The organism is Paenibacillus sp. BT-177 (genome assembly GCF_025846815.2).
In the GTDB taxonomy this organism is placed as follows: Bacteria; Bacillota; Bacilli; order Paenibacillales; family Paenibacillaceae; genus Paenibacillus; species Paenibacillus polymyxa_C.
The window spans coordinates 286341-342808 of sequence record NZ_JAOYTP010000001.1 but is presented as its reverse complement, the minus strand read 5'-3'; the positions used below and the strand labels follow the sequence as shown (position 1 = coordinate 342808).

66 protein-coding genes (1 of these 66 only partly in view) are annotated in these 56468 nt (G+C 46.4%); 63 read left to right on the top strand and 3 right to left on the bottom strand.

The window, feature by feature from the left end; translation table 11 throughout:
• Positions 1 to 91 precede the first annotated feature (91 nt).
• The 20 genes from OIU26_RS01720 (at position 92) to OIU26_RS01625 (ending at position 17840) form a co-directional block, all read left to right on the top strand.
• The gene (locus OIU26_RS01720) at positions 92 to 706 is read left to right on the top strand and encodes a genetic competence negative regulator (protein ID WP_013371706.1); all 615 of its coding nucleotides are present in this window, start codon (positions 92 to 94) and stop codon (positions 704 to 706) included.
• Between the two features lie 82 nt (positions 707 to 788).
• Positions 789 to 1484 carry a glutamic-type intramembrane protease PrsW gene (prsW, locus tag OIU26_RS01715; protein ID WP_058711101.1) on the top strand — a complete coding sequence of 232 codons (696 nt, stop codon included), beginning with the start codon at positions 789 to 791 and terminating at the stop codon, positions 1482 to 1484.
• Positions 1485 to 1488: 4 nt separating this feature from the next.
• A complete protein-coding gene (locus OIU26_RS01710) occupies positions 1489 to 1689 on the top strand; it encodes a hypothetical protein (RefSeq protein ID WP_013371704.1) in 201 nt (66 codons plus the stop codon).
• A 58-nt stretch (positions 1690 to 1747) separates the two neighbouring features.
• Positions 1748 to 3133, top strand: coding sequence for a germination protein YpeB (gene ypeB, locus OIU26_RS01705; protein ID WP_264215785.1), 1386 nt, complete (start codon positions 1748 to 1750; stop codon positions 3131 to 3133).
• 165 nt (positions 3134 to 3298) lie between these two features.
• Positions 3299 to 3958, top strand: coding sequence for a flagellar brake protein (locus tag OIU26_RS01700; RefSeq protein ID WP_216974818.1), 660 nt, complete (start codon positions 3299 to 3301; stop codon positions 3956 to 3958).
• A 129-nt stretch (positions 3959 to 4087) separates the two neighbouring features.
• Positions 4088 to 4795: a (d)CMP kinase gene (gene cmk, locus OIU26_RS01695; RefSeq protein WP_040103475.1), complete on the top strand. Its 708-nt coding sequence runs from the start codon at positions 4088 to 4090 to the stop codon at positions 4793 to 4795.
• On the top strand, positions 4792 to 5385 hold the full coding sequence (locus OIU26_RS01690) for a lysophospholipid acyltransferase family protein (RefSeq protein WP_064962972.1): 594 nt from the start codon (positions 4792 to 4794) through the stop codon (positions 5383 to 5385). Before cmk ends, OIU26_RS01690 begins: the two co-directional genes overlap by 4 nt.
• A gap of 118 nt (positions 5386 to 5503) precedes the next feature.
• Positions 5504 to 6730 carry a 30S ribosomal protein S1 gene (gene rpsA, locus OIU26_RS01685; protein ID WP_013371699.1) on the top strand — a complete coding sequence of 409 codons (1227 nt, stop codon included), beginning with the start codon at positions 5504 to 5506 and terminating at the stop codon, positions 6728 to 6730.
• 147 nt (positions 6731 to 6877) lie between these two features.
• Positions 6878 to 8200 (top strand): ribosome biogenesis GTPase Der, encoded by a 1323-nt coding sequence (gene der, locus OIU26_RS01680; protein ID WP_264215784.1) that lies wholly within the window; start codon positions 6878 to 6880, stop codon positions 8198 to 8200.
• Positions 8201 to 8211: 11 nt separating this feature from the next.
• Positions 8212 to 8820 carry a glycerol-3-phosphate 1-O-acyltransferase PlsY gene (gene plsY / locus OIU26_RS01675; protein ID WP_013371697.1) on the top strand — a complete coding sequence of 203 codons (609 nt, stop codon included), beginning with the start codon at positions 8212 to 8214 and terminating at the stop codon, positions 8818 to 8820.
• Entirely contained in the window at positions 8813 to 9853 is a 1041-nt protein-coding gene (locus OIU26_RS01670; RefSeq protein ID WP_013371696.1) for an NAD(P)H-dependent glycerol-3-phosphate dehydrogenase, read from the top strand. Before plsY ends, OIU26_RS01670 begins: the two co-directional genes overlap by 8 nt.
• Before the next feature lie 166 nt (positions 9854 to 10019).
• A complete protein-coding gene (locus OIU26_RS01665; RefSeq protein ID WP_013371695.1) occupies positions 10020 to 10295 on the top strand; it encodes a stage VI sporulation protein F in 276 nt (91 codons plus the stop codon).
• A gap of 178 nt (positions 10296 to 10473) precedes the next feature.
• A complete protein-coding gene (locus OIU26_RS01660; RefSeq protein WP_264215783.1) occupies positions 10474 to 11124 on the top strand; it encodes a hypothetical protein in 651 nt (216 codons plus the stop codon).
• A gap of 42 nt (positions 11125 to 11166) precedes the next feature.
• Complete coding sequence (locus OIU26_RS01655; RefSeq protein ID WP_264215782.1) at positions 11167 to 11517, top strand: 2Fe-2S iron-sulfur cluster-binding protein; 351 nt, start codon at positions 11167 to 11169, stop codon at positions 11515 to 11517.
• Between the two features lie 247 nt (positions 11518 to 11764).
• Entirely contained in the window at positions 11765 to 11902 is a 138-nt protein-coding gene (locus OIU26_RS01650; RefSeq protein WP_013371690.1) for a hypothetical protein, read from the top strand.
• A gap of 38 nt (positions 11903 to 11940) precedes the next feature.
• Positions 11941 to 13419 carry a stage IV sporulation protein A gene (gene spoIVA, locus OIU26_RS01645; RefSeq protein WP_013371689.1) on the top strand — a complete coding sequence of 493 codons (1479 nt, stop codon included), beginning with the start codon at positions 11941 to 11943 and terminating at the stop codon, positions 13417 to 13419.
• Between the two features lie 212 nt (positions 13420 to 13631).
• On the top strand, positions 13632 to 14747 hold the full coding sequence (locus OIU26_RS01640; RefSeq protein ID WP_264215781.1) for a sugar ABC transporter substrate-binding protein: 1116 nt from the start codon (positions 13632 to 13634) through the stop codon (positions 14745 to 14747).
• A gap of 71 nt (positions 14748 to 14818) precedes the next feature.
• Complete coding sequence (locus OIU26_RS01635) at positions 14819 to 16336, top strand: sugar ABC transporter ATP-binding protein (protein ID WP_264215780.1); 1518 nt, start codon at positions 14819 to 14821, stop codon at positions 16334 to 16336.
• Positions 16333 to 17319 carry an ABC transporter permease gene (locus OIU26_RS01630; protein ID WP_264215779.1) on the top strand — a complete coding sequence of 329 codons (987 nt, stop codon included), beginning with the start codon at positions 16333 to 16335 and terminating at the stop codon, positions 17317 to 17319. The genes OIU26_RS01635 and OIU26_RS01630 overlap by 4 nt, the downstream gene beginning before the upstream one ends.
• A 248-nt stretch (positions 17320 to 17567) precedes the next feature.
• Positions 17568 to 17840 (top strand): HU family DNA-binding protein, encoded by a 273-nt coding sequence (locus OIU26_RS01625; protein ID WP_014599981.1) that lies wholly within the window; start codon positions 17568 to 17570, stop codon positions 17838 to 17840.
• A gap of 71 nt (positions 17841 to 17911) precedes the next feature.
• On the opposite strand, the gene OIU26_RS01620 is transcribed toward OIU26_RS01625, so the two are convergent.
• Complete coding sequence (locus tag OIU26_RS01620; RefSeq protein ID WP_040103479.1) at positions 17912 to 18172, bottom strand: hypothetical protein; 261 nt, start codon at positions 18170 to 18172, stop codon at positions 17912 to 17914.
• A 69-nt stretch (positions 18173 to 18241) separates the two neighbouring features.
• Between OIU26_RS01620 and mtrB the strand changes: the two genes are divergently transcribed.
• The 21 genes from mtrB to OIU26_RS01515 all read left to right on the top strand — a co-directional run bounded on the left by mtrB (position 18242) and on the right by OIU26_RS01515 (position 37180).
• Positions 18242 to 18472 (top strand): trp RNA-binding attenuation protein MtrB, encoded by a 231-nt coding sequence (gene mtrB, locus OIU26_RS01615; RefSeq protein WP_013371682.1) that lies wholly within the window; start codon positions 18242 to 18244, stop codon positions 18470 to 18472.
• Between the two features lie 98 nt (positions 18473 to 18570).
• Entirely contained in the window at positions 18571 to 19122 is a 552-nt protein-coding gene (locus tag OIU26_RS01610) for a hypothetical protein (RefSeq protein WP_264215778.1), read from the top strand.
• 117 nt (positions 19123 to 19239) lie between these two features.
• The gene (locus OIU26_RS01605) at positions 19240 to 20109 is read left to right on the top strand and encodes a heptaprenyl diphosphate synthase component 1 (protein ID WP_264215777.1); all 870 of its coding nucleotides are present in this window, start codon (positions 19240 to 19242) and stop codon (positions 20107 to 20109) included.
• A gap of 9 nt (positions 20110 to 20118) precedes the next feature.
• The gene (locus OIU26_RS01600) at positions 20119 to 20847 is read left to right on the top strand and encodes a demethylmenaquinone methyltransferase (protein ID WP_013371679.1); all 729 of its coding nucleotides are present in this window, start codon (positions 20119 to 20121) and stop codon (positions 20845 to 20847) included.
• Positions 20840 to 21712: a UbiA-like polyprenyltransferase gene (locus tag OIU26_RS01595; protein WP_013371678.1), complete on the top strand. Its 873-nt coding sequence runs from the start codon at positions 20840 to 20842 to the stop codon at positions 21710 to 21712. The genes OIU26_RS01600 and OIU26_RS01595 overlap by 8 nt, the downstream gene beginning before the upstream one ends.
• Positions 21712 to 22371 carry a flavin prenyltransferase UbiX gene (locus OIU26_RS01590; RefSeq protein WP_264215776.1) on the top strand — a complete coding sequence of 220 codons (660 nt, stop codon included), beginning with the start codon at positions 21712 to 21714 and terminating at the stop codon, positions 22369 to 22371. Before OIU26_RS01595 ends, OIU26_RS01590 begins: the two co-directional genes overlap by 1 nt.
• On the top strand, positions 22328 to 23194 hold the full coding sequence (locus tag OIU26_RS01585) for a menaquinone biosynthesis protein (protein ID WP_264215775.1): 867 nt from the start codon (positions 22328 to 22330) through the stop codon (positions 23192 to 23194). The genes OIU26_RS01590 and OIU26_RS01585 overlap by 44 nt, the downstream gene beginning before the upstream one ends.
• Positions 23191 to 24165 (top strand): polyprenyl synthetase family protein, encoded by a 975-nt coding sequence (locus tag OIU26_RS01580; protein ID WP_025675655.1) that lies wholly within the window; start codon positions 23191 to 23193, stop codon positions 24163 to 24165. The genes OIU26_RS01585 and OIU26_RS01580 overlap by 4 nt, the downstream gene beginning before the upstream one ends.
• Positions 24166 to 24275: 110 nt before the next feature.
• A complete protein-coding gene (gene ndk / locus OIU26_RS01575) occupies positions 24276 to 24719 on the top strand; it encodes a nucleoside-diphosphate kinase (RefSeq protein WP_025675656.1) in 444 nt (147 codons plus the stop codon).
• Positions 24720 to 24749: 30 nt separating this feature from the next.
• Positions 24750 to 25550, top strand: a complete 801-nt coding sequence (locus OIU26_RS01570; protein WP_264216249.1) for a CheR family methyltransferase — start codon at positions 24750 to 24752, stop codon at positions 25548 to 25550.
• 232 nt (positions 25551 to 25782) lie between these two features.
• Complete coding sequence (gene aroC / locus OIU26_RS01565) at positions 25783 to 26952, top strand: chorismate synthase (protein WP_019687864.1); 1170 nt, start codon at positions 25783 to 25785, stop codon at positions 26950 to 26952.
• Between the two features lies 1 nt (position 26953).
• Positions 26954 to 28048: a 3-dehydroquinate synthase gene (gene aroB / locus OIU26_RS01560; protein WP_264215774.1), complete on the top strand. Its 1095-nt coding sequence runs from the start codon at positions 26954 to 26956 to the stop codon at positions 28046 to 28048.
• 2 nt (positions 28049 to 28050) lie between these two features.
• Entirely contained in the window at positions 28051 to 28425 is a 375-nt protein-coding gene (gene aroH / locus OIU26_RS01555; RefSeq protein ID WP_013371670.1) for a chorismate mutase, read from the top strand.
• Between the two features lie 385 nt (positions 28426 to 28810).
• The gene (gene trpE, locus OIU26_RS01550) at positions 28811 to 30361 is read left to right on the top strand and encodes an anthranilate synthase component I (protein ID WP_264215773.1); all 1551 of its coding nucleotides are present in this window, start codon (positions 28811 to 28813) and stop codon (positions 30359 to 30361) included.
• A gap of 34 nt (positions 30362 to 30395) precedes the next feature.
• Complete coding sequence (trpD, locus tag OIU26_RS01545) at positions 30396 to 31442, top strand: anthranilate phosphoribosyltransferase (protein ID WP_264215772.1); 1047 nt, start codon at positions 30396 to 30398, stop codon at positions 31440 to 31442.
• The gene (trpC, locus tag OIU26_RS01540; RefSeq protein ID WP_264215771.1) at positions 31432 to 32226 is read left to right on the top strand and encodes an indole-3-glycerol phosphate synthase TrpC; all 795 of its coding nucleotides are present in this window, start codon (positions 31432 to 31434) and stop codon (positions 32224 to 32226) included. Before trpD ends, trpC begins: the two co-directional genes overlap by 11 nt.
• Positions 32223 to 32909 carry a phosphoribosylanthranilate isomerase gene (locus tag OIU26_RS01535; RefSeq protein ID WP_264215770.1) on the top strand — a complete coding sequence of 229 codons (687 nt, stop codon included), beginning with the start codon at positions 32223 to 32225 and terminating at the stop codon, positions 32907 to 32909. Before trpC ends, OIU26_RS01535 begins: the two co-directional genes overlap by 4 nt.
• Positions 32906 to 34102: a tryptophan synthase subunit beta gene (gene trpB / locus OIU26_RS01530; RefSeq protein WP_264215769.1), complete on the top strand. Its 1197-nt coding sequence runs from the start codon at positions 32906 to 32908 to the stop codon at positions 34100 to 34102. Before OIU26_RS01535 ends, trpB begins: the two co-directional genes overlap by 4 nt.
• Complete coding sequence (trpA, locus tag OIU26_RS01525) at positions 34099 to 34905, top strand: tryptophan synthase subunit alpha (RefSeq protein WP_064962986.1); 807 nt, start codon at positions 34099 to 34101, stop codon at positions 34903 to 34905. The genes trpB and trpA overlap by 4 nt, the downstream gene beginning before the upstream one ends.
• Positions 34906 to 34961: 56 nt before the next feature.
• Complete coding sequence (gene hisC, locus OIU26_RS01520; protein WP_165082355.1) at positions 34962 to 36065, top strand: histidinol-phosphate transaminase; 1104 nt, start codon at positions 34962 to 34964, stop codon at positions 36063 to 36065.
• A 26-nt stretch (positions 36066 to 36091) separates the two neighbouring features.
• Entirely contained in the window at positions 36092 to 37180 is a 1089-nt protein-coding gene (locus OIU26_RS01515; RefSeq protein ID WP_264215768.1) for a prephenate dehydrogenase, read from the top strand.
• 284 nt (positions 37181 to 37464) lie between these two features.
• Here the strand turns inward: OIU26_RS01515 and OIU26_RS01510 are convergent, their stop codons facing one another.
• Entirely contained in the window at positions 37465 to 38079 is a 615-nt protein-coding gene (locus tag OIU26_RS01510; protein ID WP_025675665.1) for a class I SAM-dependent methyltransferase, read from the bottom strand.
• Between the two features lie 678 nt (positions 38080 to 38757).
• Between OIU26_RS01510 and OIU26_RS01505 the strand changes: the two genes are divergently transcribed.
• The 9 genes from OIU26_RS01505 (at position 38758) to OIU26_RS01465 (ending at position 45356) form a co-directional block, all read left to right on the top strand.
• Positions 38758 to 39354, top strand: coding sequence for an RNA polymerase sigma factor (locus tag OIU26_RS01505; protein WP_013310707.1), 597 nt, complete (start codon positions 38758 to 38760; stop codon positions 39352 to 39354).
• The gene (locus OIU26_RS01500; protein ID WP_013371659.1) at positions 39351 to 39977 is read left to right on the top strand and encodes a hypothetical protein; all 627 of its coding nucleotides are present in this window, start codon (positions 39351 to 39353) and stop codon (positions 39975 to 39977) included. Before OIU26_RS01505 ends, OIU26_RS01500 begins: the two co-directional genes overlap by 4 nt.
• 68 nt (positions 39978 to 40045) lie before the next feature.
• Positions 40046 to 40630, top strand: coding sequence for a histidine phosphatase family protein (locus tag OIU26_RS01495; protein WP_013371658.1), 585 nt, complete (start codon positions 40046 to 40048; stop codon positions 40628 to 40630).
• Between the two features lie 186 nt (positions 40631 to 40816).
• Positions 40817 to 41926, top strand: a complete 1110-nt coding sequence (locus OIU26_RS01490; protein ID WP_264215767.1) for a hypothetical protein — start codon at positions 40817 to 40819, stop codon at positions 41924 to 41926.
• A gap of 54 nt (positions 41927 to 41980) precedes the next feature.
• Positions 41981 to 42487 (top strand): gamma carbonic anhydrase family protein, encoded by a 507-nt coding sequence (locus OIU26_RS01485; protein ID WP_058829726.1) that lies wholly within the window; start codon positions 41981 to 41983, stop codon positions 42485 to 42487.
• Between the two features lie 22 nt (positions 42488 to 42509).
• Positions 42510 to 42689 carry an IDEAL domain-containing protein gene (locus tag OIU26_RS01480; RefSeq protein ID WP_013371655.1) on the top strand — a complete coding sequence of 60 codons (180 nt, stop codon included), beginning with the start codon at positions 42510 to 42512 and terminating at the stop codon, positions 42687 to 42689.
• Positions 42690 to 42864: 175 nt separating this feature from the next.
• Entirely contained in the window at positions 42865 to 43515 is a 651-nt protein-coding gene (locus tag OIU26_RS01475) for a DUF1405 domain-containing protein (RefSeq protein WP_102163685.1), read from the top strand.
• On the top strand, positions 43512 to 44432 hold the full coding sequence (locus OIU26_RS01470) for a GNAT family N-acetyltransferase (RefSeq protein ID WP_264215766.1): 921 nt from the start codon (positions 43512 to 43514) through the stop codon (positions 44430 to 44432). Before OIU26_RS01475 ends, OIU26_RS01470 begins: the two co-directional genes overlap by 4 nt.
• A gap of 78 nt (positions 44433 to 44510) precedes the next feature.
• The gene (locus OIU26_RS01465; protein WP_013371652.1) at positions 44511 to 45356 is read left to right on the top strand and encodes a sporulation protein YpjB; all 846 of its coding nucleotides are present in this window, start codon (positions 44511 to 44513) and stop codon (positions 45354 to 45356) included.
• Positions 45357 to 45432: 76 nt separating this feature from the next.
• On the opposite strand, the gene OIU26_RS01460 is transcribed toward OIU26_RS01465, so the two are convergent.
• Entirely contained in the window at positions 45433 to 46302 is an 870-nt protein-coding gene (locus OIU26_RS01460; protein WP_264215765.1) for a YitT family protein, read from the bottom strand.
• Positions 46303 to 46517: 215 nt separating this feature from the next.
• On the opposite strand from OIU26_RS01460, the gene OIU26_RS01455 reads away from it, so the two are divergent.
• From OIU26_RS01455 to dinG, 13 genes are all read left to right on the top strand, one after another.
• Positions 46518 to 46847 carry a nucleotide pyrophosphohydrolase gene (locus OIU26_RS01455; RefSeq protein ID WP_007430805.1) on the top strand — a complete coding sequence of 110 codons (330 nt, stop codon included), beginning with the start codon at positions 46518 to 46520 and terminating at the stop codon, positions 46845 to 46847.
• Positions 46848 to 46897: 50 nt separating this feature from the next.
• A complete protein-coding gene (locus tag OIU26_RS01450; protein WP_013371650.1) occupies positions 46898 to 47416 on the top strand; it encodes a tetratricopeptide repeat protein in 519 nt (172 codons plus the stop codon).
• A gap of 31 nt (positions 47417 to 47447) precedes the next feature.
• On the top strand, positions 47448 to 48251 hold the full coding sequence (gene dapB, locus OIU26_RS01445) for a 4-hydroxy-tetrahydrodipicolinate reductase (protein WP_013371649.1): 804 nt from the start codon (positions 47448 to 47450) through the stop codon (positions 48249 to 48251).
• A gap of 56 nt (positions 48252 to 48307) precedes the next feature.
• A complete protein-coding gene (mgsA, locus tag OIU26_RS01440) occupies positions 48308 to 48745 on the top strand; it encodes a methylglyoxal synthase (protein ID WP_013371648.1) in 438 nt (145 codons plus the stop codon).
• Positions 48742 to 49434, top strand: a complete 693-nt coding sequence (bshB1, locus tag OIU26_RS01435; RefSeq protein ID WP_264215764.1) for a bacillithiol biosynthesis deacetylase BshB1 — start codon at positions 48742 to 48744, stop codon at positions 49432 to 49434. Before mgsA ends, bshB1 begins: the two co-directional genes overlap by 4 nt.
• An 85-nt stretch (positions 49435 to 49519) precedes the next feature.
• Entirely contained in the window at positions 49520 to 50683 is a 1164-nt protein-coding gene (gene bshA / locus OIU26_RS01430; RefSeq protein ID WP_264215763.1) for an N-acetyl-alpha-D-glucosaminyl L-malate synthase BshA, read from the top strand.
• Positions 50684 to 50737: 54 nt separating this feature from the next.
• A complete protein-coding gene (locus OIU26_RS01425; protein WP_264215762.1) occupies positions 50738 to 52060 on the top strand; it encodes a CCA tRNA nucleotidyltransferase in 1323 nt (440 codons plus the stop codon).
• Positions 52053 to 53027, top strand: coding sequence for a biotin--[acetyl-CoA-carboxylase] ligase (locus OIU26_RS01420; RefSeq protein WP_264215761.1), 975 nt, complete (start codon positions 52053 to 52055; stop codon positions 53025 to 53027). Before OIU26_RS01425 ends, OIU26_RS01420 begins: the two co-directional genes overlap by 8 nt.
• A 346-nt stretch (positions 53028 to 53373) precedes the next feature.
• Positions 53374 to 54282 carry a 3-methyl-2-oxobutanoate hydroxymethyltransferase gene (panB, locus tag OIU26_RS01415; RefSeq protein WP_264215760.1) on the top strand — a complete coding sequence of 303 codons (909 nt, stop codon included), beginning with the start codon at positions 53374 to 53376 and terminating at the stop codon, positions 54280 to 54282.
• A complete protein-coding gene (panC, locus tag OIU26_RS01410; RefSeq protein ID WP_058829720.1) occupies positions 54279 to 55217 on the top strand; it encodes a pantoate--beta-alanine ligase in 939 nt (312 codons plus the stop codon). Before panB ends, panC begins: the two co-directional genes overlap by 4 nt.
• Positions 55210 to 55593 (top strand): aspartate 1-decarboxylase, encoded by a 384-nt coding sequence (panD, locus tag OIU26_RS01405; RefSeq protein WP_013371641.1) that lies wholly within the window; start codon positions 55210 to 55212, stop codon positions 55591 to 55593. The genes panC and panD overlap by 8 nt, the downstream gene beginning before the upstream one ends.
• 82 nt (positions 55594 to 55675) lie before the next feature.
• Positions 55676 to 56308, top strand: a complete 633-nt coding sequence (locus OIU26_RS01400; protein ID WP_264215759.1) for a tetratricopeptide repeat protein — start codon at positions 55676 to 55678, stop codon at positions 56306 to 56308.
• 157 nt (positions 56309 to 56465) lie between these two features.
• Positions 56466 to 56468: the beginning of an ATP-dependent DNA helicase DinG gene (gene dinG / locus OIU26_RS01395; RefSeq protein WP_264215758.1), read on the top strand. The gene runs 2880 nt beyond the window's last position; 3 of the gene's 2883 nt are visible here — the first part of the coding sequence; the start codon lies at positions 56466 to 56468; its stop codon lies off the right edge, out of view.

Genomic DNA, 56468 nt, shown 5'->3' with positions numbered 1-56468 from the left:
AACATGATTACATAGAACCATTTTCATCACAGGCATCATATTTGAATCATAATCTGCTAATAACACTCGGCTGCCAGGAGGAGGGTCCAGTATGAAAATAGAAAGATTAAGTCAGGACAAGATACGGATTTTCCTTACCTTTGACGATTTGAGCGAACGGGGTATCCAAAAGGATGATATGTGGCAAGAAATTCCAAGAGTTCATGAGCTGTTTACTGAAATGATGGATCAGGCATACAGCGAACTGGGCTTCGATGCCACGGGACCGTTAGCTGTTGAAGTCTTTGCGCTTCCTGCTCAGGGAATGGTTGTTATCGTCACTCGGGGAAAATACGATCACCAGCAGTACGGTTCGGGTCCCGATGAGGAGCTTCCAGAGGAAGTCTACGAAATGGAAGTCACAATGGAGCACAGTGATTCCATCGTTTACGCGTTTAGCGATTTCGAAGTACTCATAGAAGCGGCTCATATGCTCCGCAGCAACACTACGGAAGCAGGTAAGCTGTATCATTATAGAGGAAAATGGATTTTGCATTTGGAGCCAGAAGAAGTAGAAGAGTCCAAGCTTGCAGCCTTAATCGCGATTTTGGCTGAATTTGGAGAAGGTTCATCCGTAACACCAGCTATGCTGGAAGAGTATGGAAAGTTGGTCATTCCTGAACAGGCAGTTGCTGTCATCTGCACCCATTTTGACAGCCGTTCTTGATTTTTTAGAAAGTGATAATGAAGTTAATTTGTCGGCTCTGCGCTGAAAGCAGGGCCGACTCATTTTTATGGAGGGATGATCGGTGCTTCTGTTTTCTGTTTTAGCGGCAGCTACAGCGCCGGGTCTCGCCTTATTGATGTACTTTTACTTAAAGGATCGCTATGATTCGGAGCCCCTGCACATGGTTATTAAAGTATTTTTGCTCGGTTTTTTAGTGGTGCTTCCGGTTATGATTTTTCAACGTGGGCTATTGCTTTGGCTAGGAGATGACACTTTAATTCAGGTGTTCGGTATTTCCGCTGGGGTGGAAGAGTTTTTTAAATGGTTCCTGCTGTATCACATCATCTATAACCATACGGAGTTCGACGAGCCTTATGATGGGATATTGTATGCAGCCGCAGTCTCACTCGGGTTTGCGACGGTTGAAAATCTGTTATATGCCTGGGCGGGGCATGCTTCGATCAGTATGATGTTGATGAGATCATTGCTACCGGTATCCGGTCATGCGATGTTTGGCGTTATGATGGGCTACTATATGGGGAAAGCCAAGTTTTCGGTAGACCTAAAGAGTAAATATATGCTGCTTCTGTCATTAGTGCTTCCATGGTTTTGGCACGGAGTATATGATTTAATTTTAACGAAATTTTCACACGACTGGATCTGGTTTATCATTCCACTGATGGCATTTCTATGGTATGGAGGGATGGCAAAAATCAGTCGAGCGAATAATCGTTCTCCTTTTCGAATGTTAAAACGGGAAGAAAAGGTTAATATGTAACGAAATGGGACACACTGATCTGACAAACCTGTTAGAGGAAGAGGTGTCTTTTTTGCGTATAAAAGTAAGAATTCATTGTAAAAGATGCGGAGAACGCTTTGTGCTGAGAGGGCGAATGGAGCAAGGGCAGATTCAGACCGGCTTTAAACGCTGTATTTGCGATAACTGTGAGTTTATTGTTGAAGTCATGGAAAACCATGCATAAGAGAGCTTTCTTCTTGTCACACTATCGGTAGTGTATTTGAAGAAAGGAGACTCCCAATATGTATAAGCGACTTAGTGCCGTATTGTTCCCGGTGGTTACCCTGATTATGATAGGAGCATTTGTGTGGGGTTATCAGCAAAGCCAGATGAGAAGAGAGGTGTCTTCTCAGGCAAATAGAATGTCGATTAAAGCGGAAAATCAATACCAGCGTGCATTTCACGATTTGTCGTTTCATATGGATCAGCTGCATTCCCAACTCGGTAACGCGGTTGCTGTCCATACTACTTCACATGCAATGCACCGCAAATGCTTGATGAACGTGTGGAGGATTGCAAGTGAAGCCCAAAACGAGGTTAATCAGTTGCCTCTCAATGTAATGCCTTTTAATCATGCTAAAGATTTGCTGTCCCATCTATCTGCATTTTCGTATCAGACCGCTGTTCGTGATCTGGATCACGAGCCTTTAAACGAGAAAGAAATTTCGAATCTGAAAACGTTGTATAACAATTCCAAGGAAATTTCGAAAAACATGCATGAGGTGCAGCAAAAGGTCATTAGCAAAAACTTGCGCTGGATGGATGTCGATATGGCGGCAGGTTCTCAAACTGGACCGAAAGACAACACCATTATTGATGGCTTCAAAACCGTGGACAAAAAAGTAGAGAACTACAAAGAACTGGATTGGGGACCGTCTGTTGCGAGCATCTATGATAAGCGCTCAGTGAAAAAGTTGAGTCTCCCGGCGGTGGATGCTGGACAAATTAAGCGGAATGCCGCTGAATTTACAGGAAAACCAGAAAGTCAGATTCGTGTGAACGAAAATGGTAAAGGAACAGAGTGGGCGTCTTTTACGGCTACGTTGTTAAATAAGCAGCAGCCTGTGGCCACGATGGATTTTACGAAAAAGGGTGGCAAGCTCATTTCTTATCATGACATGAGATCAGTAGGTCCTAAAAAAGCAACTCGTAATGAAGCGGTTCGCTATGCAAGTGAGTATCTTGAACAAAAGGGCTACAAAGGAATGAAGCCCGTAGCATATGATGAAAGCGGGAATTTAGCTAACATTACATTTGCGAGCCAACAAGGGGATGTGATTATCTATCCAGAAAAAATCACAGTCAGATCAGGCTTAGATAACGGACAAGTGATTGGTTTTCAATGCAGCGATTATGTATATGAGCACAGTCACCTCCGTCGTATTCCTCAGGCAAAACTGAATTTGAATGAAGCACGAGCGAAGTTGAATCCTGAGTTTCGTGAAACCTACCACCGCAAAGCACTAATTGAAAATGAACTGTCGAATGAAGTTCTGTGCTATGAATTTGGCGGTAAAATTAACGGTTCCATTTATCGAATTTACATTAACGCGAACACGGGAATGGAAGAAACGATTGAACAGGTAAAAGATTCAGATGAAGCACAAGTTACGGCAAGTAATGCCTAGTTGATTACACTGAAATGAATCTATAGTCACTCTAAGCCTCCTTAATTAAGGAGGTTTTTTGTGCTTTAGTCATGGTTCTAGCAAATATAATGCTTAATATAGGCACAAAGTCGTGGTATTATATACCTTAATTGTAGTTATGAATGGACAAGGATGGTGAATCGTTTGTTTCCGAAAATTAATGATGTGTTATACATACAAGTTGCCGGTACCGATCAGAAGGAGGAATCTTTTGAATATAAGTCGCGTATTGCGGAAGAGGACTCACAGAACTTTCTAATTGAAATTCCCATGTCACAAACAAGCGGACACTTGAAAAAGCTGTTTCTTGGGGAAGAGCTGTCTATATTTTTTATGAGTGAGGGTGGAATTAAAAACTATTTTAATACCCACGTTACGGGCTTTAAAGATGACGTCCTCCGGATGGTTCGCATTCACAAGCCTGCTCCGGACAGCATCAGCAAAATTCAGCGTCGAAACTTTCTTAGGGTAAAGGCCAACTTGGAAATTGCGGTTAAGCATGGTGCAAACGAATCTAGATTTGTAGCAGAGACGCATGATGTGGGAGGTGGAGGCGTATCTTTTCAGACTCAGGGCTCACATCATCTTGAAGAAGGAGAATCATTGTCTTGCTGGGTTTTGGTTCCATATAAAAACGGCACTCAAGAGCATGTTCCGTTCCAATCTGAAATTGTACGCATTCAGCAGATGGAAAATGGCCGCAAACTCATTATGTTGAAATATGAGAAAATCGCTGATCAGGAGCGCCAAAAACTGATTAAATATTGTTTTGAAAGACAGTTGGAGTTCCGGGGGAAATCGTAATCATGCGAAGCTTTTCTTTTTTAGTAAACCTGTCGCTTATTTTGCATCGCCTATAAATGTGTGGTATAATTTTCACGTCGCAGGCAATGCCTGCTTTTTTCTTGAGGTTAGGTTAGGAGGAATTCCCTGTTGGCAAGGCAACATGCATCTTCAATTAACAAAATAAATGTAGCCATTGATGGACCTGCTGGCGCAGGGAAAAGTACAGTGGCCCGCCTGGTGGCGAAAGCACTTTCCTATGTATATGTAGATACCGGAGCCATGTATCGAGCAGCAACGTGGTACATGATGTGCAAAGAAATTCCTGCAGAAAATGTACAAAAAGTGCTTCAACATGTACCTGAGCTGGTGATTGAATTAGTACCGGACCCCACAGGCCAAAAGGTTTATTGTAACGGGGAAGATGTAACCACTGTGATTCGTTCGATGGAAGTGACTAGCAATGTGTCACAGTATTCAAGTATTGCTGGTTTACGTACACGCTTGACCGAAAACCAGCGTGAAATGGCTGCGCGTAAGGGTGTCGTTATGGACGGACGCGATATTGGAACAACTGTGCTTCCCGATGCGGAAGTTAAAGTGTTCATGACCGCAAGTGTTCAGGAACGTGCCTCACGTCGTTTTAAAGAACTGAGCGAAACTGATGATATCACTCTGGAACAGCTTGAACGTGACATTGCGGCACGTGATAAGTTTGATGAGGAGAGGGAGGTATCCCCGCTTCGTTGCAGTGAGGACGCCATCGTGCTTGATACGACCCATATGGGCATTCAGGATGTCGTTGATACGATCGTATCTTATTGCTTAACGGAGAAGGATGGAGAGATCAGCCAATGATATATACTGTATGCGCCAGTATTTTGCGTCTCATTTACCGCGTTCTGTTTAGGCTTGAGGCGGTAGGCAGGGAAAATGTTCCTGCTGAGGGTGGAGTGCTGTTGTGTTCTAATCATATTAGTAATCTTGACCCACCTACAGTTGGCATTTTGCTGAAGCGAAAGGTTCACTTTATGGCCAAAGCAGAGCTGTTTAATGTTCCTGTGCTGGGACCACTGATCGACAAACTGGGAGCTTTTCCAGTCAAACGTGGTGGTGTGAGTAAGGAATCCATTAAGCTGGCATTGAACATTTTGCGTGACGGTAAGGTTATGGGGATTTTTCCCGAAGGCTCCAGAGGAGCTGGGGGAATTGGTAAAAAGGGTGCTGCCAGTTTTGCACTGCGTAGTGGAGCGGCTGCCGTTCCGGTCGCCATTATTGGTGATTACAAGCTTTTCCGTAAAACGAAAGTGATATACGGTAAACCTGTTAATTTGGACGCTTACCAAAAGGGTGCCGATGTCGAAGGAGATCCTCTTGAACTGGCAACAGAAGCAATTATGTCACGTATTCGCACAATGAAGGAAACTGGTGAGCCTACGAATGATTGAAAGGCTTGCATGAATTGTGTCTAAGCTTGGAAAACTAGAGCAAAAATGTATTTTGTTTTGAACTCTGCTATGCGCAGGTTTAAATAAATGGTTTTTTTGAATTGAGGAGGGTATTGACATGTCGGAAGAAATTAAAAATCAAGAAGCTGCTGAAGCGGCAAATCAAGACGAGCTCGATCAAATCGTTTCCCTGAAAAAAGGTGACACCGTTAAGGGTACAATTGTGAAATTGGAAGATAACCAAGCGGTAGTAAGCATTGGATATAAATACGATGGAGTTATTCCAATTCGCGAATTGTCTTCTGGTCTGGATAATGCAGAAGAAGCAGTACAAGTAGGCCAAGAGGTTGAAGCTAGAATTATCAGCATCGACGACGGCAAGGAAAAACTTGTTCTGTCCAAACGTGCAATCGACAGTGAAAATGCTTGGGAAAAGTTGGAGCAACTGTTCGAAAGCAAAGAAGTATTTGAAGTTGTTGTGAATGATGTTGTTAAAGGCGGCATCGTAGTAGACGTGGGTCTGCGCGGATTCATCCCTGCATCCATGGTAGAACGCCATTTTGTTGAAGATTTCAGTGATTACAAAGGCCGCACATTGCGTGTTGTTGTAAAAGAACTGGATCGTGAAAACAACAAAGTGATCCTTTCCCAAAAAGACGTTCTGGAAGCAGAATTCGAAGCTAACAAGCTTAAAGTAATGGCTGAGCTGAAAGAAGGACAAGAAATCGTTGGTACGGTTCAACGTCTTACTCAGTTTGGTGCTTTCGTAGATGTTGGCGGAGTGGACGGTCTGGTTCACGTATCTGAAATTGCTTGGACTCATGTTGATAAGCCTTCTGACGCTGTTTCCGAAGGAGATCAAGTGAAAGTGAAAGTCTTGAAAGTAGATCCTGAAAAAGGAAAAATCAGCCTGAGCATGAAAGCTGCACAGCCTGGTCCTTGGGAATCGGCTGCTGGACAATTCAATAACAATGACATCGTAACTGGTGTTGTTAAACGTTTGGTTAACTTCGGTGCATTCGTTGAGATTGCTCCTGGTGTGGAAGGTTTGGTTCATATTTCTCAAATTTCCCACAAACACATTGGAACTCCACAAGAAGTTCTTGAAGAAGGACAAGAAGTTAAAGTTAAAATTCTTGAAATGAATCCTTCTGAAAAACGTGTTAGCCTGAGCATTAAAGAAACTGAGGAAGCTCCTGAAGCCGCTCCAAAAGCAGAAAGAGCACCACGTGCATCTCGCGCGCCTCGTGAGGAACTGAATAATCCTAACGTTTCCCTCAACAATTCCGGACTGAGCATTACGCTTGGCGAGCGTTTTGGCGATAAGCTGAACAAATTTAAATGAGTTTAAATCAATACATTTTATTATAAGCATAACGTACACCATCGGCGGACCCAGAGGGTTCGCCGATTGTTGTTACGTCACTATATCGCCAATAGGTATGTTTTTTGCTATGATGATAGCGGAAGAATTGACAGGAGGAGTGAATTTATGGCAAGACCCGTTGTGGCTATCGTTGGTCGTCCGAATGTGGGGAAGTCCACGATTTTTAATCGGATTATCGGGGATCGTTTGTCCATCGTGGAAGATAAACCGGGAATCACTCGTGACCGTATTTACGGTATATCGGAGTGGAATGGTAAATCCTTCAGTATTATTGACACCGGCGGCATTGAGATTGATGGTGAGGATGTTATCTTGAAGTCCATCCGTATGCAGGCCGAACTTGCAATAGAAGAAGCAGATGTTATTGTGTTCATGAGCGATGCAAAAGCAGGAATAACGCAAGCGGATGAAGAGGTAGCTCAAATGCTATATCGTTCGGGTAAACCGATCATCGTAGCAGTAAACAAGGTGGACAACCTCAGTCGCGCCGATCTGATCTATGAGTTTTATTCTTATGGATTTGGTGATCCAATTGCTGTTTCTGGTAGTCATGGCACAGGGGTCGGTGATTTGTTGGATGCAATTACGTCCAATTTACCTGAGCTAGAAGAAGATCATTATGACGAAGACGTTATACGTGTCGCTTTGATCGGACGTCCGAATGTAGGTAAATCTTCACTCGTTAATGCCATTCTAGGAGAAGAACGGGTTATCGTCAGTGACATTGCAGGTACAACACGTGATGCAATTGACACGCCTTTTGAAAAAGACGGACAAAAGTATGTACTGATTGATACGGCAGGTATGCGCAAACGTGGTAAAGTATACGAAACGACAGAAAAATATAGTGTAATGCGTGCGATGCGTGCCATTGAGCGTGCAGATGTTGTACTGGTCGTTATTAACGGCGAGGAAGGCATCATTGAGCAGGATAAACACATTGCAGGCTATGCTTATGAAGCGGGTAAAGCCTCGTTGTTTGTCGTTAATAAATGGGATGTCGTAGATAAAGACGATAAAACGATGCACCAGTTTGAGACGAAAATCCGTGACCACTTTCTGTTCATGACCTATGCTCCGATTGTGTTCTTATCTGCAAAGACAAAGCAACGTCTGCAAAAGTTGCTTCCAGTTGTACAGCATGTGGCACAGCAGCATGTCATGCGTATTCAGACACATCTGCTGAATGATGTCATTTCCGACGCGGTTGCCATCAATCCACCACCAACAGACAAGGGCCGTCGTTTGCGTATTAACTATGTGACTCAGGTTGCTGTTAAACCGCCTACGATGGTTGTATTCGTAAATGATCCAGAGATAATGCACTTCTCTTACGAGCGTTATCTGGAGAACAAAATTCGCGCCGCCTTTAATTTTGAAGGAACTCCAATTCGTATATTTACCCGGCGCAAGTCTGACGAAAGTTAGGAGCGAATAGGTTGATTTTACAGATCGTTGCCATCGTACTCAGTTACTTGCTTGGCTCTGTCAGCTTTAGTTTGCTGTATGGAAAATTAAAAGGAATCGACATTCGCCAGCATGGAAGCGGCAATGCCGGTGCGACGAATACGCTGCGCGTGCTTGGAAAAGGCCCAGCTATTCTGGTACTGCTGCTGGACGTACTTAAAGGGGTTATTGCGGTGCTGATAGGGCACTGGTTGGGTGGAGAATCATCCTGGTTACCGGGTTTGTGTGGCATTGCGGCGATTGCGGGCCACAACTGGCCGGTATATTTTCACTTTCGCGGAGGCAAAGGGATTGCGACTGCCATTGGTGTATTGGCATCGCTTGCCTTGCTGCCGGCATTATATGCCGGAATCATTGCGATACTTGCCATCGTAATAACGCGTTATGTATCCCTGGGATCGCTAATTTTTGTTATTTTGACCCCTTGGATATTACTCGTACTTGGTTATGCTTGGCCGTTATTTTGGACGGCTCTAATCATTTGCCTGTTCGCTGTGTGGAGACACCGTACTAATATAGTCAAGTTGGCACGGGGAAATGAGAATAAGCTTGGCTCCAAAGGAGGAGATCGTCTTGTCTGAGAAAATAGCTGTGCTGGTAGCAGGTAGTTGGGGAACAGCCCTAGCTTCCGTACTTGCGACCAATAACAACGATGTCTCTGTCTGGACGAGAAGCGAACAGCAAGCTGCTGAGATCAATGAGAAGCATACGAACGAGCATTATTTACCAGGCTCTATTTTGTCTGATCGCATTTCAGCTACAACGGATATGCAGACTGCGGTATCTGGAGCGAAAGCGGTGATCATCGTATCTCCTTCGTCTGCCGCTCGACAGGTTGCACGTAGTTTGAAGGCTCATTTCACCAAGGATATGCTGGTAGTACATGCCATTAAGGGCTTTGAAACAGAGACACTCAAGCGAATGTCCACAGTGATCTCAGAAGAGCTGGAAATCGCGGAGGATGATATTGCCGTGCTATCAGGCCCGAGTCATGCGGAGGAAGTGGTGAAGAAATGTCCTACAACGGTTGTTGTAGCCTCTTCCAATGAGAAGGCAGCACAGGCTGCTCAGGGGCTGTTCATGAACTCCTATTTCCGTGTCTATACAAACCGGGATTTGCTTGGTGTCGAACTGTCCGGTGCTTTAAAAAACATTATCGCACTGGGTGCGGGAATGTCGGATGGACTTGGCTTCGGTGATAATGCTAAAGCGGCTTTGTTGACCCGTGGATTGGCTGAGATTACCCGTGCCGGTGTTGAGATGGGGGCTAATCCATTAACCTTTGCCGGACTTGCGGGTATAGGTGATTTAGTTGTGACGGCAACGAGTCGTCACAGCCGCAACTGGCGTGCAGGGTCATTATTGGGACAGGGCCAACAGCTTGATGCCGTACTGGAATCTATGGGTATGGTCGTAGAGGGAATTCGTACGACAAAAGCAGCATACGCTATCTCACAAAAATTAGGTGTTCAAATGCCTATTACAGAGGTGCTGTATGGAGTGTTGTTTGAAGGACGTGACGTCCGCAAAGCTGTTGAGGCATTAATGGGTCGCGATCCGAAAACCGAGATGGAAGTCATGCCGCTTCAAACTTGGGAGCAATGGCATTCATAAGAGTACAGAGGAGCTTCTAAAGTATAAAGGTTGTCTCATGAGTAGATTTTTCTACGATGAGATAGCCTTTTTTAGTTAGGCGTTTGGCATGTCTTTTGTATGCTTAATCACCTTTTGTCTCCGTCACTCATAGACTGAGTTGAGCAATGGCGGAGGAGGGGAGATTGTGAGTAAAAACTTTCCGAAAGATGCATTGAAGGCCATTAACAAAAAAGGCGGCAAAAACATATCCGAAAATGCAGTGAAAAAGCTGGCAGGCACGGTAAAGCCGGACACGCTTCAAAGTGAAACACAGTTGCGTCAGCTTATAAAACAGGTGTCTGCGATGGCTAACATTCCGGTATCGGAAGATACAGTCAGGGATATTGTCGGAGCCGTCAAAAAGAGTGGAATGAATCCTTCCAATATGGAAGCGTTAATGAAAATGATGATGAAAAAATAAAACACTGGCCGCACGATGGTTCGTTTTTTTTACCGTGAACCGGGAAGGTTCGCGGTTTTTTTTATATTTTGAGGCAGGAAAGTGCTATTCCAGTACACAAAATGTCGAACTGCCATGTCGAACATGTTATAATGATGCCCATCAGGAAACGGGAGGAAAGACAGCAAAGGAGGAAAGGATGTTGAAGGAGGCAATATCATCAGTGTTAGTGGACAGGCTTCCTCATGATCTGGCAGTTGCGCTGGGTAGCTTGACTGAGAGCTGGTCAGCGGTGTCGGTTCCATGGATGCTGGGGGGGAGCTGTGCACTACTTGTGCAAGAAGTTGAATTGGATCGTCTGCCTCGGGACATTGATATTTATGCGGATATTCATGCAGCAAAGCTGTTACACGCGCACTCGCCGGGTGTGAGTATAGACCAACAGCAGGTTGATCGTAGCGGATCTTACGTTTCGTTGCTAAGCCACTATGAGCTGGAAGGATTTCCAGTCGAATTGGTGGGAGGATTTGAGGTTTTATGTGATGGAGCTTTATACCGCTTAGAGGTCGAGCGCCTACTCTGGTCGGCTGGGATACAGCTTGATCTGGAAAATACCTCATTGCGTTTGATGCCTCTCAGTCACGAGTTGCTATTCAATCTGTTGCGAAATCGCCCCGACCGCTATCAAGCGATTGCAAATGTCATGAAGCGAGACCCGCAACGACACATAGCGATACTAAAACAGCTATTGGTCCGTAACATTTGGAATAAGGAGCAGTTGGGCAAGCTTGGAGAGCTTCTCCCTTGGCCAGAACTTCACTCCTTCATCCGAATGAGTAATGAAATATAAGTTGCGTGCGTATTAAGAGGAAAGGTGAATGGAGGACCGTTCATGAATGTGCAGATTACGTTCCAGCCGTCAGGCAGGTGCGTACAGGTCAGTCGGGGTACGTCATTGCTCCAGGCTGCCCGTAAAGCAGGTGTGTATATTCCCACACGTTGTGATGGAAAAGCAGCCTGTCTGATGTGTAAGGTAGAGATAGCACCGGAACGGGCTGAGCTCGCTGGTCGCCCTAATGATGCAGAACAGCGTAAGCTGGGGCCTTTACTGAATGAAGGAATACGTTTATCCTGTCAGGCCCGTGCTCAGGGTGATATGGAGGTAACCATACCGGAGGATAGACTCAAGGCAGCTATTAGACGGCAACTGGAGCGTCAGGGGCTGGATGACGAACTGTGGTAATATCGATATATTCGTAGAACAAAAAAACAAAGGATATTTCTCGACGGTTAGAACGGTCTGAGAAATATCCTTTTTTTTATTTAAGTCTAGCAATAAAGTCATGGAGAAATCTTGCTGTGCATATATTAGGTGAGTGGACCCAAACGTAAAATATCGTTTCTGCATTGATCGCTGTTACGTAATCTATTTTTAAAAAACTAAACATATTTTACGGAGGGGATACATATGATGGTATCAGTCCAAATGCATGTACGAGTTTACGCCGTTTCGCCGATTCCATCAGTCTCCTGAATCTCGGCGGCGGACGACTTCCGGGCATTTTAAAGGCTGTTCTGCCGCATCTGGGATCAAGCAGTTGGTTGAACACGAAGCGGATGCTCTTTAAGCATTTTTCCTTCGGAGACTTTTGAGGAGGGGATTTCATTGGAGAAAGTGGACATTTTTAAAGACATTGCCGAACGCACCGGAGGAGACATCTATCTTGGGGTCGTCGGCGCAGTCCGAACAGGAAAATCAACGTTTATCAAGCGGTTTATGGAAACGATTGTACTGCCCAACATTACGAGTGAGGCGGACCGTGCCCGCGCCGTAGACGAGTTGCCGCAAAGTGCGGCAGGGAAGACGATCATGACGACGGAACCTAAATTCGTACCGAATAATGCCGTCCAGATCAAAGTAACGGAAGGACTGGACGTGAATGTACGTCTGGTTGACTGTGTAGGATACGCAGTAGAAGGTGCAAAAGGCTACGAGGATGAAAATGGTCCAAGAATGATCTCTACACCATGGTTTGAAGAACCCATTCCTTTTCAGGAAGCGGCAGAAATTGGTACACGTAAGGTTATTCAAGAACATTCGACACTCGGTGTGGTCGTCACTACAGACGGCACCATTGCTGAAATCCCGCGTAGCTCTTATGTAGAGTCGGAAGAACGCGTCATTGAAGAGTTGAAGGAAGTTGGCAAGCCATTTGTTCTGGTTATCAACTCCACGCATCCACGCAGTGATGAAACACTTCAACTCCGCAGTGAACTGGCTGCCAAGTACGATATTCCAGTCATGACACTCAGCGCGGCGACCATGACGGAAGATGATGTTACGGGTGTACTTCGTGAAGTATTGTATGAATTCCCGGTGCATGAGGTGAATGTGAACCTGCCGAGCTGGGTTATGGTATTGAACGAAAATCACTGGCTGCGTAGCAACTATGAAAATTCCGTTCGTGATACGGTTAAAGATATTCGGCGCCTGCGTGATGTAGATCGAGTCGTCGGCCAGTTTATGGAGTATGAGTTCATCGACAGGGCCGGATTAAGCGGAATGAATATGGGGCAGGGCGTCGCGGAAATCGATTTGTATGCGCCTGATGAGCTGTATGACCAGATTTTGGTTGAAGTCGTCGGGGTAGAGATTCGCGGCAAGGATCATTTGTTGCAAATGATGCAGGATTTTGCCCACGCTAAACGTGAATATGACCGCTTTGCCGAGGCTCTGGAAATGGTTAAGACAACAGGATATGGTATTGCTGCTCCATCACTGGCTGAGATGGCACTGGACGAACCGCAGTTGATTCGACAGGGAACAAGATTTGGTGTGAGGCTTAAAGCGACAGCCCCTTCCATTCACATGATCCGTGTCGATGTGGAGTCGGAATTTGCTCCGATTATCGGAACAGAGAAGCAGAGTGAGGAACTCGTGCGTTACCTGATGCAGGATTTTGAGAATGATCCAATCAAAATTTGGGAATCAGACATTTTCGGACGTTCGCTACATTCCATTGTGCGTGAAGGTATTCAAGGCAAGATTGCCATGATGCCAGACAATGCACGCTATAAGCTGCAGGAAACGCTGGGTCGCATTATCAATGAAGGTTCTGGTGGTCTTATTGCTATAATTCTTTAAGGCTAATCCATTACCAAAAATGTGTAGGGGAAATACCGTAGAGGGCTGACTGCTCTTTGCGGTATTTTTTTATGGGATTTGTAGTTTTTTGCCACGAGAGATTGCGAATTTTTCTATATTTAATAAAACCTATTTACATACTTGGTTTAACGCGATATATTAAGTATCAAATTTGAAACATATTAGTGGATGGAACGAGGGGGAAACAAATCATGTATATCCAAAAAGGGCTCCAAAAAAACAAGAAGCTAGGGCTCGGAGCCATCATGCTACTGGTGCTGATTCTGCTGGTCACAGCATGTGGCGCGCCGAAAACAGAGAGCGGCGCTCAAGGGACAGGCCCTGCAGGAACGAATACAGGAGACGGAAAAACAGATAGTTCGAATCTAAAGGGTAAACGGGTTGCCTTGATCATGGAGTTTAACACAGGTACGTTTTCGCAGCAGTATGTTCAAGGTGTGGAAGGTGAGGTTAAGAAATTTGGCGGTACGCTGACCAAGTTTGTTGCAAATAACGATAAGGCAAAAATGGCTTCTTTGCTAGATAGTGCAATTAATCAGCAGTTTGATGTTATTTTGACTGATCACGGTGACGCATTGCTGGAGCCAGGACTTAAAAAAGCAATTTCCCGCAATATTCCGGTTATCGTGTTCGATGCTGCGGTCAATGTTCCGGGCGCGGTAGTGCTTTCACAGGATGATCAAAGCATGGCGGAACTGACGCTGGAGCAAATGAAAAAGGACATCGGTGGCAAAGGAAACATTGTAAAGGTATGGGTTGCAGGGTTTGCGCCAATGGAGCGCCGTCAGGTTGCTTATGATGCATTTTTGAAATCCAATCCAGATATTAAAGAGATTGCAACTTTTGGTTCGGCTCAGAATCCTGCTTTGGATACGCAAGCCAAAATGGAAGCTGTGCTAAAGCAATATCCTAAGGGCGAAATTACGGCAGTTTGGGCGGCTTGGGATGAATTTGCCAAAGGTGCAGCTCGGGCGATACAACAAGCTGGGCGTACGGAAATTAAAGTTTACGGGATTGATATGAGTGATGAAGATTTGCAAATGATTCAGGACCCGAAAAACCCGTGGGTGGCTTCAGCAGCCGTCGATCCAACAGATATTGGACGTGTACAAGTGCGCTATGCATACCAAAAGTTGCATGGGGATAACCCTGAGGAGAAAGTTGTACTGAAGGCAGTATATGTGCAGCGCGAAGACTTGCCAGATAAGCAAATTTCCACATCCGAGTTGTCTCAATATGTGAAAGGATGGGGCAAGAGTGAGCAGGGTTACAAGGATTGGATGAAGGAATATGAAACGTCCAAATAAATTGATTCATAACGCAAATGCAAAGGCGCGCTTCGGCGCGCTTTTATCATAAGCGGGAGTGAGGGGGCACCATGAGTTCACAAGTATATACATTGGAGATGAAGAACATCAGCAAACGGTTTGCTGGTGTAGATGCGCTGCGAGCCGTGAATTTTACGGTTCAGGGTGGCGAAATTCACGCTCTGCTCGGTGCCAACGGGGCAGGGAAAAGCACATTAATGAAAATCTTGTCCGGTGCGTATCGTTTCGATCAGGGAGCGATCGTTGTGGATGGCAAGGAACTGATTATTAGTTCACCGTGGGAAGCCAAAAGAGCCGGAATTCACTGTGTGTATCAAGAAGTCGATTCGGCACTTGTGCCTCAGTTAACCGTCGCTGAAAACATTGTAATGGACGATTTGTCTGCACTTGATGGTCGGTGGTGGGTTGCACCAGCGTCCATGCGCAGACGAGCACGTGAGGCATTAGCGCGTCTGGAGGTTGATATAGATGTACGACGATACGTGTCTGAATTGACGTTAGCAGAAAAGCAGCTTGTACTCATCGCACGGATTCTGACACAGCAGGCGAATACTATCATTTTTGATGAGCCAACGGCACCGCTGAGCGAGGAAGAAACGAGGCGTTTGTTCCGCACGATTCATACCCTCAAGGATGAGGGAGTAGCATGTATTCTTATCACCCACCGATTGCCGGAGGTCATCGAGCACAGTGACCGTGTTACGGTAATGCGTGATGGTGAGCGCGTGTTCTCGGGACCTGCTTCTGATTTAAATGTAGGCGGCATTGTCACGTATATGCTTGGGACAACATTTGATGAGGAATTTCCGAAAACAGAGGCGCCTATTGGTGAAACGGTATTGGAAGCAAGAGGGCTCCGGAAGGGATTGCGGGTTCACGGTGTTGATTTGCAGGTCAGACGCGGCGAAATTCTGTCTATTGTGGGTTTGGTCGGTGCGGGCAAGACGGAGCTGTCACGACTTCTTACAGGGGCAGACAAGCCAGATGTGGGGGAACTGACCTTCAAGGGGCGCTGCATTCGTTTGCATGAGCCAGCGGACGCAGTAGCTCAAGGAATTGTGTCCATACCCGAGGAGCGGCGTAAGCAGGGGGTCTTGATTGAAGAAAGCGTGGAACGAAACCTTAGCCTTCCGCTCTTGGGCAAGCTGAGTGTTCTTGGTTTCATTAGTCGGCATAGAGAACGTAATAACGGTAATGGGGTTGTCGCCTCTCTTGGTATTAAGACGCCTTCACTGCGCCAGCATGTTAAGTATTTGAGCGGTGGGAATCAACAAAAGGTTGCGATAGGAAAATGGCTTCATTCTGGAGCGGATATCTTTGTTTTTGACGAACCAACCAAGGGTGTGGATATAGGGGCAAAAAGCGATATTTTCCGTATCATTGGAGAATTGGCAGCACAAGGAAAAGCAATCATTTATCTAACCTGTGAATTTGCAGAAGGTATTGGCATTGGTGATCGGATAGCAGTCATGTATGACGGGAAAATAATAAGGGAATTTGCGCGAGGCGAAGTCGAACAGGAACAGCTTCTGTTGTACGCCAGCGGTGGTGAAGAGGTGCATTCATGAAGGAAAAATGGTTAAATGTCTCGTTTCGTTACGGTGCTGTAGTGGTCATTATAGGTGTGTTGGCGTTTTTCTCAGCCACCTTACCTTATTTTTGGACGTATGATAATTTAATGGATATTCTTGGCTCAATTGCGATTGTAACTTTTGTAGCCATTGGTGTGACATTGTCACTTATCGTGGACGGTTTTGACCTGTCGGTTGGTGCAACGGTATCTTTGACGACAGTCGTCTCAGCTTCGTTGATGGTCTGGTATGAACAGCCTGTTGCAGTGGTCATTATTGTGGCTCTGGTTGTTGGAGCTTTGGTTGGACTATTAAATTCACTTTTGATTATTAAACTGCGTATCCCCGATTTGCTCGCAACTCTAGCCATTATGTATATTGTAAGCGGGGTTCATCAAACGTACGCACAGGGCTATACCATCTACAATCATATGCAGTTTCCGGATGGCAGCAAGGCCCCAGGCGAGATATCTCCAGCATTTCTTTTACTAGGTCAAGGTAAATGGTTGGGTATCCCGATTTCGGTTATTTTACTGTTGCTAGCTGTGGCAGCGGTGCATGTTTTCTTGACCTATACGAAGCACGGGCGTCAAATGTATGTAACTGGCGGAAATGAGGAGGCTGCTCGTCTGTCGGGTATACGGGTAAAAAAAGTCCGTACACTGGCCTATATTGCTTCAGGCGTATTTGCGGCAATTGCCGGTATTTTGTATGCTTCGCGTGTAGGATCGGGTCAAATTGACGCTGGCTCTCCCTTGCTCATGGAGGCGGTAGCTGCAGTATTCGTCGGCTTTTCAGTGTTTGGAGCGGGTAAACCCAATGTTATTGGTACATTTATTGGTGCGGTGTTGATCGGCGTATTAGTTAATGGACTGACCATGATGAATGTGCAATATTTTGCCCATGACATTGTCAAAGGAGTAGTGCTGGTGCTTGCGCTGGCTGTTACTTTTTACGTGCTGAACCGTCGTCGTACTTGAAATTGTCTGTCGACTGTATTACTATAAACCTTGTTCCACGCAAGAAGGGTGCCATAAAACGCCAGTTTCGGCCTATATGGCGGTGGTTAGGTATATTATATGTATATTTAACGACGAAACGGAAACAGATGATAACATTATGGAAGGCAGTATGCCGCCCGGGTTATTTTATACAGGCGACTTCATTATCGGTGGAGAACACCGATAACCTTAATGCTGGACTACACTTGAATTGGGAGGTGAATATGTTGAATAAAACGGATTTGATCAATCAGGTTTCTGAGAGCACTGAATTGTCCAAAAAGGACGTAACCAAAGCAATCGATGCAGTATTTGAGGCGATCGCTGGTGCACTGCAAAACGGAGACAAGGTACAACTGGTAGGTTTCGGGAACTTTGAGGTTCGTGAACGTTCCGCACGTAAAGGACGTAACCCGCAAACAGGAGAAGAAATCGAAATCCCTGCGAGCAAAATTCCGGCATTCAAACCGGGTAAAGCGCTCAAAGACGGAATTAAATAAGATTTCTTACATATTCCCAATGCGCTGAAAGGACCGTGAATTTGATTCACGGCCCTTTCTTTTTGTCCTATTTACTTTGTGGTAGTGGTGCCATGGACTGAAGAAGAGGAAGTTGTCCTGCCGTTTCGGGAGGCATAAGCGATCAGCACCAGGGGTTCACCTGTCAGCTCGGCAAATTCATGTTCCATCCGTTGAAGCTGCTCAATCTGTGCAGGACTGAGATTGGCGGGACGATAGTTTTCCATCAGATCCGTTCCTTTCGTTAATAGATGGGATTGCACAGATAGTATGGCACAGGAAGCACTATTTGTTGCAGGCAGCGTGGAAAGCATGTAGTTGACAAAACAATCTTAAATCTCCATCATAAAAATATAGTTTCGGCTCTCAGGGAGGAAAAGAACATGGAAGATAACGTGACGGGCAGCAGTGAGTACGTCGTAATTAAAGCAAAAAGCAACGGATGTCAGGTTTTTGGTCTGACCAGAGGTCAGGATACACGCCTGCATCATTCAGAAAAATTGGACAAGGGTGAGGTAATGATCGTCCAATTTACGGATCATACTTCTGCCATCAAAATCCGCGGCAAGGCCGTTGTGATGACCAAGCACGGGGTTGTAGATACAGAGGAGTAAAATGCAGGCATAGCCTGCTTTTTTTTGTTGTACAATGAGAGTGAGGACCTTTACCGTAGCAAACCCACATTATGGGGTAGGGGTCAGGGGAGGCTCTGATGAAACCTTGGACTGTACTCGGTGGTTCCATTCTCATAACCACCGCAGCAGCAATATTGCTGCCGTCCTTACAGATGCTGGACTCGGGTACCGCAGCAGTTCGTGAAACACAGGCGACAATTTCGCCCCAGCAACGAGTACTGCTGACGGATGACAATCTGGTAGATACACTGAATAAGCTTCCATTAACCACACCGATTGCAAGTGTAAGCTGGGAACATTCAGTCCTGACCCTGGATGTTAAGCTGTCCAAGGAAGAAACTACGCCACTGGAGATTTATCAAAACATGGCGGAGCTTGCCGCCTTTAGCTTCTACGGAACGTCGAATGTACGGCAATTGCTGTTGCGGGTGGTGACAGAGGACGAATGGTCAGGAGAACGCCATTTGCTGCTAGCATCCGATATACGCCGGAACGAGTGGACGAACGAGGCACTGGAACAACTTAGAAATCGGGAAGGCGCTGAACTGCCAGAAGATTTGAAATCTCGTTTCCGCATTACAGTAACGCCCATGTGGCAAAACAGGTTTAGCGGTGTATATACAAACTAGATGTTTTCTACCGCTGGACCTACAGTACTTTAGTCGCGAATCATTTTAAATTGTGATATAATATAAGGCATTGCAATTATTTGAGTATACCAGAAAGTCATGGCTCGGAGGCTTAGGATGAAACCGTATCGCGTACCTCAATTAGCAAGGAAATATGTGGAATACGACATGATTCAACAACATACGGAAATGCCGGCTTTTCCTGACAGCCGTACCCGTTTGCTGTTTGAGTTTTTGAACCGGAATGCGCAGGGGCTGCATGCCAGTGAGGATGAACTGTACGCTTTGGTTACATCACTTGTGCAGATGGGACTGGATACGCATGATATGATTGATACTTTATCCGGTATACGAAGCCCGGAAGAGATGCGTTCCAGACAGCTGAAAGTGTTAGCCGGTGACTACTTCAGCAGCCGTTTTTATCAGCTACTTGCACTGGCAGGCCGAATCGAGGCCATTTCGAAGCTGAGTGATGCTGTATGTGAAGTGAACGCAGGGAAAATGAGCTTGTACTGGGAGATGAAGCATTTTCGTTTGGATGCTGCTCAGTATTTATCTCAGATGGTTTGCTTCAAACAGGAGCTTTTTTTATCATTGACTTCACTTATTGCAGAACAGGATCAGGAAGTCTGGAAGCAGCTTCTTAACGAATTCGCTCTCTGTGATACGCTGGTGGAGGAATGGGGGAAGCGGGCAGAACCAGACAAGTCCCGTTTCGGATATATGTTCTGGCATATTTACGGTAACGGAGACCAGCATGAGCAGGCGCTGCTTTCAGAGGGTGGTACTGAAACAGAAGTTTGGCGTAAGCTTGTGCTGAAATACAAAGCCGAGGATGCGATACTGGACAAGCTTCGCACGGCTGTTACACACATCCGGCAGACCCTGTCAGATGAACAAAACACGGGGATTGAGGAATTTGAATGCATGCTTGAGCCTTTCCTAAAGCTGCTACATAGTTCGCACCCGGTTGTGAGGGAAGGTTAGGTGAACGTCATGGGATCAAGCGACACCAAGCCGAAAGAGCAATTCGTTCATGGCGTGTTTGAAAGTATAGCCGGTAAATACGATTTGATGAACGATATACTGAGCTTTCGCAGACATAAGGCTTGGCGGAAATTTACAATGAAAAAGATGGACATGCATCGCGGCGATACGGCAATCGATCTTTGTTGTGGGACATGTGACTGGACGCTTGCGATGGCGCGTGCAAGTGAAAGTGGTCACATCGTAGGACTGGATTTTAGCCAGAACATGCTAAATGTTGGCGAGCGAAAGATTACATCAGAATCCCGTGAAAAGCAAATCAAGCTTGTTCAAGGCAACGCGATGGATCTACCTTTTGAAGACAATTCATTTGATTATGCGACGATTGGTTTCGGTCTTCGCAACGTGCCTGATCTGCGCCGCGTGTTGCAGGAAATGCAACGAGTCGTTAAGCCTGGTGGGCAGGTCGTATGTCTGGAGTTGTCCAAACCTACTTGGCAGCCGTTCAAGGGAATTTACTACGCATATTTTCAACACATCTTGCCCATGCTCGGCAAATTGTTCGCCAAACGTTATGAGCAGTACAAATGGCTCCCTGATTCGTTGGCGCTTTTTCCAGGAAGGGATGAACTGGCTGACATCTTTCGTGAAGTCGGATTAAAGGATGTTCAGGCTCATTCTCTCACCGGAGGCATTGCGGCATTGCATATTGGAATCAAGGAGAGTCTGCATGTTTAAGAAAATTGCTATTTTTTTGGAAATGATTAAAATTGAACATACCTTATTTGCGCTCCCATTTGCATTTATGGGGGCTGTATTGGGGTCAGTTGTCGTGACGGACAACCTTCCCTCATGGCCGCAGATCGGTTGGATTTTGCTGGCTATGGTTGGCGCGCGTAGCGCAGCCTTCGGCTTCAATCGTATGATTGACCGTGTAATTGACGGGAAAAATCCGCGTACAGCAGGACGCGCCATCCCGGCAGGGCTGCTCAAATCGAGCGAAGTGGTAATTTTCATCATCGTTAGCTTGTTGTTGTTATTCTGGGCCTCATTCAAGTTAAGTCCGCTGGCGTTCAAGCTGTTCCCGCTGGCCTTTTTTATGCTTGTTTTTTACTCTTACACCAAGCGTTTTACTTGGCTGTGCCATATTGTACTCGGTTTGACCATTGGTTTGGCACCACTAGGCGCATGGGTTGCAGTAACGGGACAAATGGATTTGACAGCTATCGTACTTTATCTCACGATTGCATTTTGGACCGCTGGATTTGATGTTATTTATGCTTGTCAAGATATTGATTTTGACCAGAGTGAAGGGGTTTATTCTATTCCTGCCCGTTTTGGTGTAGCAGGTGCTCTGAACATCGCCCGGGTGTTCCATGTCATTACGGCGATCGGATTTATTGTGCTGTTCTTTATTGCAGATTTGAGCTGGTGGTATCTGGCGGGCATGATTATTTCATACATTATTTTATTTTATGAGCACTATATCGTTTCTCCAAAAGATCTAAGTCGCTTGCAGACGGCATTCTTTACGATGAACGGTGTACTTAGCATTGTCGTATTTGCTTTTACACTGATTGATTTGGTGGTGCGTCAATACTAATGAATAATCAGGTGAGCAACCATCAAGGCAAACGAATCGTTATTGGCATTACAGGTGCGAGCGGAAGCATTTATGGTGTACGACTGGTAGAGACACTGCTGGACTTGCAGTATACAGTTCACCTGATTGTTTCTAATGCTGGCTGGCGGGTATTGAAAGAGGAGCTGGGCTGGAATGTGACTGACCGGGAAGGAGCTTTGAATGAACAATTCGGAGACCGTCCCGGTTCTCTTGTATACCATCCCTTTACAGATATTGGAGCTTCTATTGCAAGTGGCTCTTATTTGGTCGATGCCATGATTATCATGCCATGCTCGATGGGGACGTTGTCAGCGGTAGCGCACGGTTCGTCTGATAATCTCATGGCACGTGCAGCAGATGTGATGATGAAGGAGAGTCGTCCGCTGATCCTTGTGCCTCGTGAGACACCATTGCATGCTATTCATCTGGAAAATATGCTTAAGCTTGCGAGACTCGGCGTCAAAATGATTCCGGCCATGCCAGCTTTTTATTTTCATCCAAAGACGCTGGATGATATTGTACTGTTCCTCGTAGGCAAAGTATTAGACAGCTTGCGTATAGAACATCAACTGTTTACGAGATGGGGGGATTCCGATGCCGATACCGGACACCAAGACAATCACAATCGGAAAAATTAAATATACAAACGCTTGGCCTATTTTTCATTACTTTAATCCTTCAGAGCTTCTCCATTCGGCGGAGATGGTTTCCAAAGTTCCGGCTGAATTGAATCGAGGCATGCTGACTGGGAGTTTGGATATGAGTGCGATGTCCTCCTTTGCGTATGCATCAGGTGCTGAGGAAATGCTGCTGTTGCCGGATTTATCCGTTAGTGCAGACGGTCCTGTCCAATCCATTTTACTATTTTCACGCAAGCCGCTAAACGAAATCATTAATGGCACCATTGCACTGACGAATACTTCAGCTACATCGGTAAACTTGTTGAAAATTTTGATGCAAAAGGCATGGGAAGGCCAGCCTACTTACTTTGACTGTGAACCAGATCTTGATTTGATGCTGGAACAGGCAGATGCAGGGTTGCTGATTGGAGATCACGCGATCAAGGCGTCCTGGCGAAGTGAAGGCCTGTATGTAACCGACCTCGGGGAAGAGTGGAAACGCTGGACGGGCTACAGCATGACATTTGCTGTATGGGCAGTTCGACGTGCTGTTGCTGCTCAGAATCCCGCTGCGGTGGCTGAAATTGCGAGTGCGTTCCGCGTAAGCAAGCAGCGTAGTCTGTCTGACCTGGCACCTGTTATTTCTGAAGCTTGCAAGGAAATTGGAGGTTCGGAAGATTATTGGGAGCGCTACTTTACGAATCTGTGTTATGATTTTGGAGAGAAGCAACAACAAGGTTTAGAGCTTTATTTTCAGTATGCATATGAACTGGGGCTGCTTGACCGACGAGTGAAGCCGCTTCTCTGGAGTGACAATACGCTGACACGGGTGAAAGAATGAAACGATTGGATTTGTTCGGTTTATTAAAAAAGGATATGAACTTCATAGAAGAAGAGCTGTACCGCAGCATTGACAGTAGGGAGCCGTTGATTAATGATACGTCGCTTCATCTGCTTAAAGCAGGGGGCAAGCGATTGCGTCCCGTGTTTGTATTGCTGGGAGGCAAGTTTGGAGAATATGATCTGGACAAGCTCAAGCGCATAGCGGTACCTCTGGAACTGATTCATTCTGCCTCTCTCGTTCACGACGACGTGATTGACGATGCGGAAATGAGACGCGGCCAACCCACCGTGAAGTCCAAATGGGACAATCGGGTGGCTATGTACACCGGAGACTACATATATGCACGAGCACTATCTATTGCTGCTGGACTGCCGAATCCCGATATTCACCGGGTGCTGTCTAAGGCGTTGGTACAGATGTCGATTGGTGAAATGGAACAAATACGTGATTTTTTTAATGTGGATCAGAGTGTGCGCAATTATTTGCTGCGCATACGGCGCAAAACGGCTTTGTTGATTGCAGTTAGTTGCCAATTGGGAGCTATGGCTGCAGGAGCACGGGAAAGAGTCAACTCTCTGTTGTACACCTATGGCTATAACGTAGGTATGGCTTTTCAAATTCAGGATGATTTGCTTGATCTGTGTGGAACAGAAAAAAAGATCGGCAAGCCACCAGGCAGCGATATGAGACAGGGCAATATTACTCTTCCGGTCATTTATGCGCTTGAACAACCCGAACTGCGGGATGATCTGCTGGCTGAAATCCGGCGAATTCAGGATGGGGACGGGCAAGGAGACGCCCGTAAAGCGGTGGATATGATCAAAAAAAGTGAAGGAATCACTAAAGCTGAAATTCTCGCCGACCGATATATTAATAAAGCGCTGAACGCGCTGGACTTACTACCAGATGTCAAAACAAAAAAGACGCTGCGCGATATTGCTCATTTTGTAACACGCCGCTCCTACTAAAGTTGTATTTTAGGTTTGCTGTGACAAAATACTTTAACCGTTTCCAAACTTTCTGTTACAATACAGATTAGTACTGTATAAATACATTAGATTGGATTGGGAGTGAGCCGATGGATCGTACGTTTTTGATGGTTAAACCGGATGGTGTACAACGCGGACTGATGGGACGTATTGTCAGTCGTTTGGAAGACAAGGGCTTCAAAATGGCGGCTGGCAAGCTTGTGCAGGTATCTAGAGAACAAGCAGAACGGCATTATGCGGAGCATGTGGGCAAGCCTTTTTTTGAAGAGCTTGTAGGCTTTATCACATCAGGTCCTGTATTTGCCATGGTTTGGGAAGGGGATAACATTGTTACGCTTTCCCGCTTGCTGATTGGTAAAACACAAGTAACCGAAGCTCTTCCGGGCACCATTCGTGGAGACTTTGCTGCACATACACCGTTTAACCTCATTCATGGTTCAGATTCACCGGAGAGCGCAGAGCGCGAGATTGCAAATTTTTTCACACCGGAAGAATTAGTTCGGTATGAAAAAACGGTAGCGACCTGGGTGTAAGTTTAATTACGTATGAAGAAGGATGGTAGCATGACAGATCTGGAACTGGGTCAGACGGACTCCGATTACACAGCGTTTATCCGCAAAATCAAAGACAGCACAGGTATTGATCTTGCACAATACAAAGAAGCACAGATGAAAAGGCGGTTAACGACGCTTCGCAACAAAAACGGGTTTCCCAGTTTTGTTTCTTTTTATGATGCCATGATGAAGGAAAAACCTCTATTCTATGAATTTCTGGATCGTATGACGATCAATGTTTCCGAGTTTTGGCGAAATCCTAATCGTTGGGAAGTGCTGCGGGATATCATTTTGCCACAGTTGCTTGTGGGAAAGCAGAAGCTTAAGCTGTGGAGTGCGGCCTGCTCGACTGGTGAAGAGCCTTATAGCCTAGCAATGGTTCTCGACGGTAAAGGAATTTTGGGGAATTGCTCCATTACAGCTTCCGATATTGATGATGGCGCATTGGCTAAAGCCAAGGAAGGTAAATATTTGGAGCGTTCGCTCAAGGATGTGCCTGAGCAGGTAGCTAGCAAATATTTTAAACCAGATGGTGCCATGTATCGGATTGATGACCGTTTAAAACAGGCTGTGAAATTTCAAAAGCAAAACTTGCTGCTGGATCGATTTGATGATGGGTATGATCTCATTATCTGTCGAAATGTTATGATTTATTTTACAGAAGAGGCCAAACATGCGTTATATCAAAAGTTTGCTGCCAGCCTTCGTCCCGGCGGTGTTCTATTTGTCGGCAGTACCGAGCAAATCTTTTCTCCTAACCAATACGGGCTGGAATCGACTGAAACCTTTTTTTATCGCAAAAAAGCATAAGCCTGTACATATCATCCATCGTTTCGTAGGAACTTATTTGTATCCTTAAGTAATGGATGGCTGGCTTATCAACAGCGCACGTCCTTTAGCTCTTCTGGCTGAAGGACGTGTTTTTTTGTTTATCTGCCTCACACGTGGCTTTTCTTGTCAAAGAAAGGTGCGTATACTATAATGAAGCACAGTTAAAGATTTTAGCGATGCACAGTTTAACAGTTTAAAGGGGGAACGCGTCATGAGTTTACGTTATTTAACCGCGGGGGAAACGCATGGTCCCCAGCTAACTGCCATTGTAGAGGGTATGCCGAGTAATTTAAAATTGGATTTTGAGGAATTGAATTTTCAGTTGCACCGTCGTCAGAAAGGATATGGACGGGGGCGGCGTATGCAGATTGAAAAAGATACGGCGAAGATTGCCGGTGGCGTACGTCACGGATATACCACAGGTGCACCAATTGCGCTAGTTGTGGAAAATAATGATTGGAAGCACTGGCAGAATATTATGAATATTGAGCCTATTGAAGGCAGTGATGAAGAGAAGCGTCGGGTTCATCGGCCACGTCCGGGCCATGCGGATTTGAATGGCGGAATGAAATACAACCTGAAGGATCTTCGTAACGTGTTGGAACGCTCCAGTGCACGTGAAACAGCAATTCGTGTGGCATGTGGCGGTTTGGCTCGTCAATTGTTGGCTGAGTTCGGAATCAAGGTGGCAGGTCAGGTTATCCGTATTGGTGAAATCGAAGCTCCTTATCGCGATTTGCCGATTGATGAACTGATTGCTGTAACAGAAGCTTCTTCGGTGAGAGTAACCGATCCGGAAACGGAGAAGAAAATGGAAGCATATATTGACCTGATCAAGCAAGAAGGTGACTCCGTCGGTGGGGTAGTGGAATGTATCGTGGAAGGTGTTCCGATTGGTCTAGGCAGTCATGTACAGTATGATCGGAAGCTGGATGCGCGTATCGCACAAGGAGTCATGTCGATCAATGCATTTAAAGGTGTGGAAATCGGCATCGGGTTTGAAGCAGGAGAATTACGCGGTTCACAGGTGCATGATGAGATTCTGTATGATGAGGAACGTGGGTATCATCGTCGTACGAATCGTTTGGGTGGTTTTGAGGGTGGCATGACCAACGGAATGCCTGTGGTGGTTCGTGGCGTAATGAAGCCAATCCCTACACTCTATAAGCCGTTGCAAAGCGTCGACATTGATACGAAGGAAGCGTTCACTGCACAGGTTGAGCGTTCGGATGCATGTGCGGTACCAGCGGCAAGCGTAGTCATGGAGCATGTGGTAGCTTGGGAGATAGCCAAAGCTTTACTAGAGAAATTCGGCGGGGATTCAATTGAAGAAATCCGCGCGAATATTGCATCCTATGAACAACAATTGGAGCAGTACTAAGATGAGTACGCTGACGGTACAGCTTGGCGAACGTTCTTATCCTATTCATATTGGACGTGGATTGTTGCATCAGGCCGGAGAGTCGTTGAAGGAACGAGGAATTGCACAAAAAAGCCCATTATTGATTGTTTCAGACGAAAATGTAGCGGGATTTTACCTGGCAGCATTGGAGAGCAATCTTCAGGAGTCGGGATACAAAACGGTATCATTTGTCGTTAAACCAGGTGAAACATCCAAGTCGCTTGCTGTATTTGAGCAGGTTATAACAGCAGCCATTGAGGGCGGCCTGGATCGGAATTCAGCCGTTATCGCTCTTGGTGGTGGTGTGGTGGGTGATTTGGCTGGATTTGTGGCGGCATCTTTTATGAGAGGAATTAAGTTCGTACAGGTTCCAACTACAATCCTTGCCCATGACAGCAGCGTGGGCGGTAAGGTCGGCATCAATCATCCTTTGGCAAAAAATATGATAGGAGCTTTCCACCAACCGGAACTCGTACTGTATGACGTAGATACGTTGTCAACATTACCTCCTCGCGAGGTATCTGCGGGACTAGCTGAAATGATCAAGCATGGCTTGATCTGGGATGCCGATTTCGCTCAGTGGTGCCGTGAGCAAGCGACGGATTTGCTCGCACTGGATGCGGCGACACTGGAGTATGGACTGGAAAAGGGATGTTCCATTAAAGCCGAAGTCGTGTCGCGCGATGAACGAGAAAACGATTTGCGCGCTATTCTAAACTTAGGTCATACGATTGGTCATGCGATTGAAGCGATTGCGGGATATGGTGAGTTTTTACACGGGGAAGCCATTTCTATTGGTATGGTCGGCTCCGCACTTCTGGGTGTGAAGCTGGGGGCAGATCCTTCTTTGGTAAACGAAACGAAGGAGATGCTGTCTTCGCTGCGCTTACCGACTTCTCTTCCATCACATCTCGATACAGATCGACTGCTTGAAGCGATGATGCATGACAAAAAGTTCAAGGAAGGCAGCATTACTTTCGTTGTCCCACGCAGTATTGGGCGTGTGGAGGTTGTGAAGGATATTTCCGTCTCTTACATCCGGGAAGTCATTGAACAGTTAAAAGAGGAGGCGTAACGATGTACAATCGTGGAATTCGTGGCGCGACGACCGTGGCGAATAATGAAGCAAACGAAATTTTGGAAGCAACAAGCCAACTGCTGGAGGAAATTGTATCCTACAATGAAATTCAGCCAGACGATATTAGTAATGTATGGATAACGGTGACCCATGACCTGGATGCTGCCTTTCCAGCCATGGCCATCCGTCAGCTTGACGGCTGGGATATGGTTCCACTCATGTGTGCATTAGAAATTCCTGTGGCTGGTAGCTTGCCCAAGTGCATCCGTTTAATGGTACAGGTGAATACCGATAAATCTCAGCGTGAAATGAAGCATGTATATTTGAACGGAGCACAGATGTTAAGACCGGATCTGGCTTCGCAAGGGAAATAATCGCCCGTTTTTGAAGTTGATGGTTGCCAAAGTAACATTCTATGAGATATAGTGTGTGTAGCAGAGTTGAGTAGAGTAGAGTTAGCCAGAGCAGAGTTGAGATGAGAAGAGTGTAGCCTTAGCCAATTCCATATGAGATTACAGAGACCGGCGGTAGCGGGTAAGCTTTTGTCCATGAAGAGACCTTCTTCTAAAGAGAAGCTTATTTGAGGTAACCTGCGTGGTTATGCAAAGGGATGAGTATATGCTTTTGTCTATTTGCTGTAATCATTTTACATATGGAGCATTCTTATAATTTCAATAACTGACAGCCTCTACCTTACGGGTAGAGGCTTTTTTATTCTCTCCATTGGGTTCTGCGCCAATTTGGAAAGGAAGTGATCTCATGTTAACGCCGCATGTGGAGCAAGTGATAGCGATGGCGAATGAATTTAACCTGATTCCTGTGTACAAAAAAGTGCTGGCTGATATGGAGACGCCGATTCGGATATTCCGTCGGTATGCTGAGCGGGACCGTGCCTTTCTGCTGGAGAGTGTAGAGGGAGGCGAGCAGTGGGCGCGACATTCCTTCATCGGAACAGACCCATTTCTAATGGTCTCAGGTAAAAAAGGTCGATTGATTTTGGAACAACACGGTAAACGGCAAATATTAAGCGACAAGCCGATTGAAGCGCTCAAAGCATTGCTTCGTAAATACCGTAGTCCGAAACTGAAAGAAATGCCTCCATTTACAGGCGGGGCTATCGGATTTTTTGGATATGACCTGCTTCAATACTACGAAAAACTGCCAGAGCACTCAGTAGATGATTTGAATATGGATGATATTCGCTTTATGTTCTGTGATCAAGTCATTGTCTTTGATCATGTGAAACAGCAAATCTTGCTGGTTGGCAATGTTCATATAGGTGAAGGGTTTCGCGAGGAGGACATACGTGCTGCTTATGCAGATGTGGAACGCAAGTTGGAGAACACGGCGCAGTATCTGCGCAAGCAGCCCCCACCGGAGCGATTAGGATCAGCTTCCATTCCTGATGATGTGGAACTGGGTGAGATTCAATCCAATGTGACGAAGGAACAGTTTATATCAAACGTGGAGCAGGCAAAGGAGTATATCCGCTCAGGTGATATTTTTCAGGTTGTACTGTCCCAGCGTTTTCACATTGATACAGAGGCCTCTCCACTACAGGTATACCGCGTGCTGCGCACGATGAACCCGTCGCCATATATGTATTATTTGAAAATGGATGACGAGATCATCGTAGGCACTTCGCCGGAGGCACTCGTCAAGGTGGAAAACGGCCGCGTAGAGACCCGGCCGATTGCAGGAACGAGACCGCGTGGTGTAACGGAAACAGAAGATGCGGCACTTGCTGAAGAATTGTTGAAGGATGAAAAAGAACGTGCAGAGCATCTGATGCTGGTCGATTTGGGAAGAAATGATCTGGGCCGTGTATCCCAGTTTGGCACCGTAAAATGTGATACGTTCATGGAGATTGAACGCTATTCCCACGTGATGCACATTGTATCGAATGTGTCGGGTGAGCTGCGTGAGGACAAAGATTTCTTCGATGCTTTCCTGTCTTGCCTGCCTGCCGGCACCGTATCAGGAGCTCCAAAGCTACGGGCCATGGAGATTATTGCCGAGCTAGAACGGGAAGCACGCGGAACCTATGCAGGAGCAATAGGATATTTGGGCTTCTCAGGCAATATGGATGCTTGCATTACGATTCGCACAATTGTGTTTAAAAAGAACCGGGCCTATGTCCAAGCAGGGGCTGGGATTGTGTGGGACTCGATACCGGAAAGCGAGTATCAGGAGACGGTGAACAAAGCAAAGGCACTGCTGAAAGCAATCCGCACGGCGGAAGCGATGTTCCCAGCAACGACACAGCCTTACAACAGCGTCATCAACCAAGATTATTTGTACACTCCGTAACACACCAAAATCTGATTCTGAGGAGGAGACGACAATGGAACGACATGACATGATGCAAGTAGGGTTAAGCCGGATCATTGAGGGACAGCATCTTTCACGTACGGAGGCCCGTAGCGTGATGGAACAGATTATGAGTGGGAGTGCTACACAGGCGCAAATCGGCGGGCTCCTGACGGCTCTTCGCCTCAAGGGAGAGACGGTAGATGAAATCACCGGTTTTGCCGAAGCAATGCGCAATTACGCTAGTCCAGTGCAAGCTGGAGAAGGGAACAGTCGTCTACTGGATACATGCGGCACCGGGGGTTCGGGTATTCACAAGTTTAATATTTCCACGATATCTGCTATTATCGCGGCTTCGGTTTCCGTACGGGTAGCAAAGCATGGCAACCGTTCTGCAAGTGGCCGTGCCGGAAGCGCTGATGTCCTGGAGGCACTCGGGGTCAACATTCATTTGACAAGTGATCAGGCGCGATCGTGTCTGGACCGCATTGGCATTTGCTTTTTATTCGCACAGCTGTATCATCCGTCTATGAAGCATGCCGCAGCGCCGCGTCGCGAGCTAGGTGTGCGGACAGTATTCAATATGCTCGGTCCATTGACGAATCCGGCTGGTGCGGATCGACAGCTGTTGGGCATTTATGATGCCAGCAAAACGGAAGTGATTGCCGAGGTATTGAACCAGCTCGGCTCCAAACGAGCCATGGTTGTCAGCAGTTTGGATGGACTAGATGAAATTAGTATTTCGGCTGCGACGCGAGTATCTGAGCTCAAGGACGGCAAGGTTCACACGTTCGAGCTTCATCCGTCCGATCTGGGCTTGCAGACACATTCTCTAGATCAGGTGTTAGGCGGCGATGCACAGGTTAACGCAGATATCATACGACGAATTTTGAACGGAGAGCATGGAGCCTATCGTGATGTTGTGTTAGCGAACGCAGGAGCATGTATTTATGTCTCAGGCGCAGCAGCTACCTTGACAGACGGAGTAGCGCGAGCAGCAGAAGCCATTGACTCCGGACTGGCACTTTCCAAGCTGGATCAATTAATACAGGCAACGGGGGAATATCAATATGTATCTTGATAAAATCGTGGTGACGAAGCAACAAGAAGTGGAGCAGCTGAAGCAGCATTTTCAAATTAATAAAGCCGAACGCTTAATTGCGGATTTACCTGTGACGAGAGGATTCGAAAATGCGCTCGCCAGCGGACGCAACCGTCCGCTCGGGCTGATTGCTGAAGTGAAGAAAGCTTCCCCGTCAAAAGGGTTGATTCGACCTGATTTTCATCCGGTGGATATCGCACGTGCATATGAGGGGGCAGAAGCCGATTGCATTTCTGTACTGACAGATGTGACGTATTTTCAGGGAAGTCCTGAATATTTACAGCAAATTCGCGATCAGGTAAAAATTCCGCTGCTGCGAAAGGATTTTATCATTGATGAACGGCAAATATATGAAGCTCGTCTGTTAGGAGCAGATGCGGTACTGTTGATTGCGGCTATCTTGGAACCCCATGTATTAGGGTCATTCTTACAAATCGCCAAGGATCTTGGGCTGGATGCATTGGTAGAGGTGCATGACAGTGAGGAACTTAAAACAGTGCTGGATCTGGGGACAGCAACCTTAATTGGTGTGAACAATCGTAATCTTCGGACATTTGAGACCCGTCTCCAGACGACAGAGGAGCTGATCTCACTGATCCCTAAAGGGGTTACATTCATCAGCGAAAGCGGCATTGCAGGACCGGAAGATGTGAAGTATCTGCATTCGGTAGGTGCGCACGGCATTCTGGTAGGGGAGCATTTGATGCGTAAGGAAGATGTAGGACAGGCTGTAGCCGAATTGATGGACGGGGTTAAAGCATGAACAAAACGGGCGTAAAAATTTGTGGACTTCAAAGCGTTGAAGTGCTAAAATCTATGGTAAACTTACCGGTCGATTATATAGGCTTTGTGTTTGCTGACAGCAAGCGCCGGATTGACGGCGCACATGCTGGAGAGTTGCTTCGCGTATTGGATGAATGGACTCCAGGCAGCAGACCTCGTAGCGTGGGCGTATTTGTGAACCCTAGTGACGCACTGTTAAACGATGTGATGGAGAAAGCACTATTGGATGTCATCCAGCTGCATGGACAGGAGAGTCCGCAGCGTTGTCGGGAGCTTAAGGAACGTTTTGGCATACAAGTATTCAAGGCCTGGTCTGTGGATAGCCAAGGGCAGACCGTGAAGGGGAAGATCGAATACCGAGCGGACGAATTGGAGGCTTATGTCGGAACGATCGATGCTTTACTGCTGGATACATACGATCCCCTGTATGGTGGCGGTTCTGGAAAAACGTTTGCGTGGGATCGGATTCCTGCCTATCAGGCTTGGACTCATCAACATGGAATTCCTTTGTTTGTAGCCGGGGGACTAACTGCCGATAACGCAGAAAAGCTGATTAACGAGTATCATCCCGAAGGGCTGGATGTGTCCAGCGGTGTAGAGACGAACGGAGTCAAGGACATTGCAAAAATCACAGCATTCGTAGAAAGGGTGAAACAGGCATGACACAATTACCTGATAACAACGGACGTTTTGGAACTTTTGGCGGACGTTATGTACCGGAAACGTTGATGAACGCACTGATTGAATTGGAGGAATCCTACCGAAAGTATGCGGATGATCCTGAATTTAAAGCAGAGTTGAATGGACTTCTAAAAGACTATTCGGGTCGAGAAACGCCGCTTTATCATGCGGAGCGACTGAGTCAACATCTGGGCGGGGCTAAAATTTACTTGAAGCGCGAAGATTTAAACCATACTGGCGCCCATAAAATTAATAATGCATTGGCCCAGGGATTGCTGGCGAAGCGTATGGGTAAGCAGAAGGTTATTGCCGAAACAGGTGCTGGGCAGCATGGTGTTGCGACGGCTACTGTGGCTGCATTGCTCGGATTGGAATGCAAGGTGTTTATGGGGGAAGAGGATACAGTTCGTCAGCAGTTAAATGTATTTCGGATGCAGCTTTTGGGTGCAGAAGTGATTCCGGTGACATCCGGTACACGTACACTGAAGGATGCCGGGAATGAAGCTTTGCGTTATTGGGTGAGCCACGTCCATGATACGTTCTATATTTTGGGTTCGGCTGTCGGCCCACATCCGTATCCGATGATGGTGCGGGACTTCCAACGTGTGATAGGCGATGAAACACGCCGTCAGATCTTGGAGAAGGAAGGTAGACTTCCGGATGTAGTCGTGGCAGCGATCGGTGGTGGAAGCAATGCTATCGGCATGTTTTATCCTTTTATAGAGGATCAGGGTGTCACTTTGATTGGCGTGGAGGCTGCTGGAAAAGGCGTCGAGACGGAATTCCATGCAGCTACCATGAGCAAGGGAACACAAGGGGTCTTCCAAGGCTCTATGAGTTATCTGCTTCAGGATGAGTACGGACAAGTGCAGCCTGCGCATTCCATCTCGGCTGGACTGGATTATCCAGGTGTTGGACCGGAGCATTCATACCTAAAAGATATTGAGCGGGCCAAATATGTTCCGATTACCGATCAGGAAGCACTAGATGCACTTCAGCTCCTTTGCCGTACCGAAGGAATACTTCCTGCATTAGAGTCGGCGCATGCCGTTGCACAGGTCGCCAAGCTGGCACCTACATTGACCGCAGATGATATTATCGTTATTTGTTTGTCTGGGCGCGGGGATAAAGATGTGGACTCCATCATCAAGTATTTAGGGGGAAATCCGTCATGAATTTAATTGATCAGGCGTTTGAACGCCTTAAAAATGAAGGCAAAACGGCATTAATTCCTTTTTTGACGGTAGGCGACCCGGACGTAGATACTACGATAGAGATCATTCGGCAGTTAGAGTCGGCCGGAGCCGATATATTGGAACTAGGCGTACCTTATTCGGATCCGTTGGCTGACGGTCCTGTGATTCAGCGTGCGTCTGAACGTGCATTGAAACGGCAAATTTCGATCCGCACCTGTATGGAGACCGCGTCTCTGGCTAGAGCGGCAGGTTCAAACCTGCCTTTTATTCTGTTCACATATTATAATCCTGTATTGCAGATGGGAATGGATGCTTTCTTTGCTGGCTTGCAGGAGCACGGTATCAGTGGTCTTATTATTCCGGATCTTCCACTTGAAGAAGCAGAAGAGTTGGGAGGACGTGCAGCAGAGGTGGGTGTGCATCTGATCCCGCTGGTAGCCCCAACGTCTGAACAGCGTATCGAACGAATTGCCCGTCAGGCTCGTGGATTTGTATACTGTGTATCTTCGCTGGGTGTAACCGGAGAAAGAGCTTCTTTTTTTGAAGGTATAGAGGGCTTTATCGCGCAGGTCAAACGGCATACCAGTGTTCCGGTGGCGATAGGCTTTGGTATTTCAAATCGTGAGCAGGTTGTCCGGTTTTCAGACATTTGCGATGGAGTTGTGGTTGGCAGCGCCATTGTGCGCCAGGTGGAGGAAGCCATTCCATTGCTGGAGGATTCTGCACGCAGAGAAGAAGGGCTTTTGCAAATTCGTGATTTTGTGGCACAATTAAAGCAGTAATAGGGTCAAAATAGAAATTTTAAATATAGTTCTGATTGGATAGAGGAGGTAGGGGCATGCAACCTAAACCGCATATTGTACATTTGCCAGTATATCAGCCCGGTAAACCGATTGAGGATGTGAAACGTGAGCTGGGACTCGATGAAGTAATCAAGCTCGCCTCAAACGAGAATCCGTATGGCAGTTCTCCTAAAGTGTTGCAGGCCATTCAGCAGGAGTTTGCTAACATCAGTGTGTATCCTGACGGAAGTGCAGTTGCTCTGACACAAGCACTAGCTAAACGGACGGGTTTAAAAGAAGAACAGTTTATCTATGGCTGTGGCTCTGACGAAATTATTGCGTTGATTACGCGTGCATTTCTCCTTCCAGGGGAAGAAAGCATCATGGCTGATCAGACATTTTCCGTATATAAAAGTAACGTGGAAATTGAGGGAGCAGTTGCAGTTGAGGTGCCTTTGCGTGACGGTGTACATGATTTGGATGCCATGCTATCTCATATCAATGACCGTACAAAAATTATTTGGATCTGTAATCCAAATAACCCAACAGGAACGATTGTACCCGAAGCCGAGTTGATAGCGTTTCTGAACCAAGTACCCAAGCATATCATGGTGGTGCTGGATGAAGCCTACGCTGAGTTTGTGATAGATCGTTCGTATCCAGACGGCATTCGCTTGTTGTCAGCTTATGAAAATTTGGTTGTACTACGTACCTTCTCCAAAATCTATGGTCTGGCTTCGCTACGTATCGGATATGGTATGGGAGCCGAGTCAACTATTCGCTTGATCAATCAGGTTCGTGAACCATTTAATACCTCACGGGTAGCACAGGCCGCGGCCATTGCTGCCTTGGCAGATCAGGAATTTGTTCAGGAATGCCGAGATCGTAATGCAGAGGGTAGAGCTTATTTGCAAAATGAGTTGAAACGTCTGGGGCTGGAGTCTTTCCCGGCACATGGTAATTTTATTATGCTCGATGTACGTCGTCCATCCGGTGAGGTATTTCAGGAGTTGCTTCGTAAAGGTGTGATCATTCGCGCAGGTCATCACAAATATCCGACTTATATTAGGGTGTCGGTTGGATCACAGCCGCAAAATGAGTTGTTTATTCGCGCGCTGGAACAGGTCCTAGGGGCGGAAGCGGCGAAAGTACGCCTATAATTTCCGCAGATGGGATTTGATATTAGATGAAGATTGCTATTTTCGGCGTGGGACTGATTGGCGGGTCCCTCGCACTTTGTTTTAAAGGGAAACCGGATATTACTGTGGTCGGCCACGCTCATCTCCCTGAACTGATGGAACCGATGTTAAGCCGTGGTGTCGTAGACACTGCGACTCTTTCGGTTGAAGAGGCGGCAAAGGATGCCGATTTTATTTTTTTATGTGTACCGGTTGGTTTACTGGAGCATTATCTCGAGTTGTTAAGTCAGCTACCGCTTAAAGCGGGTTGTATTATTACCGACGTAGGCAGCACGAAATCGGCGATTGCCAAAAAAGCATCAGAAATTTCTTTGCGCAACGCTTATTTTATCGGGGGTCATCCGATGGCCGGCTCGGAGCGTTCCGGTGTCAAGGCCGCTTCTGCGTTGCTGTTTGAAAACGCATATTATGTACTTTCCCCTGCAGAGGGTGTGCCTGAGGAAGCATACAGCTCGCTGGAGCATTTGTTGAAATATACAGGTGCTCATGTTGTGCGTGTCAAACCTGATATGCATGATGATATTGTCGGTGCGATTAGTCATCTTCCGCATATTATTGCAGCAGCGCTGGTGAATCAGGTGCGAAAGCACAATGATGAAAATCCGTTGTACCGTACATTGGCTGCTGGTGGATTTCGTGATATTACACGGATAGCCTCTAGTGATCCGGTTGTGTGGCGGGACATTTTGCTGAGTAATCGTGATGTTTTACTGGGTCTGTTGGAAGAGTGGAATGGGCAGATTGAGCGTTTTACTCACTTGCTGAGAACACAAGACGGAGAGGGAATTGCTGACGAATTTTTGACAGCTGGGCATTTCCGTAGTGAACTGCCAGAGCGTCGTAAAGGAGTTATTGTCTCTACGTTTGATCTGTATATTGATGTACCGGATACCCCAGGGATTATCGGAAGAATTGCAATGGAACTGGGAAATCACAGCATTAATCTGAGCAATATGCGAATCATTGAAAGCCGGGAGGATGTTCCTGGCATCATGCGGCTTTCCTTTCGTCAAGAGCAGGATTGGGAACGTGCCAAAACCTTGCTGGATTCGATGGGCTATAAAGTGGTGGTGTGAAGGGGTGAGAAAGAATGAGTACTCGTTAAAGAGGTACTCCGCTCCGCGATTCATTTGATCTTACGATCGCTGTTGCCTGCGGATTTTCTGATTATATGTTCAAAGGTGAAAATCCGCAGGCAAAGGCGAACGCTACGCTTCTCCAGATTCAAATGAACCTCTACGCTACAGCCGCCATAAAAGGACTACACTTTCTGGGAGTGAGTAGTAAGAAAAGATCTAAAGCGGGCGAAGGTTCTCTTCGCTCGCTTTTTTGTTATTTGAAGAGGGGGTGAAGCTACGCCTTATTTTGTAATTACTATCTTTCTATACATACCGTTAAACATTATAGGTGCATCCTCTTTGATACGCAGTTTTGTTTTTTGGGTTTCAAACAGTTCTTCAAAATTCAACCCTATATCGGTTCCTAACACCTTAATAACGGGTCTTATCGTTTTTTTGAATAATGAGGGCTTTTTTCCTTTAGGAGAAAACTTATCGAAAATAATAATTTCCCCGTCTTTTTTCAAAACCCGCACCATCTCATCGAAGCATTTATTTGCGTTAGGTACTACTGAGAGAATTAAACTTCCTACTACTATATCAAATTGCTCATCCATAAAATTCATTTGTTGAGCATCCATTTCTAAGAATTTTATGGAGGTGTTAATAAATTTCTCTTTTGCTTTGTTAAGCATTTCAGGTGAATAATCTATGGCAGTAATATCCAGCCCGTAGTGATTTATTAATTCTAAATCTGCTCCAGTTCCTACACCTACAAAAAGTATTTTTTGCTCGCTATTAAATGACTTTTCTTGAAATATGATCTTTCTAGAATTGAGGAAGCTGCCTGAATTGAAAAACTTATCATAAATTGGAGACCAAATCTTATATACAGCCTTGTTCCACTTATTATTCATTACCTGCCCCCTACCTATTGAAAAAATTTATTATATAATAATGTGTTTCAATAGGATAATCAAATAATTAGTAAATTATTGATGTACTTTATCAACCCACATATGGGTAGGTGAGTAAGGTAAAGAGGAGTATTGGAAAACAAAAAAAGACCACCCGGGTAAAGCCCCGGGTGGTAGCTACTTTCAGTAAAGTAGCTGAGTAGGATAGGAGTGGAGAGAAACCATACTGTACTTTTATTATATGTATACGTTTTCATTTTGTCAATATTTTTTTAAAGCGTTTTCTTTTTTGTGTAATTATCCTTACTGGTGCTTTATATGGAACACTTTCATTGGGTTTGTCATTTATCTTGAATAAACTTAAAATCCATTGAAAAGCTGTTTAAATGAATTAGCTGCCAGCGTTAGGGAGCCTTTGATGGAAATCGTGGGGATTTTGGACTTTTTTACTGGCGGCCATTTTGTGGTACAATGGGTAAGTCCATTTTGGATATTGAATATTGTTGGGGATAGCACCGTTAATGTTGGCACTACATAGGGTAAGAAAATAACAAATGTTCCATGATGCTGTTTCATCCATTTGCGCAGAGGGCGCAACTTTTTTTGACCTGTTCGGTATATATAGACAGAATCGAACGGGAAAACAGCACATGTATGGGCGAGGAGGGTCTCACTCGGATGATGACAGATTCCCAGATGATTCAGGAAATCAAACAAGGTAATGTCGAGGTTTATTCAGAATTAATGAGGCGACACCAACGAAAAATTTTAGCTTTTGTTTATCATATGCTGAAAAGTTCGAACCTGGAAATGATTGCTGAAGACTTATGCTCGGAGACGTTTTATAAAGCGTATCGGAGCCTGCATTCTTTTCGCGAGGTAGATGCATCGTTCTCCACTTGGCTATATACAATTGCACGCAATACGGTGCTAAGCGAGCTTCGCAAGCACCGTAGTGGTCAGGTTCCATTGGAAGAGAGCGGTTATGTACCGGTAGCTCCATCGGATGTGATTCCGGAGCAGGCTGTTCTTCGCGGTGAGAAGGTAGAGATGGTTCGTGAAGCAATCAACAGATTGCCTGAGAAGCAGCGATCTGCGCTGATTTTGCGTGAATATGAGCAATTAGATTATCAGGAGATTGCGACTATTTTAGGACAGACGGTCAGTGCGGTGAAGTCATTGCTTTTCCGGGCAAGAACCAGTGTGAAGACGCAGTTGGAGCCTTATTTTTTTGAGCCTCTCTATGAGGAAAACGAAGGGATGAGCAGCCAATGAAATCCAGGGACGCTGAGGATTTGTTCGCTACAGGCAAAAATGTATCGAAACAAGACTCGGAGCGCAGACGGGCCAAAAGCTCGTCTGCCGGGTGGGAGCATGGTTCGGAAGAGAATGATTGGAATTTGTCAAAAGAAAGTCGATCAGCTATTCGTGATATTTCCTTTGAAATAACAGATGATAAGCTAGAGGCAATGAATCGTAGAGTCATGGATCGAATTTATGAAGAATCACCGTGGCTTGTTCCGGGCGAGCATCGACGTGCGCGAGTGAACCCAGCAGCCCGTAAGTATATGTCTGTATGGATCGCCGGCTTCTTGGCCGTATTCTTGTGCAGCTTTTTATTTTTGAACTGGAATGGAAGCTCCTCTCAGGAAAATCCCCCCCAAGCGGCTCCTGTCATGGACACGGGTATTTTACCGACAGGCCTGCTGGAAACTACAAGTACATCTCCACAGTATCAATACCACATTAAAGATGTGAACAGTGGCATTATGGATCCGCTGGTTGCAAGCATTGTTCCTACTTACCCGCAATACTGGATGTTGCTGTCTGTATTGGCACTTGCGCTTGCTTTATTTTCTCTGGGCTGGATCCATCGGACGAGAAGAGTTAGAAATTAGCTGGCAGATGGGCTCCATATAAAATTCATTATAATGCCTGAATAACACAACAGCGGGGGACTAACACAATGCTTATTGGCTTGATCAGACATGGATTGACGGATTGGAATGCGGTAGGTAAAATCCAGGGCCACAGTGATATTCCGTTGAATGAGGAAGGGCGTCGGCAGGCACGCTTGCTGGCAGAACGATTGAAGGAAGAGCCTTATCATTGGGACGGGCTTATTACAAGTAGCCTCTCCAGAGCGAAAGAAACGGGGGATATTATTGCCTCTGCTCTGCATTTGCCGTTGCTGGAACCTGATGATCGACTAAGAGAGCGTGCTTATGGTCAGGTCGAGGGGATGACGCAGGCCGAACGCGAAGAAAAGTGGGGAGTTGACTGGCATCTGCTGGATTTGGGGCAGGAGAGCGATGCAGATCTTCAGCTTCGCGCGCTAGCTTTTATGGAGGCTCTTTGGACGGAAAATCGGGACAAGAATCTGCTGGTCGTTTCCCACGGCGGTTTTTTGGCTAATTTGTATAAGGCTCTGTATCAGGAAAAATTCACGGAACGTATTGGCAATTTGTCACTAAGTGTACTCCAGCGTGAGGATGCGGACTGGGAACCGCTTTTGTATAATTGTACAAAGCATTTGCAAGAGAAAAAGTAACTGTAACTTAAATAATTTGTGAAAGACCACGGCTTCTATTCATCATAGAGTCGTGGTCTTTTTGTTTTTTAATTATACCTTTGCGAAAAAAGAGGTTTAGAGTCTGAAGATTCCGTCAAAGCTGTGGGTACAACAGGTAAGAATCATTTCCGGATGATGACAGTCCAGTGACGAGGCGATGGAACAATGAATCTGGCGGATATGCTGACATTTGCGGATATTTTGCATTTGAACAGAATCGCAGTGTATTACGATTGTGACTGCAAACCTAATTCCAAGCATGAGTTGATCCAAGGGATTTTGACAAAGCTCGGCAGTAGTAGTTTCTTTGAGACGCAGGTCAAGGAGCTGAGGTTGTCAGAGGTAAGGTTTTTGAACGCGCTATTGTTCGATGACCGACCTTATTTCAGTATGGAGGAATTGATTGCGATTGCCAAACAGTCGGTTGAGAATGACGAGGATGCTGGTGAGCGACCACGAGATATTGTGACCCGTCTGCGTTCTAGCGGCTGGTTGTTCAACGGTTCGACGCACAATACGAGGTATTTGTACCAAATTCCGTCGGATATGAAAGAGCGCTTCCGGCGTGTTATGGTACATGACTTTCAAAACGGGATGACCCGGGTAAGCGAACCGTCGTCGTACCGGGATGAAGGTCATCTACTGGCGGAGGATTTACGGCTTTTCCTTCAATATATGAGGCAGCATGAGGTTCTGCTTAATCCTGAGGGAGCTTGGTACCGTCGCAATCAGCAGCAGCTAATGGAGCATTTGCACATTGCGGAGCCGTTGTTGGGTAAAGGAGGATGGCGTTTTGGCTATGGTTCCTCTTTTAAGTTTTATCCGGATCGAATGGCATTACTGTACGATTACGCCCGTCACTCCAAGTATATTGAGGAGAAGGGAGACCGGGTTGAGCTGACCGCAAAAGGGGAGGCACAACAGGAACTCGCAATTGAGGATGAAATGATACAGCTATTCAGGTTTTGGTTAAGATTGTATAAAGGAGCCGTACCCAATCTGCTTTCACTAGTCTATTGGATTGGAGAATGTGCCAGGCCATGGACATCCTCGGAGTCGCTTTTTGTGCATATTGGTCCACTGATCCGACCGTTTTACTATGATACCCCCCGTTCGGTCTTTGATCAGAGGATTATACGAATGATGCTTCACTTGGGGATGCTTCGACAAGGTGAGCATTCGACAGGACCCTCTGTACAAATGACGGCCTGGGGGCAGAAGTTGGCTGGAGAGTGCCGCCTTGGGCGAAACGACTCGGGTATACGGTTCCATTGACAAGCAATACACATGTTGATAGAATTTCACCCAAAATATGAGAGGGTGAAGTTGATGCTCATTCACTACAACGGAAACATGCCACAGCTCCATTCATCTGTCTATGTGGCAGAAGGAGCAAAAATTGTCGGAAAAGTAACGATCGGCCAAGAGTCCTCCGTATGGTTTAATGCCGTACTGCGCGGGGATATGGCGCCTATCATCATCGGTGAACGCTGCAATATTCAGGACGGCGTCGTGGGACATGTGAACACGGATCAGCCCCTGCTGCTGGCGAATGATGTTTCGGTAGGACATGCTGCCATTATCCACGGTTGTACGATAGGCAAAGGCACTTTAATTGGTATGGGGGCCATTGTACTCAACGGAGCGGAGCTTGGTGAATATGCTTTAATAGGAGCAGGGTCGGTCGTTACGGAAAATACCAAAATACCACCCTATACTCTTTCTATCGGTACACCTGCCAAAGTGGTGCGCGAATTGACAGATGCAGATTTGCAGCGGATGTCACGAACGACACTCAGCTATGTGGCGAAAGGAAAAGAATATAGGATCTCTTAAACTCATGTTGGAGGTGCATCCTATGGATAAAATGAAGGTTACTTATGAGGTAATGTTGGGCCTGTCTGCTGAAATGGTTTTGGACGAGGCATTACGTAAACACCGGAGTGAAAAACTTTACAAGGATATTGATGAGGCGTTAGCCTCCGGAGATGAAGTAGCTTTTCGTCATCTTACGGATGAGCTGAAAGCAATGAGTTAGAACGCTTTTGGTAAGCTTAAGTTGGTCATAAATGACCAAGCGCCAGTTTGAGATTATATCATCAAACCTGACCCGTAACGGCGGTCAGGTTTTTTTGATACGCTTGGATATGATATAGTCTTTGTAAGATAGTGCCTGTGCAAGGTATCTGTCGTATGAACGGAGGATGAAGGGCGTGTCGTTATCTTATTTGTGGAGCCGGTCGTTCTTGACGAGCCGGCCCTTTTTGTGGCTACTGTTCTGGTGTAATTTAGTTGGAACGGTGTATGGATACATATGGTATGGAGGACAGCTGGAATATACACTGAATTATCACCCGATGTGGCAGATTGTATTTGTGCCTGATAGTCCGACAGCCAGCCTATTTTTTACAATTTCCATAGCTTTTTTGCTCTATCCTCCGCATCTCAAAAGCTTGAAGGTCATTCGCCAGATTATGGAAGCGTTGGCTGTCGTCACGAGTGTAAAGTATGGCATTTGGGCTTCGGCTATTATTTTGTGGGGAGTTGCGCAGGGCGGACCTATGGTATGGCAGGATTGGATGCTGATGGCATCTCACACAGCAATGGCGGTCGAAGCGTTACTGTTTGTACGTTTTTTTACCTGCAAATGGATTGCTTTATGCTTAGCCGCACTGTGGACCTTGTTAAATGATACAATGGATTATACCTTTGGCATATACCCTTATCTTCCCAGAACACTAACGGATGATGTACCGCAAGTATGTGTCTTTACCTACATGCTGACCCTTGTTAGTATTGTAGCGGCATGGCTTGCCATGTTGGCGCGTAATCGAAAGGTATCGTCTCATCGTGATATAGCTTGAGTCTTTTGAATAGAGAAATAGAGATGCATATAGTTATAAATCAAAAGGAATATGTATTCCAAAAGGGCATCCGTGATGATCACAAAATAAAAACAAGTTTTAATGAATTAGCAAAACAGAGTTTTGGCTTTGATTTTGAAGCCTGGTTTCAATTGGGGGATTGGGAGGATAGATATATTCCTTATGTCCTTTTGGATGAGGATTGTGTTGTGGCCAATCTATCTGTAAGTCTAATGGATTTTGATGTATCAGGCGAGAAGAAAAAATATATTCAGATCGGGACTGTAATGACGGATGCAAACTACAGGAATCAAGGTTTGAGTCGGTTTTTAGTAGAGCAAGCGCTGAAAGATTGGCATGGCAATTGTGATGGTATCTATCTGTTTGGAAATGATAGTGTGAGGGATTTTTATCCTAAATTCGGCTTCGCTTCGGCACCCGAGTATCAATATAGCCGGAAGGCACCTAACAGCTTGGACATAAGGATCGAGAAATTGAATACAGAAGAAATGTCGGATTTGCAGTTGTTGAAGATGAAGAGTGCTGACTTCAATCCGTATTCACTTTTTTCTGCGGAAAACAATGAGTGGTTGGTTTTATTTTATAGTACCTTATTTTTTAAAGACAAGTTCTGGCACATACCTCAATACGATACGATTGTTGTTGCAGATTTCGAAGGGGATACGATGAATTGTTACGATATTTTTGGAGCGGGTGACATTTCTTTAGATGAAATTCTAGGGGCAGTCATGAAAAAAGATACGAAAAAGGTTGTTTTTGGCTTTACACCAAAAGAACAGGACGGCTGCGAAATTTCTGTGCTGAAGCAGGAATATACTACGCTGTTTTATATGACTAAGCATCCCAACAGATGTAATGAAAATCCACTTATGTTTCCTATTTTGTCCAGAGCATAGCCGGTTTCTAACGTTTCACCTAAAGCCAGTTCTAGTCCCGTTAACCTTGCCATACAGTAAGGTGAGGAGGGATGTCCCATGATTAGGGGTCGGGGGGTTCGTATTACGTTACGTGTGGTTTTGAGTATTGTGTTATCCATGGTCCTGCTGCTGTCCGTCTACGTCCCTCCAGGTATGGCAGAAGCGCGCGATCAGTCAAAACCCGAAGGTAATACCAAGGAAATTGAAGAACTGGATCATGCAGCTGCGACACTGTACCGTGACGTAATGGACGGGAATATTGAAAAAGCACGCGCGGATGTAGCCGAGGTGAGCAGATGGTTCAGCACTGGACAGGTGCAGGCAGCGCTATCTGTAGAGGCCATTCATGCTCTATCCGGCAGCATTCTGGAGGTGCAGCAAGCTACACAGTCGGTTCAAGCATCACCGGATGAATGGGTGAAGGCAGCTGCGAATTTACGGCTTGCGACAGATGCGCTTGCGCACCCGCGCCAGCCCTTATGGCAGCAGTATTATAAGATTTTAAGAGAAGATGTTAGCGGCTTGAATAACCAGTTTGCTAAAGGGAACATGAAGGGATTCAAAGCTGGTACCGAAGTGCTGGAAGACCACTATGAAACGATTCGTACAGCAGCATTGATCCATGGCAGAACAACCGAGGTCGTGCGGACTGATTCCTGGATTTCCTACGTCAAAGGATTGGGAGATCAGCAAAATGCAGATGCCTCAGCGATTAGAGGAGCATTGGACCAAGGCAACCCGACGTTTAATGCCTTGTTTGGACGTGAGAAAGACGCTACCGCACTGGCGCCATTTATCCCGCGTGAGAGTGAGCGCCGGGCTGAATGGGCCATCGGCATGATTGTCCTGCTGGCGCTGGCTTACGCAGGTTATCGTAAATATCGGGCTGGTTTCATTGGGTAACGATGAAAGTTTGAACATTCGCATCGTTGGCTGTGGATCCATCCATATATGTCAGCCCATTGCCCGGTTTACCGGGCTATTCCTCTTTGAACCCTTCGCCATGCACATCATGCACATCCTGAATGATAATAAACGCCCGTGGATCAACTGATTTAACAATTTGATGCAGTCGCCGTATTTCCTGACGGGACACGACACAATAGGCAACATGCTTGGCCTGTTTGGAAAATGCACCTACAGCCGGAATAATCGTAACTCCGCGATCCATGTCCCTGGTAATAATATCTGAAATGTCCATCGTGTGGTCGCTGATAATCATAAAAGCTCTGGCGGAATAAGCCCCCTCTTGTATAAAATCAATAATTTTGGACGCAATGAACACAGCGACTAATGTATATAGAATTTTTTCTTTGGGTATGTAAAGTAGTGAAGCGCCGATGATGACAATATCAATGACCAGCATAATCCTTCCCATACTCCAGCCAAACTTCCGGTTTAAAATACGAGCGATAATGTCCGAGCCGCCAGTAGTGCCGCCAAAGCGGAACACAATACCTAACCCGGCCCCCAGCGTAACCCCCGCATATAATGAAGAAAGTATAAAATCGTGTTCAGTCTGAAACGTCCCCATCCATCCGAAATGAATCATTTTTTCAAACAACCACAGAAAGAATGTGAGCGACCCAATACCGACCCCCGTATATATAATCTGCTTGCCCCCAAGCATTTTCCATCCAATTAAAAATAATGGAATGTTCAGAAACAAAGTGGAGAGAGAAGGTGAAATCGAAAAAGCATAATTTAACAGCAGGGTGATCCCTGTAATACCGCCCTCCATCAGTTTACTGGGTATAATAAAATAAAGCAGACCGAATGCATAAATGGCGGTGCCGAATACGATGGGCAAGATCAATTTAAGCTGTTCCATGGACTTGGATATTTTCATAAGATCCCTCACAGTAGCAGTTTAAGGATGAGCGACTGAATGCAAATTTTTGCTAAATCGCAGGCCCTTATGTTTAGTATACCTTTTTGCGGCAGCTTTAAAAGACAGATGACTGTAAGTTGGCATCGTAAGTTCACAATTAAAAAAAATTTGTTTTAAAATGTGCTTTACGATAACATATGAATAAACCTGCACATGGGGGGATTGCGTGTTTCATGGAAAAATCGTTAGATGAAATTCAACGTGAGGTAGACCAGTATATCTCTCAATTTAAAGAAGGGTATTTCAGCCCTCTGGCCATGTTGGCCCGGATGTCCGAGGAAGTCGGTGAACTGGCAAGGGAGGTCAATCACTCCTTTGGTGAGAAGCCGAAAAAAACGGATGAGGCGGACAATTCCATTGAGCTGGAGCTGGGGGACATCTTGTTCATCACAGTTTGCTTTGCGAACTCACTAGGTATCAATTTGACCGAGGCACATGATAAGGTTATGCATAAATTTAACACGCGTGATGCGAATCGCTGGACCAAAAAGGACACCGATTAGGCATTTTGTACATATGCTGTACCAAACCGGTTACCCGGAGGTGCAGTGTCATGAAGGCGGAGGAATACGTTCAGAAAGCTTATCAGTGCATTTTGCAGAACGATTTTGAGCAGGCGGTGGAGTGGTTTGAAAAAGCGATTTCAGCCCAGCCTGATCATGCGGAGCATTATTTCCGTTGCTCGGTTACCTACGCTCGCAGTGGACGCTTGGAGCAGGCCCTCGCATATGCAGAGCATGCGGTTCGTCTCGCGCCACATCAGGATGAATATGTTCTCCATCTGCATGCGCAGGAAGCCAGGCAGTATACAGAAAAGGCCAGAAAAATGCTGGAGGTCGACAGAGCTACGCCACAGATGCACCAGGATGCGATTTTGCTGCTCGAACGGGCAATTTCTCTTGATCCGCTATGTGGTGACGCATTTTTGCTGCTCGCATTGATTTATGACGAATTGAATGAATATAAGCTGGCTGTGCAGGCTGCTCGTGAGGCGGCAGCGCTGTTTCCTCACAATGTGCAGCTTGCCAACCTCATGAAGAAATTATGCCAGCAGATGAATGAACAAATCTAGCACAAATGGATGCATAAGGAGTTGTAGGGATATGTCAGAACCAATAAAAGTGGCTGTCGTTGGAGCAGCAGGGCGTATGGGCCGTGAGGTGGTCAAATTGGTTCTTCAGGATGAGGAACTACAGCTTGTAGCCGCAGTGAACAGAACACACGCCGGCAGTGATGCCGGCCTTCTCGTCGGACTACCGGAAGCTGGTATCGCTATTATGGAGGATGTAGAGCAGGCTTTACTGGAGAGCCGAGCAGATGTCATGGTCGACTTTACGGGGCCGCGCTTCGCGTACGCACATACAGCGCTTGCTATTAAGCATGGAGTTCGTCCGGTTATCGGTACGACAGGGTTTACTCCTGAACAAATTGATGAACTGGACAAGCAGTGTCGTGAGCAACAAATTGGTGGTCTGATTGCGCCTAACTTTTCGATCGGAGTCATTTTGATGATGCGGTTTGCGGCTCAGGCAGCGAAATATTTCCCGCATCTGGAAATCATCGAATATCATGGTGACCAAAAATTGGACGCGCCATCAGGCACAGCCATTAAGACTGCAGAACTGATCGCTGAGCAGCGTGAGGAGCTACGACAAGGCAACCCGGAAGAGGAAGAAACGCTAGAAGGATCGCGTGGCGGTTACTATCAAGGCTTCCGCATTCACAGTGTTCGTCTTCCCGGTGTGTTCGCACAGCAAGAAGTCGTATTTGGAGGATTTGGACAATCTCTGAAAATTCGTCAGGACTCCTATGAACGAGCTGGTTATATGCCTGGTGTTAAAATCGGTATCCAGAAGGTAATGGAGCACCCGGGGCTTGTATATGGTTTTGAGCATTACATCGATTAAGAATATACGAATGAATTGATGAATGGAATTATAGAATGAGGCAGGAGGAGTTTGGAATGTTAAAGATTGCATTTATAGCGCATGATCGCAAAAAGGATGAAATGGTTAATTTTATAACGGCATATGAGCATGTTTTTACAGATCACCAATTATATTCAACAGGTACAACAGGTCAGCGCATTATGGAGCAAACCAAGCTTCAAATTCACCGCTTCATGTCTGGGCCGCTTGGTGGAGATCAGCAAATCGGGGCTATGGTTGCGCAAAATGATATGGACTTGATTATATTTTTGCGTGATCCACTCATGGCACAGCCGCATGAGCCGGACATTAGCGCATTATTGCGTCTGTGTGATGTACAGGGGATTCCTTTGGCAACCAACGTTGCAACTGCTGAAATACTGGTTAAAGCGCTGGATCGTGGCGATTTTGCATGGCGTGAGCTGGTACATAAATATAAACCGGGCATTGACCAGCAGGGTGATGTAAAATGACGCTGGACATCCTGATTTTCGGAGCCCATGCCGACGATGCAGAAATAGGAATGGGAGGCACGATTGCCAAGCATACTGCCGCTGGGTTAAAGGTGGGGGTGTGCGATTTGACACGGGCTGAAATGTCATCTAATGGTGATGTAGATACTCGCATGGCAGAAGCTGAACGCGCTTCGAAAGTGCTCGGGCTTGCTGTGCGGACGAATTTGGGTCTGCCTGATCGTGGGTTATATGTAACTCCTGAACATGTAGCTGCAGTTACAGCAGAAATCAGGCGCCATGCACCAAAAGTTGTATTTGCCCCTTATTGGGAGGATCGGCATCCCGATCATGTCATGTGCAGCAAGTTAGTAGAGGAAGCTGTGTTTAACGCCAAGTTGAGACGTTTTATGTCAGAAAGTCCTGCGGTACAGGTAGAGCAATTATATTTTTATTTTATTAATGACATCGGCAGAACGGACTTGATCGTGGACATTACCGAGCATTATGAAGCCAAGGAGCAGTCGTTGTTGAGTTATGCTTCGCAATTTCAGGCAGCGCCTGGGAAGGATACGGTATCCACACCACTGAATCAGGGGTACGTGGAACGTGTAAAAGCTCGGGACTCGTTGTTGGGTCAACGTAAGCTGATTTCATATGCAGAAGGATTTGCGTCCAAAACGCCACATCTGGTTAAGCTATTCACATAAAGATTTTATACTTACGCATGTTGTAGAATGCTGAAATACATGGGCATACGAGTGATTACGGATGGACGGAAGGAGGCAGCTTAGCTTGAATGACAAACTGAAAATTGGGATTACCTGTTATCCGTCGCTGGGTGGCTCTGGCGTTGTGGCTACTGAGTTGGGTAAGTTGCTGGCAGAAAAAGGGCATGAGGTCCATTTTATTGCTAATAGCATTCCGTTCAGATTAGGCGGGGCGTTCCAGAAAAATATTTTTTATCATGAAGTTGAGGTTAACGATTATTATGTGTTTAGATATCCGCCATATGATTTGTCGCTAGCGACAAAAATGGCCCAGGTGGCACAAATGAAGAATTTGGATGTACTCCATGTCCATTATGCTGTCCCGCATGCAGTATGCGCTTATTTAGCGAAGGAAATGGTGGGCGATCATTTGAAAGTGGTGACCACCCTGCACGGTACAGACATCACAGTGTTGGCACAGGATGAATCATTAAAGGATCTGATTCGACTGGCTATTAACAAAAGCGATGCTGTGACAGCGGTCTCCAAGGATTTGATTCGTGAGACGATTGATGCGTTGGAAATCACACGACCTATTGATTTGACTTACAACTTTGTAGATAAACGAGTATATTATCCACGAGATGCTGCTGCGCTTAGGAGAGATTTTGCCCAACCGCACGAAAAAATTATGATGCATATTTCCAATTTCCGTCCTGTCAAAAGGGTGGGAGATGTGCTGGATATATTCGACAGAGTGCAACAAAAGGTACCTGCGAAGCTGCTGTTGGTGGGAGAAGGACCGGATCTTCCAAAAATTCGTTGTAAAATCGAAAGTTTAGGCTTGCAGGACAAAGTCTTCTTTTTGGGTAAGCAGGATCAAATCGCAGAAGTGATTTCTATGGCAGATGTGCTGCTGCTTCCCTCGGAGAAAGAAAGTTTTGGTCTAGTTGCACTGGAAGCCATGGCCTGTGGAGTACCAACAATTGGTTCCCAGGCAGGAGGAGTACCTGAACTTGTCGTGCATGGAAGTACGGGGTATCTGGCTGAAATCGGGAATACCGAGACGATGGCGGATTATGCAGTAGAACTGCTGTCCGATGAAGCGATGGCGGAACGTTTCCGTGAAGCGTGCCTGACACGCGCACGTACCGTATTCTGCGATGAGCTGATTACCCGTCAATATGAAGAAATCTATTACCGTGTGTTGGGACGCGAGGTGCCGGATCTTAAACCGATCAGCGTTTAAGGAGGCGGACTCGCGTCCGTTTTTTTATTGAATACTTGAAAAGGGGGAAACCCTGTGAATACAAATACTTGGCAACATGCTGATCCAGAAATGGCTCTTCGCGGTAGAGATGTCATACATACACTAACCACAGCTGGCCACGAAGCTTATTGGGTTGGTGGCTGTGTGCGGGATGAGCTATTAGGACGAGCTATTCATGATATGGATCTGACCACTTCGGCTGAGCCTGAAGAGGTCTTAGCGCTGTTCCCTCATGTGATTCCGACAGGAATCCAGCATGGGACGGTAACGGTCATGCAGGATGGTCATGCATTCGAGGTGACCACTTTTCGTACGGAAAGCGGTTATACCGATCACCGCCGTCCAACGGAAGTATCCTTTGTGAAGGACATCCGTGAGGATCTGATGCGGCGGGACTTCACGATGAACGCGATAGCGATGGCTGAACATGGGGAGCGAGTGGACCCGTTTGGTGGGGAAGCTGATTTGCGAGCCGCTCTCGTTCGTTGTGTGGGACGAGCCGAGGAACGCTTTGAGGAGGACGGGCTACGAATGCTGCGTTGCATCCGTTTTGCCTCTGTATTTCGGTTCCGAGTGGCTTACAATACCTGGAAAGGTATGATCCGTCGCAGAGAGGGACTTCGACACATAGCCATGGAACGGGTACGAGTCGAGTTAGAAAAGATGCTAGCGGGGCCTGACCCATTACGTGGGTTAGAGATGCTGGGTCGTAGCGGATTGCTCGGCTGTACAAAAGTTCCGGTTCCCTGGGAACAATGTGACGCACAGGCGCTCAAGGAGATCGTGCAGCTGCCAGCAGAGCTGCGGTGGGGTTTGCTCCTTATGTCTTGTAGACTTAGCTCCGAGGCAGCGGACGAGCTTTTAAGAGCTTGGACCTTCTCCAACGCCGTACGTTTGCGTTTGGTTCATTTATTGGAATGGGAGACCGAACTCATCAGCCATGCTGTTGCCATAGCTGACAACTCTGTTTCGAGAAATTCTGACTCTATCAACGACGAGGTGCTGCGTCGTAACTGGATTCGATTGTTAATTAAGCTGGGAAAGGATACAGCTTCAGACTGGCTGGAGCTTCACAAGACACTGCCTTCTTCGTTCCGTGGATTACCGCCATGGGTAGAAAAGCATGTAAAGAAAATTGCCGAACTGGCTAACTCGTGGACACAGCAGGCTGTCGTCGTTCGTATGAAAGATTTAAATATTACTGGAAATGAACTGGTTCAGGCAATGAATCGACCAGGTGGACCTTGGTTGGGCCAGATGATGGAACGGCTTTTACAAGCGGTCGCTTGCGGAGATATCCCGAATGAAACAGAAACATTGCTTCAGGAAGTGAAACGGGTGATGAGTAGTGAATAATCATGAAAGATTGTTAGGCATACTGGAGGAAGGTTCATCCGATTACGTATCCGGGGAGGAAATTAGCCGACGACTGTCGGTTAGTCGTACAGCGGTATGGAAGCAGATCAACAAACTGCGTGAACTGGGTTATAATATCGATGCCTCCTCACGTCGGGGGTATCGGCTGATTTCTCAGCCAGATCGGCTGGAAGCCTCCAAACTGGCAGATATGTTGAATACTCAATCGTTTGGCCAGCGTATCGTCGTTCTGGATTCAACGGTATCTACCCAGCAGGATGCTATGCGTTTGGCAGAAGAAGGTGCGCCGGAGGGAACGTTAGTGCTTGCGGAGGAACAAACGGCAGGTCGGGGACGTCTGGGGCGGAAATGGTATTCCCCTCGCGGCAAAGGTATCTGGATGAGCATTGTATTGCGCCCCACCCAGCCCTTGGCCTTTACCCCACAGCTAACCCTGTTAACAGGCGTGGCGGTGTGTAGGGCTATTCGCCGACTGACGGGTGTGGAGGCAGGCATTAAATGGCCAAACGATCTGCTGATTCATGGTCGCAAAGTATCCGGTATTCTGTTGGAATCTGCAACAGAGGATCAAAGGGTTCGCTATTGCATTGCAGGCATTGGCATCGACGTTAATTTGAATGTAGAAGATTATCCGGAAGAGTTATCCCATGTAGGGACATCTTTGAAAATAGAGGCAAGGCTTGAAGTTGACCGTACTGCGCTGATTGCTGCTGTTTTGGAAGAAATGGAGCTGCTAAGCAAGCTATATGCCAAGCAGGGGTTCCAGCCAATAGCCATGCTGTGGGAGGCATTATCTGTGACGATGAACCGCAGCGTACGGGCACATACAGGACAAGGGATAGCGGTAGAAGGTACAGCGGTTGGCTTGGACCCTTCAGGAGCGCTCGTAATAGAAACGAACCAGGGTGAGCGGATTCAGGTTATTTCAGGGGATATACAATTGTAGAAGCGACCCTAGCTGAGTATACGACCACAATCTTTCTGTTTCCTGTGTAAAACTTCACGTGAAAAGGCTGGTGTTTTTTGTTATACTGTGCAGGAGGCGGCATCGGACGGTCCGAGCTGCACTCCAAGGGCACATTGCTCTACTTTAGCAAGTTTGTAAGACCATCATAACTTCATTTGAAGGTTACGTTGGATTCTGCTCTGAGCCGAACAGGACCGAGACAGAAGGGACGATCTCAAAATGAGTGTCTTTTTTGGCTGTTCGGACCTTTTGATGACGCAGATGTACAGGCGTTCATAAAAGGTTATTTTTTGTGCCAAAAAAAGATGGAAGGGAGCCATTCGCAATGGCAGGAAAACAAGCACTGAATATTGTAAAAATGAAAAAAATGAAGCAAGAGGGCATTCCGCTCAGTATGCTGACCGCCTATGATTATCCATCGGCTAAAATAGCCGAGGAGGCGGGAGTTGATATCATTCTCGTGGGTGACTCGCTGGGTAACGTAGTTCTTGGTTACGATTCAACCATCCCTGTGACCTTGGATGATATGGTGTACCATTCCCGGACAGTCGCAAGAGGCGCTGAGCATACATTTATCGTTGCGGACATGCCTTTTATGACATATCACGGCAGCATATCCGAAAGTCTTCAAGGCATCCGCCGTCTGATGCAGGAAGGACATGCGCATGCTGTTAAATTGGAGGGCGGAGCTGAGATTGCCGATGTCGTAAAAGCGACTGTTCAGGCAGGTGTGCCTGTACTGGGACATATCGGTCTTACTCCGCAATCGGTTAATCAAATTGGCGGCTATCGCATTCAAGGTAAGGACGAAGCAGACGCACGCCGGTTGATGGCAGATGCCAAGGCATTAGAGCAGGCGGGTGCCTTTGGTATTGTCTTGGAATTGGTGACTGAGGAAGTGGCAACGGCGATTTCTAAAGAACTTTCCATTCCAACCATTGGAATCGGTGCAGGACGTGGCTGTGACGGTCAAGTACTCGTTTACCACGATCTGATTCAATATGCATCGCCATATTTCAGCAAACGATTTGTAAAAACTTATGCAGATGTAGGCGGCATGATCCGCAGCAGCATTGAGCAGTATGTGAGCGATGTAAAAGGGCGGGCATTCCCGGCCGCAGAGCATGTGTTCAGCGCGGATGACCGTGTTGTGGAGTCCCTGGAGTCCTTGTACGGACAGGCAAAAGGACAAGCGCAGGAACAAGCTAAGGAAAAGGTGGAATCTCAGTCATGATCATCGTAAGAGAAGTGGCTCAACTACGCAAGGTTATTGCCGAACGTCGCCAACTTGGAGCCAATGAAGCAAAAACTTTACACGATTCTGCCTCTTTACAACAACATAAAGTCGGCTTTGTACCAACCATGGGATACCTGCACGAAGGGCACGCAAGCTTGATGCAAAAGGCGCGTGAAATGGCAGATACGGTGGTGCTTAGCATTTTTGTAAATCCGATTCAATTTGGACCTACCGAAGATCTGGACAGCTATCCTCGCGATGAAGCGCGTGATCTGGAAGTAGCACGGCGCGAAGGCGTGGATATTGTATTTCTGCCGACTGTAGCAGAAATGTATCCGCAGCCAACTCAAACTAAAATTCACGTATCCGCTCTGACAGACCGCTTGTGCGGCGCTTCCCGTCCTGGCCATTTTGATGGTGTAACTACAGTGGTAGCTAAGCTGTTTAACATGGTAGGTCCTGATTTGGCCTTCTTTGGCATGAAGGATGCGCAGCAGGTTGCTGTGCTTCAACAAATGGTGGCTGATCTCAATATGAATGTGACCCTCATACCTTGTCCTATCGTCAGAGAGGCCGATGGTTTGGCTCTTAGCTCCCGCAATGTATATTTGAGTGCGGAACAGCGTGAGCAGGCGTTGGTGCTGTCCCAGTCACTGCGCAAGGTGCAAGAAGTGAGCGAAGATATTGTACAGAACACCATTACGATTGAGCAGTTACATCAAATGGTGGAGTCGACCATCTCCTCATCTCCTTTGGCAGATATTGACTACATTGAAATATTAACTTTTCCTGGCCTGGAGCCCCTTCGTCCTGAGCAGCGCCTATGTGATGTGCAAGAAGATGTCATTGTTGCGCTAGCCGTAAAATTTGGGAATACCCGACTGATTGATAATATAAGAATACAGAAAGTGGAGGTACTTTCCCATGTTTAGAACCATGATGAAATCTAAAATTCACCGCGCGACGGTTACTGAAGCTAACCTGAACTATGTGGGCAGTATTACCATAGATGAAGATTTAATGGAGACATCAGATCTGCTGGAGAATGAAAAGGTTCAAATTGTAAACAATAACAATGGAGCTCGACTGGAAACCTATGTGATCCCCGGACCGCGTGGGAGCGGCGTGATTTGTCTCAACGGTGCGGCAGCCCGTCTGGTCCAGCCCGGTGATACAGTCATTATTATTTCCTATGCTTCCATGTCAAATGAAGAGGCCAAAACATACAAACCAACTGTGGTATTTGTGGATGAACATAATAAACCAGCCCAAACGATGAACAAGGAAGTACACGCAACGATCATGTAATGAATGGGAATGCGGATGAAACCCGTCTTTTAAGCGAAAAATGTGAGTGTATTAATCCATCTTTCGTAAGGGCGGGATGCACATGTTCCAGCATGTATTCGCAGAAATGAACAGCATGTTAGATGATATCGTGAAGCATTACCCATCAGCCCAGGGCCCCCGCAGACAGGAGCTGCTACAGCACTGGAGTCTGCTGCGGAGAATGAGTGACGGAATTATGGATGAGTGGCTGGCCTTTGAGGAAAAAATGGTTTGCCTGCGTGCAGCCGGCTTTTCCGCAGAGGCCGACATGTCTGACGCTGAGCTGCCTGAAAAGGAGCTACCGGCATTTGACCGGGGGCAGGGGTATTATCGATTACTTATGTACCGGGAGGCAATCCAGCAATTTGAGCAGGTGCTACAGCATTTTCCGAACAGCTGGCAGAGTCGCATGTATATGGGAATGGCGCATTTTCAACTGGATGATCCAGCAGAGGCTATAAGCCAGTTTCAAAAGGTGCTACACCTGACAGAACAGCCAGGGCTAAAAGCGGTCATCTATAATGCGCTAGGCTGTTTGATGGCAAAGCAGGCAGACGTAAAAGAGGCGCAAAAATATTTTGCTCTCGCTCATCAGTTCGATCCAACGCTGCCCGAGCCACTGCACAATATGCAAGCCTGTTTGTCCGGTGCCGAAAAGCTTCGCTACGACAGTTCCTTGTTGACCTGGATGTAGTTGTCAGACACCGAGTAAGACGATGCATGCTCACCTCCGTAGGCGGTGTGTGCATCGTCTTTTTTGGCTGTCTTAATTTCCAAACAGACAATCTTCTGCTATGCTATTATACAGAGTTATTATTTTTGTATGTGTCATAAGAAAGGATTAAGCTCGAATG

Coding starts and splice junctions, on each gene's coding strand:
- OIU26_RS01720 (WP_013371706.1), top strand. CDS start 92: ATGAAAATAGAAAGATTAAGTCAGGACAAGATACGGATTTTCCTTACC.
- OIU26_RS01710 (WP_013371704.1), top strand. CDS start 1,489: ATGGGACACACTGATCTGACAAACCTGTTAGAGGAAGAGGTGTCTTTT.
- ypeB (WP_264215785.1), top strand. CDS start 1,748: ATGTATAAGCGACTTAGTGCCGTATTGTTCCCGGTGGTTACCCTGATT.
- OIU26_RS01690 (WP_064962972.1), top strand. CDS start 4,792: ATGATATATACTGTATGCGCCAGTATTTTGCGTCTCATTTACCGCGTT.
- rpsA (WP_013371699.1), top strand. CDS start 5,504: ATGTCGGAAGAAATTAAAAATCAAGAAGCTGCTGAAGCGGCAAATCAA.
- der (WP_264215784.1), top strand. CDS start 6,878: ATGGCAAGACCCGTTGTGGCTATCGTTGGTCGTCCGAATGTGGGGAAG.
- OIU26_RS01660 (WP_264215783.1), top strand. CDS start 10,474: ATGTTGAAGGAGGCAATATCATCAGTGTTAGTGGACAGGCTTCCTCAT.
- OIU26_RS01655 (WP_264215782.1), top strand. CDS start 11,167: ATGAATGTGCAGATTACGTTCCAGCCGTCAGGCAGGTGCGTACAGGTC.
- OIU26_RS01650 (WP_013371690.1), top strand. CDS start 11,765: ATGTACGAGTTTACGCCGTTTCGCCGATTCCATCAGTCTCCTGAATCT.
- OIU26_RS01640 (WP_264215781.1), top strand. CDS start 13,632: ATGTATATCCAAAAAGGGCTCCAAAAAAACAAGAAGCTAGGGCTCGGA.
- OIU26_RS01635 (WP_264215780.1), top strand. CDS start 14,819: ATGAGTTCACAAGTATATACATTGGAGATGAAGAACATCAGCAAACGG.
- OIU26_RS01630 (WP_264215779.1), top strand. CDS start 16,333: ATGAAGGAAAAATGGTTAAATGTCTCGTTTCGTTACGGTGCTGTAGTG.
- OIU26_RS01620 (WP_040103479.1), bottom strand. CDS start 18,172: ATGCTTTCCACGCTGCCTGCAACAAATAGTGCTTCCTGTGCCATACTA.
- mtrB (WP_013371682.1), top strand. CDS start 18,242: ATGGAAGATAACGTGACGGGCAGCAGTGAGTACGTCGTAATTAAAGCA.
- OIU26_RS01610 (WP_264215778.1), top strand. CDS start 18,571: ATGAAACCTTGGACTGTACTCGGTGGTTCCATTCTCATAACCACCGCA.
- OIU26_RS01605 (WP_264215777.1), top strand. CDS start 19,240: ATGAAACCGTATCGCGTACCTCAATTAGCAAGGAAATATGTGGAATAC.
- OIU26_RS01600 (WP_013371679.1), top strand. CDS start 20,119: ATGGGATCAAGCGACACCAAGCCGAAAGAGCAATTCGTTCATGGCGTG.
- OIU26_RS01595 (WP_013371678.1), top strand. CDS start 20,840: ATGTTTAAGAAAATTGCTATTTTTTTGGAAATGATTAAAATTGAACAT.
- OIU26_RS01590 (WP_264215776.1), top strand. CDS start 21,712: ATGAATAATCAGGTGAGCAACCATCAAGGCAAACGAATCGTTATTGGC.
- OIU26_RS01585 (WP_264215775.1), top strand. CDS start 22,328: ATGCCGATACCGGACACCAAGACAATCACAATCGGAAAAATTAAATAT.
- OIU26_RS01580 (WP_025675655.1), top strand. CDS start 23,191: ATGAAACGATTGGATTTGTTCGGTTTATTAAAAAAGGATATGAACTTC.
- ndk (WP_025675656.1), top strand. CDS start 24,276: ATGGATCGTACGTTTTTGATGGTTAAACCGGATGGTGTACAACGCGGA.
- OIU26_RS01570 (WP_264216249.1), top strand. CDS start 24,750: ATGACAGATCTGGAACTGGGTCAGACGGACTCCGATTACACAGCGTTT.
- aroC (WP_019687864.1), top strand. CDS start 25,783: ATGAGTTTACGTTATTTAACCGCGGGGGAAACGCATGGTCCCCAGCTA.
- aroB (WP_264215774.1), top strand. CDS start 26,954: ATGAGTACGCTGACGGTACAGCTTGGCGAACGTTCTTATCCTATTCAT.
- aroH (WP_013371670.1), top strand. CDS start 28,051: ATGTACAATCGTGGAATTCGTGGCGCGACGACCGTGGCGAATAATGAA.
- trpE (WP_264215773.1), top strand. CDS start 28,811: ATGTTAACGCCGCATGTGGAGCAAGTGATAGCGATGGCGAATGAATTT.
- trpD (WP_264215772.1), top strand. CDS start 30,396: ATGGAACGACATGACATGATGCAAGTAGGGTTAAGCCGGATCATTGAG.
- trpC (WP_264215771.1), top strand. CDS start 31,432: ATGTATCTTGATAAAATCGTGGTGACGAAGCAACAAGAAGTGGAGCAG.
- OIU26_RS01535 (WP_264215770.1), top strand. CDS start 32,223: ATGAACAAAACGGGCGTAAAAATTTGTGGACTTCAAAGCGTTGAAGTG.
- trpB (WP_264215769.1), top strand. CDS start 32,906: ATGACACAATTACCTGATAACAACGGACGTTTTGGAACTTTTGGCGGA.
- trpA (WP_064962986.1), top strand. CDS start 34,099: ATGAATTTAATTGATCAGGCGTTTGAACGCCTTAAAAATGAAGGCAAA.
- hisC (WP_165082355.1), top strand. CDS start 34,962: ATGCAACCTAAACCGCATATTGTACATTTGCCAGTATATCAGCCCGGT.
- OIU26_RS01515 (WP_264215768.1), top strand. CDS start 36,092: ATGAAGATTGCTATTTTCGGCGTGGGACTGATTGGCGGGTCCCTCGCA.
- OIU26_RS01510 (WP_025675665.1), bottom strand. CDS start 38,079: ATGAATAATAAGTGGAACAAGGCTGTATATAAGATTTGGTCTCCAATT.
- OIU26_RS01505 (WP_013310707.1), top strand. CDS start 38,758: ATGATGACAGATTCCCAGATGATTCAGGAAATCAAACAAGGTAATGTC.
- OIU26_RS01500 (WP_013371659.1), top strand. CDS start 39,351: ATGAAATCCAGGGACGCTGAGGATTTGTTCGCTACAGGCAAAAATGTA.
- OIU26_RS01495 (WP_013371658.1), top strand. CDS start 40,046: ATGCTTATTGGCTTGATCAGACATGGATTGACGGATTGGAATGCGGTA.
- OIU26_RS01490 (WP_264215767.1), top strand. CDS start 40,817: ATGAATCTGGCGGATATGCTGACATTTGCGGATATTTTGCATTTGAAC.
- OIU26_RS01485 (WP_058829726.1), top strand. CDS start 41,981: ATGCTCATTCACTACAACGGAAACATGCCACAGCTCCATTCATCTGTC.
- OIU26_RS01480 (WP_013371655.1), top strand. CDS start 42,510: ATGGATAAAATGAAGGTTACTTATGAGGTAATGTTGGGCCTGTCTGCT.
- OIU26_RS01465 (WP_013371652.1), top strand. CDS start 44,511: ATGATTAGGGGTCGGGGGGTTCGTATTACGTTACGTGTGGTTTTGAGT.
- OIU26_RS01460 (WP_264215765.1), bottom strand. CDS start 46,302: ATGAAAATATCCAAGTCCATGGAACAGCTTAAATTGATCTTGCCCATC.
- OIU26_RS01455 (WP_007430805.1), top strand. CDS start 46,518: ATGGAAAAATCGTTAGATGAAATTCAACGTGAGGTAGACCAGTATATC.
- OIU26_RS01450 (WP_013371650.1), top strand. CDS start 46,898: ATGAAGGCGGAGGAATACGTTCAGAAAGCTTATCAGTGCATTTTGCAG.
- dapB (WP_013371649.1), top strand. CDS start 47,448: ATGTCAGAACCAATAAAAGTGGCTGTCGTTGGAGCAGCAGGGCGTATG.
- mgsA (WP_013371648.1), top strand. CDS start 48,308: ATGTTAAAGATTGCATTTATAGCGCATGATCGCAAAAAGGATGAAATG.
- bshB1 (WP_264215764.1), top strand. CDS start 48,742: ATGACGCTGGACATCCTGATTTTCGGAGCCCATGCCGACGATGCAGAA.
- panB (WP_264215760.1), top strand. CDS start 53,374: ATGGCAGGAAAACAAGCACTGAATATTGTAAAAATGAAAAAAATGAAG.
- panC (WP_058829720.1), top strand. CDS start 54,279: ATGATCATCGTAAGAGAAGTGGCTCAACTACGCAAGGTTATTGCCGAA.
- panD (WP_013371641.1), top strand. CDS start 55,210: ATGTTTAGAACCATGATGAAATCTAAAATTCACCGCGCGACGGTTACT.
- OIU26_RS01400 (WP_264215759.1), top strand. CDS start 55,676: ATGTTCCAGCATGTATTCGCAGAAATGAACAGCATGTTAGATGATATC.